This is a genomic window from Nonomuraea sp. PA05, assembly GCF_008086045.1.
Taxonomy (GTDB): Bacteria; Actinomycetota; Actinomycetes; order Streptosporangiales; family Streptosporangiaceae; genus Nonomuraea; species Nonomuraea monospora.
In genome coordinates this window covers 113,311-170,981 of sequence record NZ_VSEY01000026.1, presented here as the reverse complement: position 1 = coordinate 170,981, position 57,671 = coordinate 113,311, and the positions used below count along the sequence as shown (strand labels likewise).

51 protein-coding genes (2 of these 51 only partly in view) are annotated in these 57,671 nt (G+C 68.2%); 26 read left to right on the top strand and 25 right to left on the bottom strand.

The features are described 5' to 3' along the window. On the top strand, positions 1–314 hold the end of the coding sequence (locus tag FXF51_RS36030; protein ID WP_187414755.1) for a GH12 family glycosyl hydrolase domain-containing protein. Its footprint begins 808 nt before the window's first position; 314 of the gene's 1,122 nt are visible here — the last part of the coding sequence; its start codon lies beyond the left edge, outside the window; its stop codon occupies positions 312–314. Here the strand turns inward: FXF51_RS36030 and FXF51_RS36025 are convergent, their stop codons facing one another. The 3 genes from FXF51_RS36025 to FXF51_RS36015 form a co-directional block, all read right to left on the bottom strand. After that, the gene (locus FXF51_RS36025; protein ID WP_187414754.1) at positions 315–1,526 is read right to left on the bottom strand and encodes a beta-ketoacyl-[acyl-carrier-protein] synthase family protein; all 1,212 of its coding nucleotides are present in this window, start codon (positions 1,524–1,526) and stop codon (positions 315–317) included. Positions 1,527–1,675: 149 nt separating this feature from the next. After that, positions 1,676–3,499, bottom strand: coding sequence for an ABC transporter ATP-binding protein (locus FXF51_RS36020; protein WP_148439183.1), 1,824 nt, complete (start codon positions 3,497–3,499; stop codon positions 1,676–1,678). Then, on the bottom strand, positions 3,499–5,328 hold the full coding sequence (locus tag FXF51_RS36015; protein ID WP_187414753.1) for an ABC transporter ATP-binding protein: 1,830 nt from the start codon (positions 5,326–5,328) through the stop codon (positions 3,499–3,501). Before FXF51_RS36015 ends, FXF51_RS36020 begins: the two co-directional genes overlap by 1 nt. A 93-nt stretch (positions 5,329–5,421) precedes the next feature. Between FXF51_RS36015 and FXF51_RS36010 the strand changes: the two genes are divergently transcribed. After that, on the top strand, positions 5,422–5,847 hold the full coding sequence (locus tag FXF51_RS36010; RefSeq protein WP_148439182.1) for a PPOX class F420-dependent oxidoreductase: 426 nt from the start codon (positions 5,422–5,424) through the stop codon (positions 5,845–5,847). Between the two features lie 7 nt (positions 5,848–5,854). Here the strand turns inward: FXF51_RS36010 and FXF51_RS36005 are convergent, their stop codons facing one another. Beyond that, positions 5,855–6,511 carry a maleylpyruvate isomerase N-terminal domain-containing protein gene (locus FXF51_RS36005; RefSeq protein WP_148439181.1) on the bottom strand — a complete coding sequence of 219 codons (657 nt, stop codon included), beginning with the start codon at positions 6,509–6,511 and terminating at the stop codon, positions 5,855–5,857. 39 nt (positions 6,512–6,550) lie between these two features. On the opposite strand from FXF51_RS36005, the gene FXF51_RS61165 reads away from it, so the two are divergent. Both FXF51_RS61165 and FXF51_RS36000 read left to right on the top strand, forming a co-directional pair. Beyond that, positions 6,551–6,697, top strand: a complete 147-nt coding sequence (locus FXF51_RS61165) for a hypothetical protein (protein ID WP_187414752.1) — start codon at positions 6,551–6,553, stop codon at positions 6,695–6,697. 100 nt (positions 6,698–6,797) lie between these two features. Continuing rightward, the gene (locus tag FXF51_RS36000; RefSeq protein WP_148439180.1) at positions 6,798–7,205 is read left to right on the top strand and encodes an ACT domain-containing protein; all 408 of its coding nucleotides are present in this window, start codon (positions 6,798–6,800) and stop codon (positions 7,203–7,205) included. Here the strand turns inward: FXF51_RS36000 and FXF51_RS62105 are convergent. The 7 genes from FXF51_RS62105 to FXF51_RS35965 all read right to left on the bottom strand — a co-directional run bounded on the left by FXF51_RS62105 (position 7,192) and on the right by FXF51_RS35965 (position 14,047). Further along, on the bottom strand, positions 7,192–7,467 hold the full coding sequence (locus FXF51_RS62105; protein ID WP_222871608.1) for a CopG family transcriptional regulator: 276 nt from the start codon (positions 7,465–7,467) through the stop codon (positions 7,192–7,194). The two genes, FXF51_RS36000 and FXF51_RS62105, sit on opposite strands and share 14 nt — an antisense overlap. A gap of 41 nt (positions 7,468–7,508) precedes the next feature. Next, positions 7,509–8,936 carry a hypothetical protein gene (locus FXF51_RS35990; protein ID WP_262380056.1) on the bottom strand — a complete coding sequence of 476 codons (1,428 nt, stop codon included), beginning with the start codon at positions 8,934–8,936 and terminating at the stop codon, positions 7,509–7,511. 138 nt (positions 8,937–9,074) lie between these two features. Further along, positions 9,075–9,482 (bottom strand): hypothetical protein, encoded by a 408-nt coding sequence (locus FXF51_RS35985; RefSeq protein WP_148439179.1) that lies wholly within the window; start codon positions 9,480–9,482, stop codon positions 9,075–9,077. Between the two features lie 35 nt (positions 9,483–9,517). Further along, positions 9,518–10,984, bottom strand: coding sequence for an MFS transporter (locus tag FXF51_RS35980; protein WP_148439178.1), 1,467 nt, complete (start codon positions 10,982–10,984; stop codon positions 9,518–9,520). Between the two features lie 107 nt (positions 10,985–11,091). Continuing rightward, a complete protein-coding gene (locus tag FXF51_RS35975) occupies positions 11,092–12,312 on the bottom strand; it encodes a serine hydrolase domain-containing protein (protein WP_148439177.1) in 1,221 nt (406 codons plus the stop codon). Between the two features lie 571 nt (positions 12,313–12,883). Then, positions 12,884–13,432 (bottom strand): hypothetical protein, encoded by a 549-nt coding sequence (locus FXF51_RS35970; protein WP_148439176.1) that lies wholly within the window; start codon positions 13,430–13,432, stop codon positions 12,884–12,886. A 129-nt stretch (positions 13,433–13,561) separates the two neighbouring features. Beyond that, the gene (locus FXF51_RS35965; protein ID WP_148439175.1) at positions 13,562–14,047 is read right to left on the bottom strand and encodes an NUDIX domain-containing protein; all 486 of its coding nucleotides are present in this window, start codon (positions 14,045–14,047) and stop codon (positions 13,562–13,564) included. Positions 14,048–15,157: 1,110 nt separating this feature from the next. Here FXF51_RS35965 and FXF51_RS35960 point away from each other — a divergent pair. The 6 genes from FXF51_RS35960 to FXF51_RS35935 all read left to right on the top strand — a co-directional run bounded on the left by FXF51_RS35960 (position 15,158) and on the right by FXF51_RS35935 (position 23,278). Then, a complete protein-coding gene (locus tag FXF51_RS35960; protein WP_148439174.1) occupies positions 15,158–17,716 on the top strand; it encodes a Z1 domain-containing protein in 2,559 nt (852 codons plus the stop codon). Beyond that, positions 17,713–18,699, top strand: a complete 987-nt coding sequence (locus FXF51_RS35955; RefSeq protein ID WP_148439173.1) for a PD-(D/E)XK motif protein — start codon at positions 17,713–17,715, stop codon at positions 18,697–18,699. Before FXF51_RS35960 ends, FXF51_RS35955 begins: the two co-directional genes overlap by 4 nt. Then, positions 18,696–20,585, top strand: coding sequence for a hypothetical protein (locus tag FXF51_RS35950; RefSeq protein WP_148439172.1), 1,890 nt, complete (start codon positions 18,696–18,698; stop codon positions 20,583–20,585). Before FXF51_RS35955 ends, FXF51_RS35950 begins: the two co-directional genes overlap by 4 nt. Beyond that, a complete protein-coding gene (locus FXF51_RS35945) occupies positions 20,575–21,462 on the top strand; it encodes a hypothetical protein (RefSeq protein ID WP_148439171.1) in 888 nt (295 codons plus the stop codon). Before FXF51_RS35950 ends, FXF51_RS35945 begins: the two co-directional genes overlap by 11 nt. 41 nt (positions 21,463–21,503) lie before the next feature. Then, a complete protein-coding gene (locus FXF51_RS35940; RefSeq protein WP_187414751.1) occupies positions 21,504–22,208 on the top strand; it encodes a hypothetical protein in 705 nt (234 codons plus the stop codon). A gap of 443 nt (positions 22,209–22,651) precedes the next feature. Beyond that, positions 22,652–23,278, top strand: a complete 627-nt coding sequence (locus FXF51_RS35935) for a hypothetical protein (RefSeq protein WP_148439169.1) — start codon at positions 22,652–22,654, stop codon at positions 23,276–23,278. Positions 23,279–23,702: 424 nt separating this feature from the next. Here FXF51_RS35935 and FXF51_RS35930 read toward each other — a convergent pair whose 3' ends face one another. Beyond that, positions 23,703–24,962 carry a DNA cytosine methyltransferase gene (locus FXF51_RS35930; protein ID WP_148439168.1) on the bottom strand — a complete coding sequence of 420 codons (1,260 nt, stop codon included), beginning with the start codon at positions 24,960–24,962 and terminating at the stop codon, positions 23,703–23,705. A 244-nt stretch (positions 24,963–25,206) separates the two neighbouring features. On the opposite strand from FXF51_RS35930, the gene FXF51_RS35925 reads away from it, so the two are divergent. From FXF51_RS35925 to FXF51_RS35915, 3 genes are all read left to right on the top strand, one after another. Continuing rightward, positions 25,207–26,262 (top strand): DNA cytosine methyltransferase, encoded by a 1,056-nt coding sequence (locus tag FXF51_RS35925; protein WP_222871607.1) that lies wholly within the window; start codon positions 25,207–25,209, stop codon positions 26,260–26,262. 825 nt (positions 26,263–27,087) lie between these two features. Beyond that, positions 27,088–29,025 (top strand): hypothetical protein, encoded by a 1,938-nt coding sequence (locus FXF51_RS35920; protein WP_148439166.1) that lies wholly within the window; start codon positions 27,088–27,090, stop codon positions 29,023–29,025. Between the two features lie 87 nt (positions 29,026–29,112). Beyond that, the gene (locus FXF51_RS35915; RefSeq protein ID WP_262380055.1) at positions 29,113–29,541 is read left to right on the top strand and encodes a very short patch repair endonuclease; all 429 of its coding nucleotides are present in this window, start codon (positions 29,113–29,115) and stop codon (positions 29,539–29,541) included. Positions 29,542–29,691: 150 nt separating this feature from the next. On the opposite strand, the gene FXF51_RS35910 is transcribed toward FXF51_RS35915, so the two are convergent. Beyond that, entirely contained in the window at positions 29,692–29,946 is a 255-nt protein-coding gene (locus FXF51_RS35910) for a GntR family transcriptional regulator (RefSeq protein ID WP_148439165.1), read from the bottom strand. A 167-nt stretch (positions 29,947–30,113) separates the two neighbouring features. Between FXF51_RS35910 and FXF51_RS35905 the strand changes: the two genes are divergently transcribed. Beyond that, on the top strand, positions 30,114–30,296 hold the full coding sequence (locus FXF51_RS35905) for a hypothetical protein (RefSeq protein ID WP_148439164.1): 183 nt from the start codon (positions 30,114–30,116) through the stop codon (positions 30,294–30,296). 312 nt (positions 30,297–30,608) lie between these two features. Here the strand turns inward: FXF51_RS35905 and FXF51_RS35900 are convergent, their stop codons facing one another. Both FXF51_RS35900 and FXF51_RS35895 read right to left on the bottom strand, forming a co-directional pair. Next, complete coding sequence (locus tag FXF51_RS35900; RefSeq protein WP_148439163.1) at positions 30,609–30,860, bottom strand: hypothetical protein; 252 nt, start codon at positions 30,858–30,860, stop codon at positions 30,609–30,611. A 257-nt stretch (positions 30,861–31,117) separates the two neighbouring features. Beyond that, a complete protein-coding gene (locus tag FXF51_RS35895; RefSeq protein WP_148439162.1) occupies positions 31,118–32,161 on the bottom strand; it encodes an XRE family transcriptional regulator in 1,044 nt (347 codons plus the stop codon). 172 nt (positions 32,162–32,333) lie between these two features. On the opposite strand from FXF51_RS35895, the gene FXF51_RS35890 reads away from it, so the two are divergent. After that, entirely contained in the window at positions 32,334–32,690 is a 357-nt protein-coding gene (locus tag FXF51_RS35890; protein WP_148439161.1) for a hypothetical protein, read from the top strand. Here FXF51_RS35890 and FXF51_RS61160 read toward each other — a convergent pair. The 3 genes from FXF51_RS61160 to FXF51_RS35870 all read right to left on the bottom strand — a co-directional run bounded on the left by FXF51_RS61160 (position 32,660) and on the right by FXF51_RS35870 (position 36,335). Beyond that, on the bottom strand, positions 32,660–33,028 hold the full coding sequence (locus tag FXF51_RS61160) for a CAP domain-containing protein (protein WP_187414750.1): 369 nt from the start codon (positions 33,026–33,028) through the stop codon (positions 32,660–32,662). The two genes, FXF51_RS35890 and FXF51_RS61160, sit on opposite strands and share 31 nt — an antisense overlap. 921 nt (positions 33,029–33,949) lie before the next feature. Continuing rightward, positions 33,950–34,531, bottom strand: a complete 582-nt coding sequence (locus FXF51_RS35875; RefSeq protein ID WP_148439159.1) for a DUF6461 domain-containing protein — start codon at positions 34,529–34,531, stop codon at positions 33,950–33,952. Positions 34,532–34,754: 223 nt separating this feature from the next. Beyond that, positions 34,755–36,335 (bottom strand): family 16 glycoside hydrolase, encoded by a 1,581-nt coding sequence (locus tag FXF51_RS35870; protein ID WP_148439158.1) that lies wholly within the window; start codon positions 36,333–36,335, stop codon positions 34,755–34,757. 423 nt (positions 36,336–36,758) lie between these two features. On the opposite strand from FXF51_RS35870, the gene FXF51_RS35865 reads away from it, so the two are divergent. The 3 genes from FXF51_RS35865 to FXF51_RS35855 all read left to right on the top strand — a co-directional run bounded on the left by FXF51_RS35865 (position 36,759) and on the right by FXF51_RS35855 (position 39,513). After that, positions 36,759–37,358, top strand: coding sequence for a DsbA family protein (locus FXF51_RS35865; protein WP_148439157.1), 600 nt, complete (start codon positions 36,759–36,761; stop codon positions 37,356–37,358). Positions 37,359–37,649: 291 nt separating this feature from the next. Continuing rightward, positions 37,650–38,210: a hypothetical protein gene (locus tag FXF51_RS35860; RefSeq protein ID WP_148439156.1), complete on the top strand. Its 561-nt coding sequence runs from the start codon at positions 37,650–37,652 to the stop codon at positions 38,208–38,210. A gap of 10 nt (positions 38,211–38,220) precedes the next feature. Beyond that, complete coding sequence (locus tag FXF51_RS35855; RefSeq protein WP_148439155.1) at positions 38,221–39,513, top strand: ArsB/NhaD family transporter; 1,293 nt, start codon at positions 38,221–38,223, stop codon at positions 39,511–39,513. Here FXF51_RS35855 and FXF51_RS35850 read toward each other — a convergent pair. Further along, positions 39,506–39,964, bottom strand: coding sequence for a nuclear transport factor 2 family protein (locus tag FXF51_RS35850; RefSeq protein WP_148439154.1), 459 nt, complete (start codon positions 39,962–39,964; stop codon positions 39,506–39,508). The genes FXF51_RS35855 and FXF51_RS35850 overlap by 8 nt on opposite strands. A gap of 84 nt (positions 39,965–40,048) precedes the next feature. On the opposite strand from FXF51_RS35850, the gene FXF51_RS35845 reads away from it, so the two are divergent. Next, on the top strand, positions 40,049–40,582 hold the full coding sequence (locus tag FXF51_RS35845; protein WP_148439153.1) for a TetR/AcrR family transcriptional regulator: 534 nt from the start codon (positions 40,049–40,051) through the stop codon (positions 40,580–40,582). A gap of 29 nt (positions 40,583–40,611) precedes the next feature. Here FXF51_RS35845 and FXF51_RS35840 read toward each other — a convergent pair whose 3' ends face one another. The 3 genes from FXF51_RS35840 to FXF51_RS35830 are packed head-to-tail and all read right to left on the bottom strand — an operon-like array spanning position 40,612 to position 44,326. After that, positions 40,612–42,882 carry a xanthine dehydrogenase family protein molybdopterin-binding subunit gene (locus FXF51_RS35840; RefSeq protein WP_148439152.1) on the bottom strand — a complete coding sequence of 757 codons (2,271 nt, stop codon included), beginning with the start codon at positions 42,880–42,882 and terminating at the stop codon, positions 40,612–40,614. Beyond that, on the bottom strand, positions 42,879–43,871 hold the full coding sequence (locus FXF51_RS35835) for an FAD binding domain-containing protein (RefSeq protein WP_148439151.1): 993 nt from the start codon (positions 43,869–43,871) through the stop codon (positions 42,879–42,881). The genes FXF51_RS35840 and FXF51_RS35835 overlap by 4 nt, the downstream gene beginning before the upstream one ends. After that, positions 43,868–44,326 carry a (2Fe-2S)-binding protein gene (locus FXF51_RS35830; protein WP_187414758.1) on the bottom strand — a complete coding sequence of 153 codons (459 nt, stop codon included), beginning with the start codon at positions 44,324–44,326 and terminating at the stop codon, positions 43,868–43,870. The genes FXF51_RS35835 and FXF51_RS35830 overlap by 4 nt, the downstream gene beginning before the upstream one ends. Before the next feature lie 115 nt (positions 44,327–44,441). Here FXF51_RS35830 and FXF51_RS35825 point away from each other — a divergent pair, with 115 nt between their 5' ends. Continuing rightward, positions 44,442–45,098: a TetR family transcriptional regulator gene (locus FXF51_RS35825; protein ID WP_148439149.1), complete on the top strand. Its 657-nt coding sequence runs from the start codon at positions 44,442–44,444 to the stop codon at positions 45,096–45,098. 117 nt (positions 45,099–45,215) lie between these two features. After that, positions 45,216–46,826: a cellulase family glycosylhydrolase gene (locus tag FXF51_RS35820; protein WP_148439148.1), complete on the top strand. Its 1,611-nt coding sequence runs from the start codon at positions 45,216–45,218 to the stop codon at positions 46,824–46,826. Between the two features lie 48 nt (positions 46,827–46,874). Here FXF51_RS35820 and FXF51_RS35815 read toward each other — a convergent pair whose 3' ends face one another. The 3 genes from FXF51_RS35815 to FXF51_RS35805 form a co-directional block, all read right to left on the bottom strand. Beyond that, the gene (locus FXF51_RS35815) at positions 46,875–47,219 is read right to left on the bottom strand and encodes a winged helix-turn-helix transcriptional regulator (RefSeq protein ID WP_411268411.1); all 345 of its coding nucleotides are present in this window, start codon (positions 47,217–47,219) and stop codon (positions 46,875–46,877) included. Positions 47,220–47,232: 13 nt separating this feature from the next. Next, a complete protein-coding gene (locus tag FXF51_RS35810; protein ID WP_148439147.1) occupies positions 47,233–48,033 on the bottom strand; it encodes an NAD(P)-dependent oxidoreductase in 801 nt (266 codons plus the stop codon). 70 nt (positions 48,034–48,103) lie between these two features. Next, positions 48,104–49,117 carry a LacI family DNA-binding transcriptional regulator gene (locus tag FXF51_RS35805; protein ID WP_148439146.1) on the bottom strand — a complete coding sequence of 338 codons (1,014 nt, stop codon included), beginning with the start codon at positions 49,115–49,117 and terminating at the stop codon, positions 48,104–48,106. 111 nt (positions 49,118–49,228) lie between these two features. On the opposite strand from FXF51_RS35805, the gene FXF51_RS35800 reads away from it, so the two are divergent. The 5 genes in view from FXF51_RS35800 to FXF51_RS35780 are tightly spaced (at most 9 nt apart) and all read left to right on the top strand, a layout consistent with a single transcriptional unit that may run on beyond the window. Continuing rightward, the gene (locus FXF51_RS35800; protein WP_148439145.1) at positions 49,229–50,500 is read left to right on the top strand and encodes an ABC transporter substrate-binding protein; all 1,272 of its coding nucleotides are present in this window, start codon (positions 49,229–49,231) and stop codon (positions 50,498–50,500) included. Then, positions 50,497–51,408 carry a carbohydrate ABC transporter permease gene (locus FXF51_RS35795; RefSeq protein ID WP_148439144.1) on the top strand — a complete coding sequence of 304 codons (912 nt, stop codon included), beginning with the start codon at positions 50,497–50,499 and terminating at the stop codon, positions 51,406–51,408. The genes FXF51_RS35800 and FXF51_RS35795 overlap by 4 nt, the downstream gene beginning before the upstream one ends. Beyond that, positions 51,405–52,169: a carbohydrate ABC transporter permease gene (locus FXF51_RS35790; RefSeq protein ID WP_148439143.1), complete on the top strand. Its 765-nt coding sequence runs from the start codon at positions 51,405–51,407 to the stop codon at positions 52,167–52,169. The genes FXF51_RS35795 and FXF51_RS35790 overlap by 4 nt, the downstream gene beginning before the upstream one ends. Further along, positions 52,162–53,994: a glycoside hydrolase family 127 protein gene (locus FXF51_RS35785; RefSeq protein ID WP_148439142.1), complete on the top strand. Its 1,833-nt coding sequence runs from the start codon at positions 52,162–52,164 to the stop codon at positions 53,992–53,994. Before FXF51_RS35790 ends, FXF51_RS35785 begins: the two co-directional genes overlap by 8 nt. 9 nt (positions 53,995–54,003) lie before the next feature. Continuing rightward, a protein-coding gene (locus tag FXF51_RS35780) for an Ig-like domain-containing protein (protein WP_148439141.1) crosses the window boundary here: on the top strand, positions 54,004–57,671 show its 5' portion. It continues 292 nt past the right edge of the window; only the first 3,668 of its 3,960 coding nucleotides appear in the window; the start codon lies at positions 54,004–54,006; its stop codon lies beyond the right edge, outside the window.

Here is a 57,671-nt window from a genome sequence, read left to right as displayed (position 1 = left end):
CCACCGACGAGGTGATGATCTGGACGTACCGGACCGGCGGCGCGGGCCCGGTGGGCACCAGGCAGGCCACCGTCACCCTGGGCGGCACGAACTGGGACCTCTACCGGGGCAACATCGGCTGGGAGGTCTACTCCTTCGTCCGGACCGGGAACACCAGTAGCGTCAACCTCAACCTGCGCGATTTCCTCAACCACCTGGTGAGCCGGGGGTGGCTGGCGAGCTCGAAGTACCTGACGAGCGTCCAGGCCGGCACCGAGGTGTTCATCGGCCAAGGCCGCCTGGACACCACCGCCTACTCCGTCAACGTGAGCTGATCAGGCGGTGAACACCAGCGACGTGTTGTGCCCGCCGAACCCGAAGGAGTTGGTCATCGCCGCCCCCAACCGCCCGTGACGCGGCCGCCCGGAGACGATGTCGAGCCCGATCCCGGGGTCGGGTGCGTCCAGGTTCCGCGTCGCGGGCACGATCTCGTCCCGCAGCGCGAGGACCGTGGCCACGGCCCCCAGCGCTCCGGACGCGCCGCACAGGTGCCCGGTCATCGACTTGATCGCGGTCACGGCGGCATGAGTGCCCACCGCTTGACCGATCGAGGAGGCCTCGGCGAGGTCGCCTGGCGGGGTGGAGGTGGCGTGCGCGCTGACGTGCCGCACGTCCCCGGCGTCCAGCCCGGCCGTCTCCATCGCCAGCCGCATCGCGCGGGCCTGCCCTTCGGGAAGGCCCGCGGTGATGTGGTACGCGTCGGACGTGACGCCCGCGCCCGCCAGCATCGCGTACGCCCGAGCGCCCCGGGCCGCAGCGAATTCGGCTCGCTCCAGGATCACCATGGCCGCCCCCTCGGCGAGCACGAAGCCGTCCCTGCCGCTGTCGAAGGGCCGCGAAGCCTCCTCCGGCGCGTCGTTGCGCCTGGACATGGCCTTGGCCTGCGCGAACCCGGCGATCGTCAGCGGGTGCAGGCAGGCCTCCGCACCGCCCGCGATCACCACGTCCGCCCGGCCGAGCCGGATCAGGTCCAGGCCCATCGCGATAGCCTCGGCGCCCGAGGCGCAGGCGCTGACCGGCGTGTACGCGCCGCCGCGCGCCCCGAACTCGATGCTGACCACCGCCGCGGGGCCGTTGGGCATGAGCATGGGCACCGTGTACGGCGACACCTTGCGCGCACCCGAAGCCTCCAGGACATCGTCCTGGCCCAGCGTGGTCAGCACGCCGCCGACACCCGTGCCGATCACCACGGCCAGCCGCTCGGGCTCCACCTCGGGGGCGGCGGCGTCGTGCCACGCCTCCCGTACCGCGACGAGCGCGGCCTGCTGGCAGCGGTCCAGCCGCCGGGCCTGTACGCGGCCCAGCACCTCGGCGGGGTCCGCACGCATCCGCCCGCCCATCCGCACCGGCAGGTCCCGCGCCCAGTCCTCTTCCAGGGCGGTGATCCCGGAACGCCCCTCCAGCAGGGCCGCCCAGGTCTGGCTCACGTCTCCGCCCAGGGGTGTGGTGGCGCCGAGCCCGGTGACCGTCACGTGCCGCATCCGCATCTCCCTTGATCGCTGCTTCGAACGATGCCAGGGCTCTACCGTGGGGCCCGATGTCCCGAACGTCCGAAAATGCCGTTCGGATTTTGTCGGCCATCGCGAGTGGCCTGCGCGAGATCGCCCGCGCCACCGGGCCTCTCGTGCGCATCAGCTCACGCGGAACTGACCGGCACGAACCCCGACCCCGCCCGATAGTTCGGCGACTGATGCCGGAAGTAGGTGTTGTACACCTGGCAGTACCTCCCGCCCGCCGCCAGCAACGTCCCGTGATCCCCCTCCTCCACGATCCGCCCGTGATCCAGCACGATGATGCGATCCACGTGCTCGATCGTGGACAGCCGGTGCGCGATGACGATGGACGTCCGCCCGGCCAGCACCACGTCCAGCCCTTCCTGGATCTGCGCCTCGGTCAGCGGATCGACGCTGGCCGTGGCCTCGTCCAGCACCACGATCGCCGGGTCCTGCACGAGCAGCCGGGCCAGCGCGACGAGCTGCCGCTGCCCCATCGACAGCGCCCGCCCGTGCTCGCCGACGTCCGTCTCCAGCCCGTTCGGCAGCGCCTCGATCCAGTCGCCGCCGCCCACCGCGGAGGCGGCGGCCAGCACCTCCTCGTCGGTGGCCTCGGGCCGCGGGTAGCGGATGTTGTCCGCGACCGTGCCGCTGAACAGGAACGGCGCCTGCGGCACGGCCCCGATCTGCTTGCGGAAGCTGCCGAGCTCCAGGGTGCGGATGTCGCGGCCGTCGATCAGCAGGCGCCCGTCCTGGAACTCGTAGAACCGGGTGATCAGCTTGCTGAGCGTGGACTTGCCCGCGCCGGTGTGGCCCACCAGCGCCACGGTCTCCCCCGCCTCGATGACGAGGTCGAAGTCGCGCAGCACGGGGTGCGCGGGGTCGTACCCAAAGGTCACGCCCTCGAACTCGATGCGCCCGGCCAGCCGCCCGGCGGGCTGGGAGTCCGTCTGCACGACCCGCGGCGGCGCGTCGATCAGCGCGAAGACCCGTTCTGACGCCGACAGCCCCTGCTGGAACTGCGACCAGAACGCGGCGATGGACGTCAGCGGGAACCAGAAGAGCGACACGCCTTGCAGGAACAGGTACCAGTCGCCGGCCGACAGCCCGCCCGCGACGACCGACGCGCCGCCGAGTTGCACAAGCGCGACCGTGGCCAGCCCGGCCACCAGGAAGAGCACAGGGAAGATGGCGGAGAAGACGAACCCCTGCCGCAGCGTCACCTGGTAGCTCTGCCGGTTGATGGGCCGGAACTCGTCGTAGACCTGCTGCTCCTGCCGGAAGTTCTTGGCCACGGCGATGCCGCCCATGGTTTCCTGGAGGTTGGCGTTCACCCGGCTCAGCGACCGCTGCGCCTGCCGCGTGCTCGCTCTGGCCAGCCGTCTGAACAGCAGCGCCAGCCCCATCACGATGGGCACCACCAGCAGCGTCAGCAGGGCCAGCTCGACGCTGCGCACGAACAGCAGCACGGTGACGAAGCCGACCATGAGCACCTGGCTGATCAGGTCCATGGTGAGGGTGGAGACGGTGGCGAAGTCGTCGGTGTCGGACGTCACCCGGCTGACGATCTTGCCGGACGGCGTCTCGTCGTAGAAGGACAGGTCGCGCTTGAGCACGGCGTCGAAGGCGTCCTCGCGCAGGCTCAGCACCACGTCGCCGGTGACCTTCGCGCTGTTCTTCTGCCTGACGTGGTTGAAGCCCCACGACAGCACCCCGGTGCCCAGGACGCCCGCGATCAGCAGCCATCCCACGTCGCCGATCGTGCCGTCGGCGATCGCGTCGACGGCCAGGCTGCCCAGCGTGGGGATGGCCGCCTGGGCCGCCGAGCCCAGCACGATCATCACGGCGACCAGGACCATGGCGCCCAGCTTGGGCCGGAAGTACGACAGGATCCGGCGCAGCAGATCGCGGTCGTTGTAGGTGCGGTCGTAGTCTTCGGCGTCGAGACCGTCCATGAGGAAGCCCATCAGCGCGTCCCTCCCTGCTCGCCGGCCAGGACCGGCCCGTCGTCGCGTAGGTCGGCCTCGTCGTAGTGGGCGAAGACGCGCCGGTAGAGGCGGCTGCGCCCGATCAGCTCGTCGTGGGTGCCGAAGTCGGCCACCTGGCCGCGGCGCAGCAGCAGCACCTTGTCGGCCCAGCGGATCTGGGAGAGCCGGTGGGTGATGAGCAGGGTGGTGCGCCCTTCGAGGATGCGGCCGATGGCCTGCTGGATCTTGTCCTCGGTGGCGGAGTCGATGGCGCTGGTGGAGTCGTCGAGCACGAGGATCGCCGGGTCGGTCAGCAGCGCCCGCGCGATCGCCAGCCGCTGCCGCTGCCCGCCGGACAGCGTGACGCCCCGCTCGCCGATCACGGTGTCGTAGCCGTCGTCCAGCTCCTCGACGAACTCCGCGGCCTGCGCGTCGCGCGCCGCCGCCACCACCGCCTCGCGGTCGGCCCGCTGGCCCTTGCTGAAGGCGATGTTCTCGGCCACGGAGCGGGAGAAGAGCACGATGTCCTGCTCGATGGTGGAGATCTGCGAGCGCAGCGAGTCGAGGTCCCATTCGCGTACGTCGACGCCGTCCACCAGGATCCGCCCCGACGTCACGTCGTAGATGCGCGGCACCAGCTTGGTCAGCGTGCTCTTGCCCGACCCGGTCTCGCCGACGACGGCCACCGTCTCCCCCGGCCGCACCGTGAACGTCACCCCGCGCAGCGCCGGCTCGCCGTCCTCCTCGTAGCCGAACGTGACGTCCTCGAAGACGATCTCGCCGCTGATCGGCGCGGCGTGCCCGTCGGGCCGCTGGTCGATCTCGCTCTCGGACGTGACGACGCCGAGGATCCGGCGCGCGGACACGATGCCGATCTGGATCAGCGAGAACGTGAAGATCGACATCTGCGTGGGGAACCCGAGCATGCCCATGAGCCCCATGAACGCGACCATCTCGCCGATCGTGATCGCCCCGATGCCCTGAAGGTAGAGGCCGTGCCACATCGCCCCCGCCATGGCGAAGGCGAACAGCAGCGTCGGCAGGTAACGCGCCTGCACCAGCCCGTTGCGGACGAACGAGTCGCGGTAGCGCCGCGCGTTCGCCCTGAACCGCAGCCGCTCCTGCTGCTCCTGCGCGGTCACCTTGATCACCTCGATGCCCCGCACCGCCTGGTTGAGCCCCGCGTTGAGATCGCCGAACTCCTCACGCATGCGCGTCGAGACCGGGTTGAGCTGCCGCATGTAGTGCCACAGCGCGAACCCGAACACCACCGCGAACACCCCGGGGGCCAGCAGCAGCCGCGGATCGATGGCGGCGATGAAGAACAGCGGCACCAGCCCGGTCAGCCCCGAGTCCACGATCAGGTCGGCGCCCGGCGTGATCATGATGGAGAGCTGCCGGATGTCGTTGGCCGCCCGGGCCATCAGGTCGCCGACCCGCTGACGGTTGTGGAACGTCTGGCTCTTGCCCAGCAGGCTCACGTACAGCTCGTCGCGGGCGTCCCGCTCCAGCCGCTTGGCCAGCACCTCGCTCGACAGCCGCGCCCACAGGTCGAACAGCCCGCGCGCCAGCACGACGGCCAGCAACGCCCACGCGATCGCCCCGAGCGCGTCCATCGGCTCACCGCGCACGCCCAGCACGGCGTCGAACGCGTCGCCGGTGAACTGCGGCACCAGGGCGTTGAGCACCACCATGACGAGCGACCCGCCGAGGAACCCGAGCAGGTGCACCGGATGACGGCGCAGATGCGACCAGAGCCAGCGCACCGGACCGCGCCGGTTGTAGCGCGGCCCGGAGACGGAGAACTCCGAGCCACTGGTGATCGACATGCTCCATGCCCCCTGGCCTAGGTGGAATCTGCTTTGTACCACCGGGCACCGACAGTTCTCGAACCCTTTAACGCGCTGGCGTAGCGTAGTCGCATGGAACGCATGAGTGACGAGGAATGGCGGGCGTTCGTCCTGACCGGCACCCGTACGGGCAAGCTCGGGGTGACGCTGTCCGACGGTGCGCCGCACGTGACGCCGATCTGGTTCCTGCTGGACGGCGACGACGTGGTGTTCAACACCTCCGAGACCGGGCTCAAGGCCAAGGCGCTGCGCCGCGACCCGCGGGCCGTGTTGTGCGTGGACGACCAGACGCCGCCGTTCTCGTACGTGCTGCTCAAGGGGCGCGCGGCCATCTCGCTGGATCTGGAGGAGATGCTGGCGTGGGCCGTCGAGATCGGCCGGCGGTACATGGGGGACGAGCGCGCCCAGGAGTTCGGCACCCGCAACGCCATGCCGGGTGAGTGTCTTGTGCGGCTACGTATCGACAAGGTGATCGCGCACCGCGCCATCGCGGCCTGAGCGCCGCTCACCCTAGGACGAGAGGCAGCCTCCCTGCCAATGCGCCGAACTTCGCCCGCTCCTCGTCGGTCGCGGCCCGCCGTCCCGTGCCGACCAGCAGCACGTCCACGTCGGAGAACGCCTCGGGGAACCTCGCTCCGGCCAGCTCCTCCAGCATCGCGCGGGACCGCGACAGCGCCTCATCGGACGGCCCGGCGACGTCAGGAAGGTGGGCGATCAGGTCGAGGTGGTGCAGAGTCCACTCCAGGACGTACGCGGACAGGTAGTCGCCCACTGTGAGCACCTGGTCCTTGGTCCCCACCCGGGCGGCCGGGTCGGCCAGCGCGGCGGCCCGCCCGGCGGCGGCCCCGACGTCGTCGAGGTGGAACTTGAGCAGCCGCGGCTCCTGGTAGGCGGCGGCGAGGCGGACGATCAGCGCGTCGAGCGGGTCGTCGCCGGTCGGCGGCTCGTCGAGAAGGTCCCAGTACGTGACCGCGTTCCTGGTCGGCGGCCCGTCCTCGGGGGTGGCGACGGTGATCAGGACGTCCTGGGCGTCGATGACCAGGTGGCAGGCCAGGTCACGGACGAGCCAGCCCGCGCATCCGGACGGCCGTTCGAAGTCCTCGTCGGGAAGCTCGGCGACCGCCGTGCGCAGCGCGGCCCACGACTGCGAGAAGAGATCCACTGCGTCACGCTAACAGGCTCCGGATGGGAGCCTGTTAGCGTGACTGGTCAGGTACGCCATATCGCTCTTCCTGAGGGCTGGGAGCGCTGGGAACTGGCGGGAGAGGAGGAGAGCCGGGTCGTCGATGTCCTGTTCAAGCTGCTCGACGAATTCCTCGCCGAACGAGAACTTGTCGAGGAGCAGTAAGCCACCCGGCTTGATCGTCACTCTGTCGGCAGCGCACAACGCCGGGATGCGACCGATCACCCCGCCGGTTCGCTCCCGACGGTTCTGATAGACATCTGCCGTGGACCACCCGCGCCAGCACCTGCACATCGTGTCTCCAGAGTTCACCGTCGAGCGGCTACCACCTGCGCGACCGCCCGGGGACGACTGGATCGTGCAGGTCCGCGCCCCCGAAGGGCTGACCGTCGTCCGCGCCGCCCGCCCGCACGACACCGGGGAACGGTGGATCGGCTTCTACGGCGGCGCAACGGCCCACGACCTGGACGTTCCCGGGATGCTGGCGGCGATCGTCAAGCCGCTCGCGGATGCCGCGATCCCCGTGTTCGTCGCCTCCACGTTCGACGCCGACCTGGTGCTGGTTCCGCGGGAGAGGCGGGAGGAGGCCGTCGTCGTCCTGGAGGAGGCGGGGCACCGGGTGGAGGACGCCGGAGAGCCTGTCTGGCCACCGCGCTGGTTCACCTCTTCCTGACGACGATCGGTTCCGACAGCGGCTTCTTTGCTGCCGGGCGATCACGGCGAGCACCGAGGGTGCGACGGCGCTCATGCTCGGCATCGAGGTTCTCGAGTTCCGCCACCGCCGCAGCACGCTCGTTCTCGGTGATCGGCCCGTATTCCTCCTCCAACCAGCCCACCAGCTCGCTCAGCCGACCCAGGTCGCATGCGGCGCGCGGCGCCTGCCCTCGTTCCGCCGTGTCCGCGCCGATCTCCTCCGGAGAATGCTCAGCCGCCATATGAGGCACCATGCCCTCCGACTCATGCTCCATACCGGCGTTTACCTGAAACGCCGCAGACCGAGCGCGGCGGCAAGCCAGGCGAACGGGATCGCCGGCAGCACGTACCGATGGTCGAAGTCCAGCGCGGCCACCGGCGCGACCAGCAGGAACATCGCGACCGACCACGGCAGCAGCGCGGCCCTCCGCCCCCGCCGCAGCGCCCCCACCCCACCCGCCACCAGCGCCACCCCGAACACGGGCCCGTGCAGCAGCCACGGATACGGGTAAGCGGCGAGCACGGACGCGAACGGCTCCACCGACCGCATCCCGCGGATGTCCGGGTCGTACTCGTTGCGTACCTTGCCGATGAGGGCGTGCTGCTCGGGCAGCGGCCAGGAGCCGCGCGGGAAGGTGGTGTGCGCGCTGACCCGCTTGGGGTGGGCGACGGGCTCCCAGGTGAAGGCGAGCGAGGTGTCCAGGGCCACCTCGCGCAGGTAGTCGAACGGCTGGGCGGCGATCGCGGCCACGGCGAACGACCTGGCCTGGTCGTTGCGGGAGAACCGGTCGCCGGGCAGGCGGTTGAGGGAGGAGGCGGGGGCCCAGACGTACTCGGAGGCGGCGTCGAGGACGGTGCCGTTCGGGCAGAGCGTTGCCAGGTCGGGCGGGGGCTGGATGCGCGTGCAATCGGCGAAGGTCATGGTGCGGGCCCAGAGGGCGACGCCGTCGGAGCCGCTGAGGGCGAACCTGCCGTGGTGCTGGGCGTACCAACCGGCGTAGGCCAGCAGGGGCAGCCCGCCTGCCAGCACGAAAGCCACCACCGATCGCCAGGACGTGCGGCGTGCGAGCAGGTAGAGCGCGGCCAGGCCGAGCAGGGGGACGGCGGCGGTGCGGGTCAGACCGGCCAGGGCGAGCAGCAGCCCGGCCGCCGTGGCGGCGCGGACGGAGAGCCGCACCGCCCCGCCGACCTGCGAAGGACCTGCCGCCGTGGCAGCCCGGGAAGGGGCCCGTCGCCACATCAGCACCGTCAGCGCGGCCGTGACGAGGAAGATGACCTGAAGGTCCGACAAGACGGCGTGCTCCAGCCGCACGAACGACGGGTCGAACAGCACCGGCACCGTGGCCAGGGCCGCCGCCCACCCGGGCAACGACCAGCGCCGCGTGAGCGCGTACAGCATGATCGCGATGCCGAGCCCCATCGCGTGCTGCACCCCCGCCACCACCTCCACGCTGCGGAAGGGACGCAGAACCCACAGGAACCACGAGTACCCGGCCGGATGGAAGGCGCCCTGCGGCCTCAGGTGCACGGCCGTGTCGAGGTAGGTGAAGGAGTCGTACCAGTAGAGCTGCGCGGTGTCGTACCCCAGCATGACCAGCACCCGGAGTACGGCGGCCAGGACGAGCAGGCACCCGAACACCCAGTGCCGGGAAAGACTGAGGCCCGTGATGTCCGCGTGTGCGCGGACTCCACGGGCCAGGGTGGCGGTCACGGATGGTCCCCCGATGGAACGGGCCGAGCGGATCACGGCCATCGGGGAGGTAGTTCAGCGAGCGGCGCATAACCCGGACGTCACCGGAAGTGGTTATGCGCGCGTTATGTCGGGGTGCCGCGTGCGGCCGGCAGGCCGTCAAGCGGCGTCGAGGGCAGCGGTGATCTTGCGGATCATCTCGGCGAGGGGCGGGCTGGGCTCGCCCTTGTGGGTGCTGACGACGGCTTCGACGGCGACGAGCACGGTGCGGCGGAAGTTGTCGGCCTCGACCGGGTCCTGCCGGTTGAGCAGGCTGCTGGTCGCCGTCAGGGCCGGGAGCACGAGGTCGGCGAGCTCGGCGACGGACTTGCCGCGCAGGTTCACGCCCTTGGGCCACTCGGCGAGCACGTGCCCGACCAGGCCGGTCGCGGAGGCCAGGGCGATGGAGCCGTGGGTGGCGGCCCGGTGCGGCCTGCCTGCGGCGTCGGCGGCGGCCATCAGCGAGACCGAGCCCCAGGCGGCGGTGCGCAGGGTGATCTTGTCCTGGCGGGAGAGGGTGACAGACATGGCGGGTGACCTCCGTACAGGTGGCGAGGGGTATCTCAGGCGGTGAGGGACTGCGTGTCGCGGGTGACGGGCGCGCTCGCCTTACGTCCGCGCAGCAGGAGCAGAGCGAGTACGGCGGCGGCGAGCACCCCGGCCACGGCCCCCAGGAAGGCGGACGACATGGCCGCGTCGTAGGCCTGGCGGGCGACCGCGGCCAGGGACGGGTCGGTCACGGCGGCGGCCACCGAGCGGCGGGCCTCCTCGGAGGCGGTGGCCGGCATGGCCGAGGCGTAGCTGCTGGTGGCCAGGCTGCCCAGGATGGCCACGCCGAGGGCGGCGCCCGCCTGCTGGATGGTGTTGTTGAGCGCGGAGCCGACCCCGGCCTGCTCGGCGGGGATGGCGCCCATCAGGGAGACGACGGCCGACGGCATGGCCAGGCCGCTGCCGGCGCCGAGCACGGCCTGGGCGATGGCCAGCGCGGCGAAGCTGTCCGCGGAGGAGAAGCTGAGCAGTCCGAACCCGGCCGCCATGACGAGCAGGCCGACCACCGCGGTGGTGCGGTTGCCGAGCCTGGTGCCCAGCGCGGCGCCGACGCCGTTGAAGACGATGGAGGCGGCGAACATCGGGATGAAGGCCAGACCGGCCTGGACGGAGGTGTAGCCGAGGACGAACTGCATGTACTGGGTGAGCACCAGCAGCAGTCCGCCGTTGCCGACCTGGACCAGCGTGAGCGAGAGGCTGCCACCGGCGAAGTTCCGGTCGGCGAACAGCTTGAGCGGCACCATCGGGTGCTCGGTGCGCAGCTCCCAGACGATGAACGCGCCGAGGGCGACGACCGCGATGATCAGCGGGGTCCAGGCGATGCCGTGCGCCAGCTCGTTGATCGTCCACACCAGCGCGGACATCCCGACCACGGACAGGACGGCACCGAGCGGGTCGGGCTTGGTCACCGGCCCCCGGGACTCGGGCATGAGGGTGACGGCGGCCAGGATCGCCAGGGCGGCGACGGGGACGTTGATCCAGAAGACCGCCTCCCAGCCGAGGGTGGCGATCAGCGCGCCGCCTAGGACGGGCCCGCCGACCAGGCCGAGCACACTGAAGGCGGCTCCGGCGGCCATGGCCTTGCGGCGTTCGGCCTCGTCCGTGAAGACCGTCATCATGATGGACAGGTTGGACGGCATGATCAGCGACCCGCCGACGCCCATCGCCACGCGGGCGGCGATCAGCTCGCCGGGGCTCGTGGCGAACGTGGCGACCGCGGAGGAGGCGCCGAACAGCACCAGGCCGATGACCATGACCTTGCGCCTGCCGAAACGGTCGGACAAGGAGCCGGCGGTGAGCAGCAGGCCGGCGAAGACCAGCATGTAGGACTCGAGGACCCACTGAATGTCCTGCGAGGTGGCACCGAGGTCGGCGGCCAGGACGGGGACCGCCACGGTGAGTGCCATGTTGTCGATGACCAGGACCATCGTGCTCAGGCACAGGGCGATCAGGATCAGCCAGCGGCGGGGGTGCGGTTGCATGTCTCTTCAGCTTCCGTTTCGTGTGCGCGGAGGGCGATCGGGCTTCGCTGGACTTGCTTGGGGCCAGGCCCGCCCGAGGGGACGTCCCCCTCGGGCGCGGCTCCGCGTCAGTCCTCGATGGCCTGGTAGACGGTCGTCCAGAAGTCGGCCATCACGTGCGCCGGGCTCGGGACGGTGTAGCCGACCTGCGTGAGCAGGACGCCGACGATCTGGTTGGCGGGGTCGGCGTAGGTGGAGGTGCCGCTGCCGCCGTCCCAGCCGAACTGGCCGATGGGGGCGTAGTCGTTGTGGTGGGTGCGGACCGCCATCCCGAGGCCCCAGCCGCCCTGCTGGCCCTGGCCGAAGGAGATGTGCACGGCGCTGGTGGCCAGCGCGTGCCGGACGGCCTGCTGCTCGGGGGTGAGCCGGTTGGTGGTCATCAGCTCCACCGCGGCCCTGGACAGGATCCGCCTGCCGTCGTGCACGCCGCCGTTGAGCAGCATGCGGAAGTAGGCGTGGTAGTCGTCAGCGGTGGACACCAGCCCGCCGCCGCCACCCTGGAACGCGGGCGGGGTGCTCCAGCGGCCGCCCACGGCCTCGTCCCAGGCCTGGAACTCGCCGGTGGCGGGGTCGGGGGCGTACAGGGTGGGCAGCCGGTCGATCTTGTCGGCGGGGACGTGGAAGCCGGTGTCCTTCATGCCCAGGGGCTCGAAGATCCGCTCACGCAGGAACTCCTCGAACGACTTGCCGGTCACCCTGGAGACCAGCACGCCGACCAGGTCGCTGCTGATCTGGTACTGCCACTGCTCGCCCGGCTGGTGCATCAGCGGCAGCTCGCCGAGTCGGCGCATCCACTCGTCCTGCTCGGGCACCTCGACCGGCAGGTTCGGCGTCAGACCCCGCTCGAAGATGGCGCCCAGGATGGGGGTGCCGAGCGCGGTCATGTCCATGCCGAGGCCGAAGGTGGAGGTCAGCACGTCCCTGACGGTGATCGGGCGGCGGGCCGGCACCGTGTCGTCCAGGTCGGCGCCGGGGCTCGTCAGGACCTGGCGGTTGGCCAGCTCGGGCAGCCACGGGTCCACCACGTCGTCCAGCCGGAGCCGGCACTCGTCCAGCAGGACCATCGCGGCCGCGATGGACAGCGGCTTGGAGGTGGAGGCCATTCGGAAGATGGTGTCGCGCTGCATGGGGGCGCCGCCGTCGTGCTGCATCGTGCCGAGCTTCTCGACGTGCGTCTGGCCGTTGCGGCTGACCAGTGCGACCAGGCCGGGGATCTTGCCGGAGTCGACGTGCCTGGTCAGAACCTCACGCAGCCTGCGCAGTCCCGTTACAGAAAAGCCGGTGGTCATTAGGATCTCCCTCAGATTCTTGTTCTTGGTGTGAGCCGGTTCGTCTTGCCGAGCCGGTCACGAGAAGAACTTTCGCCGACCGTGCTGATACGGGGCCGTCATCGCCCTGACGCGGCGACTGACACATGACGGTGCTTGCTCTCAGGCGGCGTCAAGGGCTTCCGCGATCTTCATGAGGGTGGGTCATGGACGCTCGGTCAGGGCGGGACGCGCCTGGTCGGCGGTGGTCTTGCTGTACTGCAAGCGCTTGGACGGCTTGGACGGGCCCGCTTCGACGACCTGCCGTCGCTCTCAGGAGCAGATCAGGCTCGACGTGCTGCGCGACCGCGTCCTGCTCCTTCAGGGCGGGCAGGCTCAGGCGCTGAACGGGCTACGGGAACCGGGCGAACAAGCTCAGGCGCTGGACAGGCTGCCGGAACTGGGCGAACAAGCTCAGGCGCTGAACGGGCTGCCGGAACTGGGCGAGCAGGCCTCAGCAGAGCAGCAACATGGACCCGGCCTGGCCGCGGAGTTCTGGCGTCTCGTCACCTTGGCCAAACAGCCGCCTGCTTCCCGCACCCGGCAGAAGCCCTCACAGCTTCTCGCGCAACCCCAGATACTCCAGCCCCGCGTCCGTGATCTTGACGTACCGCGTCAGGTCGAACTCCTCACCCGGCCGCCCATGATCCTCGCGAATCGCATTGAGCCCCCGCTGCGAGTCGAGCGGCTCCAGGAACCCCAGGGCATCGAGCCGCTCCAGCTCCTGCTGCAGCTTCCCGTCCTCCCGATGGCGCACCAGCACCTGCTTCTCTTCAGAGAGCCGCCGCAGATGGTTCCACTCGTGCTTCGTCACGAGCCCGCCCAGCGTCACCTGCAGCGCCCGCAACTCGCCCTCCAGTACGCGCTGCTTCGCCTCGGCCCTTTCCAACCGGGCGCTGACCCCGTCCGCACCGATCGACACATCCGTGATGAAGTACGGCGACGCCGCGAACCACACCCCGGCCAGCAGGGCCGCGGCCAGCGCCACCTCGTGCACCTCAAGGCGGTGGGTCACCAGGCCGAGGGGGATGGCCACGATGTAGGCCAGGTAGAGGATCGTCAGCAGAACCGCGAGGATCGTGCCGATGCGCCGCGTCTCCATACCGGGAGTGTGCTGCCCTGGCGCCTTCTAGGGAAGCCGGTCACTTTGCCTGCCCGGATGATTCCGGAGGAAGGTCGTGGTGGTGGCCCGAAGAAGGCGAGGCGTAATTTCTGGGAGGGTCCCAGGAGCTCAGGCGTCCCGCTCAGCCGGAAGGAAGATCGTCTGTCGGCTCTCGCGAGCGGCCCGGGCGGCCGGGATGCGGGCGGCGGTCGTGGCGGACAGCTTGGTGGCCGCCTCCTCCCACTCCCAGAACTCGGCGGCGTCGAGCTCTTCGGTCTGCAACCGGATGCGGGAGGGATCGGCGATGGTGCCGCCGTCGAAGATGAAGTTCATCATCGGCCGCCGCCGCTCGTCCATCGGCGGCATCCAGTCGACCACGAGCAGCGGGCCAGAGGGGATCTCCAGGCCGAGTTCCTCGCCGATCTCACGCACGGCGCACACGTGGGGAGGCTCTCCGTCGTCCACTATGCCGCCTGGCACTCCCCAGTAGGGGCGGTAGTTGGGTTTGACCAGGAGGACGCGGTCGGCTTCGTCGGTGAGCAGCATGCACGCCGACAGGTGAACCGTGGGCAGGGTGGCGTACCACTCGGCGGGCGGCAGAAAGGTCTGACTCACTTCATCCACGCTACCCCGCCGACCCAGCCGCCACCTGCTTATCCGACCCGCCCAGTGTGGCAGTTGATCAGGAGCGGGGCGCTCACCTCGGCTACGACCGGTGCGGGGGTGCGCACGTCGACCGGCAAGGTGATTTAGGGCGATGACGCACCGCAAGCGGATCCGCACCCCCACCTGCGGAACGAAGGGCGCCCCGGTAGTAGCGGGTCGGTGGGGGGTCGCCGACCGCGACCTGGCTGCACATCCACTGCCAGATACGCGGCTGTGCGAATGTGCGGCCGTCAGCGCATCCCGCATCCCAGCATGCGGCCGTGCTGCGGTACTCAAGCTGCCAGGTAGATGCCAAGCAACTGCCAGGCGTCTGCCAGGCCTGATCCCCAGGATGAGCTGTACGACGATCACATCAGACATCAGGCTCGGCGTAGTGCGCAGCATCCAGTACGGCCTCATCGCCGAACCCGACGTCTTCGCTCCACAAGCCTCGGGGACGTCCTGGTGCAAGAGATGCGGGAAGAGACAGGACTGCACATCCGGGTAGGCCGCCTGCTGTACATCTGTGATCTCCTGCCTGCGAACGTCGTGCACCTGACCTTCGAAGGGTCTCGTGTCGGCGGGGTCGTCGGAGATTTCGCCGTTGGCGCCAGCACCCGCCCGATCCGCGGCGTCGAGTTCGTCAAGCTCGCCGACTTTTCGTCGTTGGACTTCTCTGAGCGCTTCACACACCTAGCCTCAGGCCGGTTCCTACGTGGGACCCAAAGCCGCTATCGGACTTTGATGCAGGCGGTGCGCTGGGGTTGCCAGCTTGTCCATCACGCCGGTGTCTCACGACGGGAATACCGCCGTGCCTTGATGTTGGCGGGTGCTCGGCATTGCCTGCAGTGCGTCACTAGACCGAGCCGCTACGGTTCCTGCCGAGCTGCTGAACGTGAATAGCTGATCACACCAAGTGGATCCGACGGCATCGCCGTGTGCGCCCATTCCAAGGCATGGCCAGTACAGGATTCTGAGATACAAACCCGGTCGTTCCTGGCAATTCCCATATGCGATCATGGTCGCCTCGACTCTTCTCAGCTAGATTTCTTCCCTGGCGTGGGAAAGGGATGTGGGACCTTGAGCCTTTACACCGTCTTCGCGGACTGGGCCAGACGCAATGGCGTCGAGGCAGCTGTTGCCAGCTTTGCGGGCTCGTTGCCGGAAGAGCTGGTGGACAAGTTCCGATGTCAGTTCGAGGCTGACAAAGCGAAGGTACAGGCCGGCGGTCCGCCGATCATTACAGCCGGCGCGAACGACTGGTACAGCGGCCCAGGCGAGTCCGACCGCTACTGGTTGGCTCTGAGAGACCAGTTCAAGACCGAGAAGTGGCCAGAGGAACGCATCAGTTCCGTGGACCACTCGTCCAGCACCGTGGTTGCTCACACCCCTCGACCGGACCGTTCCACATGGGACTCCAAAGGCCTGGTGGTGGGGTATGTCCAAAGCGGAAAGACCACCAACTTCACCGCCGTCATCGCAAAGCTCGGTGATGTACGGTATCGCCTGGTCATCGTCCTGTCCGGTATCCACAACGGACTGCGCCGTCAGACCCAGGTACGGCTTGACCAGTACCTCAAAGACCTCAACCCCGACCGCTGGATGACCCTGACCGGCGAGTCCCGCGACTTCGTGGAGCAAACGCTCGAGGCGTCAGCGGCGCTCAGCGAGGAGAAGACCGTCCTGGCGGTCGTCAAGAAGAACGCGGCCGTTCTGGACAAGCTCATCAAGTGGCTGGACAAGCCGAACAGCCGGAAGGCACTCGCGTCCGCACCGGTATTGATCATCGACGACGAGGCGGACCAGGCATCGGTGGCCACGGGCCGGATCAACCCATTGATCCGTCGGCTGTTGCGCCTGATGCCACGGTGCACGTACATCGGATACACCGCGACACCCTTCGCCAATGTCTTCATCGACCCCACGCAGGACGACTTGTATCCGAAGTCGTTCATCCTCAACCTGCCGCGTCCGGACGGCTATTTCGGTCCTGAGAAAATTTTCGGCCGTGACGCCGTCGAATGGGAAGCCCCCGACGAGCAGGGCCCACCGGACGGTTACGACATGGTGCGTCTGGTCGCCGAGGAGGAAGTACCCCTGCTGCGTCCGGGCAGCAAGGAATCCGCAGACGGGTTCACCCCAGTCATGATCGAGGAACTGGTGGCGGCCGTCCGCTGGTTCTGGTTGGCCACAGCCGCTCGACGAGCGCGCGGCGATGACGACCACAGCACCATGCTCATTCACACGTCCGTGAAGATCGCAGTTCACGAGAGCTACCGAGGTCCTCTTCAGACTCTGCAGACAGATGCCCGGGCCGGTCTCGACTCCGGCCGCTCCGAAGTCCTCGACGAGTGGCGGAATCTGTGGGAGAAGGAGTCCTCACGAGTGCCTGCCAAGGACTTCGGCCGGGCACAGAACACGTTCGACGAGGTTCTGCCTCATCTGAGCAAGGTCATCACCAGCACGCGTGTCGTCCTCGACAACTACCGCAGCCAGGACCGGCTCGATTACTCCGCCCCATCCGTGGTCGCCATCGCCGTCGGCGGCAACACGCTCTCACGAGGACTGACCTTGGAGGGACTCGTCGTCAGCTTCTTCGTCCGAGGGGCGACGGCCTACGACACCCTGCTGCAGATGGGCCGCTGGTTCGGGTATCGGAGCGGATACGAGGACCTGCCCAGGATTTGGATGACACCGAGCCTGGCTGCGGCATTCCGCCACCTCGCTACCGTCGAGCACGAGATGCGCGACGACATCGACCGCTACCAGCGGGAAAATCTGACGCCGGACCAGGTTGCGGTGCGGATCCGTACCCATCCATCATTGCGGATCACTGCCAAGATGGGCGCCGCCCAACCGGCCTTCATCTCCTACGCCGGACGCCGACTGCAGACCCGGTACTTCAAACACACCAACGCCGATTGGCTGGACAGCAATCGACAGGCCGCGGAGAATCTCGTTCAGGAGGCGGTCAGGCACGGCCAGGTCGAAGACCTGGGTGCCGCCCGACTGGTCCGGGACGTCCCCGTCTCGCTCGTGAAGACCTTCCTCCACCGCTACCAGGTGCACGAGGACTCGCCGGACCTGGAATCGCTGCTCATGGTCAAGTACATCGACCAACAGCTCACCAGCGACCCACCGAGTCTGGCGATGTGGTCCGTCGCCGTCGTCACCGGCGAGGGCGGGAATGCAAAATTGGGCGGCCTGGACATCAATTACTCGATCCGATCCCGGCTGAACGACCACAGCGTGGAACGGGCCGACATCAAGACGTTGATGAGCAAGCAGGATCGCGCGTTGGACCTAGGCCTGACAGCTGCGCAGGCGAGGGCGAAGAGCGAGAGCGAACTCGTCGCTTTGCGTAATAGTCACCCGGTATGCCACGACCGCGGTCTGGTCGTCCTGTACCTGATCGACCCCACGAGCGAACCCGCCAACCAGCAGCAGAGCACCACGGCCGAGCACCCTCCGCGTATCGCACTCGGCGCGGCGGAGCCCGTGGTCGGCCTCGGCATCACGTTCCCCGGAGACGTTGAGACCAAAAGTGTCCAGGCCACCCATGTCGCAGTCGACCTCACAGACGTTGAAAGCGAGAACGTCGACGAGGCCCTCGGCGTCGACACCGAGGACATGACATGACGGACACCGAATCAACGATGCTGGAGCGTGCGTGGGCGGTTCTCTCCCGGCCACGCACGAAGGAGCTCGCCTCCTACCCTCTGGAGGTGACGTGCCACTCAGAGCCCTGCCGCGTGGCACTCGACGGCACAGGTGCTCGACATCTGCTTGTTCCCGCAGGTGACGAGGACCTCTCCGTCGACTCCAGGCCGGCAGTCCTTGCCACCGTGGTCCGCAAGCTCGGATTCGGCGGACCCGCGATCGTGTACGTCGACATATCGTGTGCCGAGCCCGATCTCTTCCCGGAATTCGACGAGGTCGTGATGGATGTGCTGGAAGCCGTGGTCGACGCGCATCAACCGGCGGCAGCCAGTCTCGGTGCCATCGCACGGTGGCGGCGACTCTTCCGGAGCAGCCTGCTGCGTGGACTGTCGCGTCAGGCCAAGCTGGGTCTCTTCGTGGAACTCACTGTGCTCTCGGCCCTGGTCGAGGCTGACCCCGGGTTTCCTATGGCAGCTTGGCGTGGCCCGCTCAACGAACCTCACGACTTCGAGGCTCCCGTCCGGTGCCTGGAGACGAAGAGTCTGAGTGCCGCAAGCGACAGCATCGCCGTCCACGGCCTGGAGCAAATGAACACCCATGATGGACGACCGTTGGACCTCGTTCTCCTACGTGTTGTGGAGGACTCCGACGGACGAACCGTGAGCAACCTCGTCGAGCAGCTCCGCGGCGTGGTGGCGTCGCGGGCGGACTTCCACGCAAGGCTCTCGGCGGCAGGGTGGTCCGACCAGCCGGATCGGCCCGACCTGGACACCTTCGTGATCGAGGAGATACGCAGTATCGAGGTCGGCCCCGGCACACCGCGTCTCGTCCCGTCATCCCTCGTCACGGGCTCGCTGCCGGACGGCGTCGCAGATCTGGATTATCACGTGGATCTCGCTTCCCTGCTCCTGTTCAGCATGGGCGCGTCGCTGGTTGAGATCGCTGAGAAGGCGGTCCGATGAACCTTCGTTGGTGGTCACAGCCGTTCGCTCCGGAGGGCTCCGCGGCAGCGGAGGGCATCGTCAAACAATTGGGACGCCCCGCGCTGGACCCGTTGACCGTCCTGGTGAGGGAAGCGGCACAGAACAGTTGGGACGCACACTTGCCCGACGGTTCGGTGGAATTCCGCGTCGATGTCCGTGTGCTCGGCGACGACATCCGAGCGTGGCGTGACCTTCTGCTGCCTGGACCTCCGAGTCAGTCCAACGTCGACCTCGATCGAGCCCTGCGCCCGGAGGCCGTCGTGCTGGTGGTCTCCGACCGTAACACCAGGGGACTGGGTGGTCCGCTGCGCGCCGGTGAACGAGCGAATCCTGGGGAGACACCGGATTTCGTGCAGTTCCTCCGCAACGTCGGGGAACCCAGCGACCACCAGTTCGGCGGAGGCACGTACGGATTCGGAAAGGGCATCTTTTACCGGCTCAGTCGAGTCGGTGCGATCCTCGTGGACACGCACACCACCGCGGACGGTCCCGCCTCCCGTAGGCTGATGGGTGCCGCGCTCGGCCACAGTTGGTATCTCGACGAGCGCCGTTTCACCGGCCGCCATTGGTGGGGCCTTGTGGCGGCTGACGACGTGCCGGACCCGGCTCTCTCCATGCAGGCCGATGCGGTTGCCAAGGCACTGGGGCTGTCAGGGTTCGAGGATGGGAGCACCGGTACGGACATCGTCATCCTGGCCGCCGACCTGGGGACCGTCGGATCAGAGCCGGACGCCCGTGACCGCACTCCGGAGGAGGCTGCGACCTTCATCGCATCCTCGCTTCTGTGGAACCTGTGGCCGAAAATGGTCCCGGACGAGCACGGCCGGCACATGCGCTTTATCGTGGGCGTCAACGGGTCCGCAGTCCCGGTTCCCGAACCACACACCTTCGACGAGCTCGCACCGTTCATCGACTCTCTGCGAGAGGTCCGGGCAGGTGACGGAGCCGCACTCTCGCGTACCGTCCCGCCCAAGCACGCCGGCGCCTTCGCAATGGCCCTGAACGCCGCGGAAACCGCGAACACCCGCCTTCTCATCGGAGCGGCGAAGCCGTTCGAGGGCCCGTGCCACCATGTCGCCCGCATGCGGGTCGCCGAGCTCGTGGTCGACTATCTTCCCGGCCCGCCCCACCCCGATTCCCGTCTTGCCTATGCCGGAGTGTTCAAAGCGTCCGAAGACGCCGACGCACTGTTCGCATCCGCCGAGCCGCCCACTCACGACGACTGGATCTCCAAGGGCCTGACCGGAACCGCGCGAGGAGTCGTACAGGGGGCACGCACCTTCATCCTGAAACAACTGGACGAACGCCTCGGGCTCGGACCTCAGACCGGCGGATCAGGAGGCCATGGGCTGGGGCAGTTGTCGGCGCTCCTCGCCGGCATCGTCCCCGCACGAATGAATCCGTGCTCGGAAAAGGGCGAGGCGGACAACAGTGTCGGAGGAGGCGGACAACCTGGCGCATCCTTCACTTCCAGTGGTACCTGGGGAGGTGGGGGTGGCAACGGGGGCAGTCCGGCACCTCGACGGGGAGGAAAGCCCCGACTGCACGGAAGCCCGGTGCTGCAGGTCCACGAGGGGAAGCCGTACCTGGTCGCCGCCGTTGAGGTTCCTGCTGCAGACGCCTCCAGGGTCCTGTCCGCAGACGTCGAGGTCGTGGTGGAAGGGGGAGGCCGCGAGAGCGAGCCACCGCTCGGCGCTGCCGTTCCGCAGATCACGCAATGGCAGTCCGCCTCCGGAGCCGTCGCGCATGGGAGAACCGTCACGGTACCCGCGGGTCAGGAATCGGACTGGTACGTGTTCGCCACGCATGTGCCCGACGCTGTCGTGCGTTTCCGAGTGAGTCAGGTGGTGTCCGATGCCGGCTGATGTCCGTCCCTACCTGATCCCACGTCCAGGCACGGTGGCTTGGGAACCGTGGTTCCTGCTCGACGCGGAGGAGTGGATTCCCATGCCGGACGCGATCGACGGCTGGGACCCAGGTACGAATTTACGAGCAGTGCGCCGTGTACGGATCGATGTAGCGCGCTTCCCACAGGAGACCGGACTCGCTCTGGCGGACGTCGCCGTGACCGTCTCTTGGACCAGCTCCACCACCGACATGACCGAAGCCGCACCCACGGCTTGGTTCGACCCGAACGGCACGGCCTTGATCGACGTCACACTCGTCGGCGAACGACTGTCCGGGGTCCTGTCGCTCCGGAGCACCGTCAGCCTCACGAGCGCCAGCACCGGGCGAGGGGCCGGCGTGGCTACGGTCCTAGGTTCAGTGCTCTCGGAGCACGTCCAGCGAGTAGTGCTGGAGAGTGCGTCATCCATGTTCCCGGTGCACGAGATCGACTTTTCACACACGCGACTCTCCCCCACCGCCAGTTGGCACCTGGAGACGAGCACCGACCTTACCGCCCCCTTTTACGGAACGTTCCGTGTGCTCATCAACAAAAGCGATCGTGAGCTGCGTACGGCAGTGGCCCGCGGTGCCAAGGACAGACGTCAGCATGCCCTGCTCGACGAACTCCAGGCAGGCGTCGCCGCGTTGCTGCTGGAGCTCGCCCTGCACCTCCGCACCGAACTCGCGGAACGCGAGGAATGGCCGCCCGACAGCGTCGGGGACGTGCTGGCAAGGACCCTCGCGGCGTCGCCGTTGCACCTCTCCGCCCCGCCCGGGGCAGCGGAACTCGCGGAGTTCAAGACCCAAATCTCAGGTGCGGTAAGAAACCTCGGCAGGGGGCGGATCTTTCAGTGAGCGAACTGTGGCCCCATCTTCCCTCCGTGGTGGGCGCAGCTGTGTACGTCGAGGTCGCCGCCGGACGATCTCCCGCTCCACGCGACAGCCACCCTGAACAGACGTGGGCACCAGTCGGTGGCCGTATCGCGCCGAAACGCGTACGGGAGCTGATTGACGCAGTCACGACGACCTCGAAGGGATACGGCTACCCTCGGGCAGCGGCAAACGATGCACGAATCTCCTTCGACCGGGACGCGGCCAAGGTGATTCGCGATCATCTGGACTTGTCGTGGGCGGAAGCCGGCAACCGGGACCTCTGGTCCTTCCTCTCTCTCGTGGCTCTTCCTCATGTGACCATGTGGCGTTTCGGGCCAGGCAATAAGGAACGGTGGGTCGCCACGGACCTCACACGGCACACTTGGGCCCGGTTGTGGTGGCAGGCCGTGATATTCGCGGGTCACGAGCAAGTCCTGGCTGCGCTCACTGAGAGCGACCTCAACCAACTTCTGGAACGCCGCAGCATAGGCGGCGATCCCCGACTGGTACGGGAGATGGCCAGTGCGGTCATCGAGCTTGCCGTGAACACCCCTCGCCGGCCGGTTATCCGCGACGTCACAGCTCGCCTGCGAAGGTACCTGGCGTTCCTGGATGTCCGAGCTCTCTCGAACCCACAGATTCGAAATCTCTGCCTGACGCTGACGAGCGAGGCCGTCACGCGGCTTGCGACGGCGCAACACGGGACATCCGAATCCACTCAACCCTGACATGAGGGCCTGCGAAGCGCCGGACGGCCGATCACAGCAGTCGGACGTCGACAGACTGCAGAACTCATCAGTGATCCGCTCGCGACCCGCGTGGCTGCCTCGACAAAGCTTCGCCTATGCAAGCTTCTACAAGACCATCGCCGAGCCCCAGCGGCTGCAGGTGGCCTGATTCGGCATACAGCGAGCCGCTGTCGATGGCTCAGGCCCCGGGTCTTGCTCCTCGATCAGCAGGCTCCTCCGAGTACTCCCGTGAGTGGAGCCTGTCTTCAGGCGGGGGCCAAGTCGTCATTGGCCACGACGGAAGTAGTTTCCCTTCTGCCGCACGGCATGCTTGTCAGACCACATGAACTCAGCCATGGCGTTGAGCCGGTCCATCCAGCATCCCGCACAGCGGAGTGGTCGACTGGGTCAAAGGATGGAGGGCAGTCTGGCAGAGTAGTGGCGTGATACCCGAATTCGACGTCGGTTGCTACATCGACTACAGCCCCGACACGCTGCGAGAGACTACTGCGGAGGACGTCGCCAGCTATCCCGGGCCTGGCTGGAATCGAGACTATCGGCCCCTTTATGATGTGACCTGGGACGAAGTTGAAGGCGCACTTGACATTGAGCGCAAAGCCCTCGATCGAGCGTCCCGCGCATATGACGCTGCAGGATTCGAAGCGACGCTGGCAGCAGTTGTCGAAGAAGCCTACGAGAACGAGGACGACGGATTCTTCTGCTATATCGGAGGGATGGATCTCGGTGTAGCCGCCTTGGTCATGGCGATCGTCGCGGCTGGCGGCACGACTTACAACGCGTGTCGTGGAAGGGCGCCCGGTTCTTTGCACCTACAGCAGCACCCATATGTGGGGGTGGTTCTCGACAGGGACCGTGCGGCCCTCACCTCACGGTTCGTACTCGAAGCGGGCTGCTGCCTCTACTCCGGCGAAGAGGGATACCTTGCCATAGGCGCGCCTTCAGTCGAGCATTGCCACCGTCTGGCTCGTACGATGATCGAGAACCGCCATCTGTTCGACCGGCTCCCTGCTCCGACATGGCGCGACGGCCTAGAGGACCTTGTCGATTAGCATTCGCCGCTCAAGCTCATGGACTCACCCCGTCACCGCCCGGGAGATTCAAATAAGGGGTCAGGCAACTGCGATCACGGCGGTGCGATGTCCTGGCTCGTCATTCTTGTCGGAGCCGAAAATCAGGCAGGGTCGGTACGTCCTCAGCCGTGTTCAGGCAGCCAGGTGTGCTTGTCAGTGGTTTGCTGCCGGAACGCCCTTGACCTGAGCGAGTTACTGCGTCTGGAGCGACATCTGGGCGATTACCGGCCTCCGCGGAGTTGACCTCAGCGGCGCGCGGCGGCGCGAGTGTCGAGCGCGATCCGGACCGACGTCCAGCACGCCGAACGTTTCTCAAACGTCCCGCTGCTTCTGCATGACGTGTTTTAACGCATCGTCACATCATCACCAGGAGACACCTCCCGGACGGACCTCTCAAGCCTGACTAGCTTATCCTCCGCCTTTCCTGCTTGAACCGTTCGTTTCGAACATGGTCAGCTTCTCCCCGGAAAGCCTTGATGTTTCCGATCTTGTAAGCAACAGGGTCGCTGTCGCGCACCACGAACTCGAAGTCCTGGCGAAGCAAATTGATGTGACGTTCCAGTTCATACGCTTTGAGGCCCGACTTCGTCGCTCGGGCAATCTGATCAATGGTCATGAAATCCCCTCGCTCCCGGAGAACCCGGTACACAGAGTCGTGCTCCGGCTCCGCAACACGTTCACGAGGTGTGGTCGTACGGCTTAGCGCTGCCGAAATAGCCATGCCGAGCGCCTTGGCCATCGGAGGCGGGAAGGCATTGCCAATCTGGCGGTAGCGAGCAGTCTTCCTGCCGTTGAATACCCACTGAAACTCCCCCTCGTCCCAACCCTGGAGACGAGCTGCCATTTCGCATGTCAACTTGGGCCCTACTTCGAAAACCTCGCCTCCGAACGGAGCTGCATCGGCCAAAGCCCACCCGTTCACACCCATCTTCGCCCACTCGGCTTTCGCTCGTGTCGGCCCAAGATCCGCACCACCATGCTTCTTCGAGCCTCCGACGAGAGTCGGCGCGATACGATTCGCCCTTCTCGCCCACGCCTCAGCCCCGTCCCAATCGTTGGCGGACATCAAAGGCAGCAGAGCCTGCCCGACGGTAAGAGGGGCAGGCGCGCTTATAGGCCAATGAAAGTACGGAAAATCTTCCGGAGTCATCGCGACGAGTATGAATCTGGGCCGCAGCTGAGGGACTCCGTAGTCGCACGCGTTCACCATTTTCCAATCTGCCACGTATCCGAACTCACGTAGCCGGTCCAGGACGTGTTGCCGGTATCCCGCAAATCTGGGTTGACTCAGGCCGCGAACATTTTCCAACAGCAACGCGCGAGGTCGGACGATTTCGACCTGCTCAACCGCCCAAGCAAAGAGATCACGCTCATCGGTGGCCCCTTGCTGTTTGCCTGCGACAGTGAAGGGAGGGCAGGGCACCCCACCGGCCAGGAGGTCAACGCTTCCAGCGTAGTCGATGGGGTTCCAGACGCATCTATCCGCGACGTCCCCCGTCACGACCTTCCAAGCTGGGCGGTTCAGCCGCAGCGTCGCAGCTGCGTCATCGTCAAGCTCTATTAGTAGGTCATGCTCGAAGCCTGCGCGCTCCAACCCAAGCGCCTGCCCACCAGCGCCGGCACAGATCTCCACGGCCCTGAAGATCCTCTCGATGTGGCCCATGAGCCCTCCTCTGTAGCGAGAGCACGAGAGTACCGATCTGATCCGACAAATCAGACTCTTGTCGACTACGAACGGCTTGGGCAAGATCTACTGTCATGTCACCAGCTTCTGGCATGCGAACCACAGCGCTGGACCAGGGTGACTGTCGTGATCAGGGAGTAAACTTGCCGCCATCGTGGCTGCCCCATAGGTAGGTAGGCGTCTCAGCTGTACCTGCCATCCACCTCAGCTGACAGGAGAGTACGTGCGCCGCCCCCCAACGATCGTTGATCTGTTCGCCGGTCCGGGAGGGTTGGACGTAGCTGCACGATGGCTCGAGGTGGCAGCGATCGGCATCGAGCTAGACAAGAACGCGTGCGAGACGCGGAACGCCGAGAACCTCGAAACGCGACATGACGATGTACGCAGTTTCAAGCCTGCGGACTTCGGCGATGCCACCGTCTTGGCGGGCGGCCCTCCTTGTCAGACGTACACCGTTGCGGGTTCAGGCACCGGGCGCCGCGCACTGGACGAGGTTCTCGACTTCGCCGATCGTATGGCACTCCGACAGGACGTCGCCGCCGATCTTGAGAAGCTAGCAGCCGATCATGATGGCGACGACCGCACGGGCTTGGTCCTGGAACCCCTGAAATGGGCGCTCCAAGCGATAGACGATGGCAACCCTTACGATGCAATCGTCTTGGAGCAGGTGCCCGCTGTACTTCCCGTCTGGCAAGCCATGAAGACAATCCTCGAGAAGGAGGGATACAACGCGACTTGCGGTGTACTACGCGCAGAGGAATTCGGAGTTCCGCAGACGCGTCGTCGAGCGGTGCTCATCGCCCGACTGGACGGTGAAGCCGTTCTGCCCAGACCAACGCATTACCCATATCAAAAGAACACCCCGAGGCATGGGGGCGACGCGAAACTGCTTCCATGGGTTGCGATGGAGGACGTGCTCAACCGACCAGAGCCGTTCGTCGTCGTCTCCAACTACGGAACCGGCGGCGATCCCAAGAACCGAGGTCAGCGCACCTCAGCCGAACCCGCTTTCACCGTGACGGGAAAAATCTCCCGCAACCGCGTGGAGTTGCTCGATGGTCGGCCAGCAGATCCTCCACGTTTCTCTCTCAAAGAATCTGGGCAGTTGCAGACCTTCCCCTCGGACTACAAGTGGCGCGGCCGGGATGTCGCACAACAAATAGGAAACGCCATTCCTCCCCGCCTCGCCACCTATATCCTTGCCTACGCGCTCGGGCATGGCGAGGCGCCGCTCTACGACATCTTCCCTGATCTGCGGCAGCTAAGAAGCCTGAGGTGACCGAGTATGACCTCTCCGGCAGCCCAGACCAAGACAATAAATTGGGCACGACCAGATCGGGGTGAATAGGCACTGACCGCCTCGCCTTCGGCGCGCGGTGCTTCAGGTCGCGGCGCTGCCTCGTACTGCCGTCGCCGGTCCACTTGCTTCCAGGGGGCGGCATTGGTCAGGGTGAATGCACCTCATCCATCGCCATCGGGAAGGTTCGCGAGGTTTCCCTTTCGCATGTCGATTACCTCTTCCAGTCGGAGCGCGCGACATAATGCGTGCAACCGAACCAATCGATGAGGCGCTTACGCGCTTGCCTACAAGCACCTTCCCCTGCCGACTTGAACCTTCCCTGCCCACCTGAAAGAGAATGGCGGGCCCGTGCGAGTACGGTAACCACACTTGCCGGAGCATACTGCTTCCCTGGGCCCTGGTGTTTGTCCACGTGATGTTAAGGCAGATTCGCTGTCAGTGCGTTGCTCTCCATGGCGAACTTGAAGAGGTTGTTGAGGATCTGCTGCTTGTGCTTCGCAGCGTGCCCGCCGACGGCAGCGCCGCCTACGTCCGGCTGATGCGGTCGAGAAGCGAGCGGTGAGGGTAGCACCATACTTCCACGACGGCGTTCGCGTTGGCGGACTTAGCTCCTGAATGAACTGGTTATGCCGCGATGCGAAGCGATCAAGCTCGGTAGGCGATCCGTCGACCCATCCTCGATATGGGTCGCTTCCCCGAGAGGCGGAAGGTACGATGCCTCCGACAAGGGCCTCCGCTCTTGTCGAGACTTCTAGGGCTGCGGCTCTAGGGGAGAAGGGGGCAGGCATGCCCAGATTTGTACACGTGCCGACGGAGGCCACAGCCCACCTCATCCGCCAGGCCTATGAAGCTGGCGGGCCTTACCAGTGGGCGCGAGAAGCGTGGAAGAACTCCGAGGAAAGCGGCGCGTCCATCGTCCACTTCGGGATCGAAGAGCAGGCTGCAGAACGGCAGGGCGTTCTACGCCGCACGATCATGGATAATGGCGCAGGAATGCGGCCGGAAGACCTCAAGATCTTCCTCACGACGTTCGGTGGCGGCGGTAAGCCCATCGGTGTCGACGGCAACTTCGGCCAGGGATTCAAGTCCTCCGTCCTGCCGTGGAACCCGTACGGCGTGGTCGTCATCAGTTACACGGCTGAGGCGCCTGACGGTGCCATGCTGTGGATCTACCGCGACAGCGATGGTAACTACGCCCTCCGGGAATGGTCGGCCGAGGACGAGAACGGCGAATTCGTCAGCTTCACGGACGTGGTGCAGCCGTTCATGGATGAAGACCACGGTTGTGACTGGAGCCGTATCCGTCCCCCATGGATGCACACAGGAACAATCATGGTGCTGCTCGGGTCGGCCCCAGACAGCGACACCTGGATGGGGGATCAGGACTCCTCCCGTAAGGAAACGGTCGACGAGCTCGTTCGGTACCTCAACAGCCGCCTGATCGAGGTGCCGGAGAGGAACGGCGCGCCAATCGAAACCACGGTCGTCGACCTGTACGCCAAGAAGAGCAGCGACCGCCGAGACACCAGGGACAAGACCGTGAACCTGCCCGACGGCAGGGCCATGGTGTGGCGCCCCCGTCGCGTCCATGGTCTGCGACATTACATCCCGAGCGCCGCCGTGACGGGCGCAGTAACCGTCGATGAGCACGGAACCCAGGTCGACTGGTTCTACGTTCCAGAGCCGGAGCCGCCCGTTGGTGGTACAGCCGACTACATCATCCAGCGGCCCGTCGCGGTCGTGGACTACCAGGGGGAGGCCTACCACGCGGACCGGGGCAAGAGCCGATACCGCCTGTTCGGCATCACTGACGAGATCATGGGGCGTACATGGCTGATCGTACGCCCACCGGTCTACAGCGACAGCCAGCCCACTCGATGGGGTGTGATCACGCAAGCATCCCGACACATCCTCTTCGGCAAGGGTGGTACGGAGTTGCCCTGGGAGGAGTGGGGAGATGCCTTCTTCGAGAATTTCCCGGAGGAACTGGCCGAGGCGCAACAGAAGGCTCGCGCTCGGGACACCACCCAGACGGATCCCTCGATGGCCAAAAATCTTGCGCGCATCCTGGATCGGCTGAACCCCCGCTTCAAGGCTTCCAGGGTCCTCAGTGCCGCGATGGGAAAGGTACTCGGGCACCCGAGCGGCTCGTTCGCCGGCACTTCGGGTTCGCGTGGCCCACGGTCTGCCGGAGGATCCGGGAAGTCGGGCGGAACGGGCGGCACGGGCGGGCCCCGCCATGTTCTCGTACCGGCAACAGCCGGCTCGATGCAGGGCTCCCCTTCAAGGGTGCGGGGTGGCTATCCCACCTTCGACTGGAAGCGCTTCGATCCTGAAGAGAGCAAGCACCTGGCCCAGTACGTGCGCAACGAAGTGCGGGACATCGAAGGGGCGGAGTACCGAGGGGTGGTCTACCTCAACTCTGCCCATCCTGTGTTCCTCCAGGAGTTCGCTTACTGGGCCGACCAGATCTGGCCCAAGGCCGATCCGGCGAAGGTGCGGGATCTGGTGCAACGGGTCTATGGCGAAGAGGCGGTCGCGCACGTGGTTCACGCCCAACGGCTGAACGGAACTCTCGTAGGCAAGACCGAGGACGACGAGCCGATTCTCATGGGCGAAGAGGACGTGCGGCAGCTTCTGGAGCCCACCGCCCTGTCCGCAGCTCTGCTGGGACTCGTCAATGTCGAGCAGCGCATTCTCACCCAGGGCGGAGGACAGTTCGGGCGTCGCGCCGATGCGTAAGTAACACAGTCGGGCCACCGGCTCAAGTGGAGTCGGTGGCCTTGACCTGTGTTGAGCCCAATTCTGGTTCCGCTATAGCGTTCTCCCGTGGCCTCCATTCCTTCTCCTAGTTCGGCCGGCGTGTCAGCGCGGATGAGCAAACAGCGTCGCAGGGACACGGCACCTGAAATCTCGGTCCGCAAACTGCTGCACGCCCGTGGCCTGCGATACCGAGTGGCGTGGCCGATACCTGGACTCAAGCGCCGTTCGGTTGACATCGCCTTCACCCGAGCGAAGGTCGCGGTGTTCGTGGACGGCTGTTTCTGGCACTCCTGCCCGGAACACGCCACGCGCCCCGCCGCGAATGACACATGGTGGGCCGAGAAGCTGGCGAAGAACATGGCGCGGGATGCTGCGACCAACGAGCATCTGCAGCAGGCGGGTTGGAGAGTCGTCCGCATCTGGGAGCACGAAGACCCCTCCGAGGCTGCCAATCGCATACTCAAGGAGGTCACGCGTTCACGGGCTGAGCACTGACTCGCAGCCGATCGTCGATCGCGGTGTTGCCTCCGACATCGGCCGGAAGCTCCACCAGCTGGCTTGCACGCCGGCGTGTGACCATCCCGTTCGTGAGACCGCCGCACCTGTAGCAGGCAATTCCTCCGGCCCGCTCACGTCCGAAGACGCTCATCGTTTCTCAGGCCAGGCGTCTTTGGGCGCCACGAACGTCCCCCGGCCCTGGATCGTGACCACCCAGCCTTCCTCGCGCAACACCTCCATGGCCCGCCGAACAGACCCCCGAGCGATGCCGTGCTCCTGCTGCAGCGAGCTCTCGGAAGGCACCAGCTGTCGCTCCTCCAAGTCGCCGGCCTTGATGCGCTCCCGGATGATGCGAGCCAGTTGCTCGTAGATAGGCGTGGGGTCGAGCTGGTCAATGGTCACGCGACAACACGTTAAGGACGTACAGGCATGGAGCTTACGTCGGGTACGAGCTGTACGTACTGGACGTGTTGTACGTGTGGGACGTACTCTGCTGGAAAGTGAACGGGCCCGCCTCAGCGGTGGAAGCGTCGAGACGGGCCCTTGATCGGACACAGGAGGTCCGACCCATGGACAACACAACCACAGACGTCCGGTTCACACCCCTGCTGGCTGCGGAGGTGCGGTCCGTGTTGGAGAGGCACGGGTATCAACTGCCACAAGAGAGCGATCATGTCCACGGCCTCGTCATGGGACGGGTCGCCACGGCGCTCAGGAACCTCGTCGAGATCTTCGAGGGGCGGACCTGGTGAGTGCTCCAGGTGAGATTCCGGACTATCACGGTCCGCATGCCCACCCACCTCTCGCTGACCGCATCAACCTGACGTGGCACGAACCGACGAAGCGGGTGCAGCGCGTCCGCGTCGTCTCGCACAGCTGTAGCTGCCAGACGACCATCTACGAGCTGTGTGCCGGAGGCGGCCAGGGCTCTGTCCGCCGCACGGATTGCGAGAGGCGGACTGTGCATGAGACCGCTTGGACGCTGACCTCTGCCGCGAGACGGACCTTCGAGCAGATTCTGAGCGGCGAGGCTGCATGACGGAGGTGCGGCGGACGGTGGTCTCTCACGCGTCCGCCGCACCGTTCGCAAAGGGCCCCACCCCGGCGACGATCACCTGACGGCGGAACTGGGCCGCAGCCCTGGTGGCCATCGGATTGCTGCAGCGTTGCTTCACCGCCACCGAGCGGGCATCCGAGGTCGAACGAGCCGGCGGCCGAAAGCGTTCGCCTACACCGGCGCCCATGTCGAGCTCGTCGACCAGGGCGAGAAAGCGGCCCAGGTGATGCTCCTGCGGGCGCAGGCCAGCGGCTGGCAAACCATCTGATGGTGCTGGCGGCCGACTCCCGTGCGTGATGTGCCGACGCGCCGCTGATCGCCTCCCCGGCGATGCTGGTGGCCACCGCGCTGGGAGAGCCTGCTGCAGGCCGCCCAAGCAGAGGAAACGGCGGAGCGACAGGAGCGATTTCGTAAGGTCGCCAAGACACTGCGCGGAGGGTGGAGGTGGGCGAGGAGTCGGCGGACAAGGCCGCGGCGCACGCTGCCCGTCTCGAGGGCTTCTGACTTCCGGCCGCGTCAGGAGATGCCGCAACGCAGGGCCAAGCCACGCAGTTCGGCGCTGGTCCGACCGGAGATCAGCAACGACTGCACGAGGTCGCGCACAGCGGGGCGGGCGTGGGTCTCCTGTGGCGCCTGACGTTCGGCGGCCAGCAGCGCGGCCAGGCATTGGTCCCGGCCACCGGACAGGCCGTGGGCACGGGCCAGGTCGGTGAAGTAGCGGGCCCGGCGTTCGGTGGTGGGCAGACTGGCTGGTCGGACACGGCGGGCCGCGGTGAGCGCGGCGCCGACGTCACCGGCAGCGTACTCGGCGGAGACGCGATGCAGCTGGACGGTGGTGGGGGTGAGGCCGCCGCCGTGATCGCGCAGCAGCACCGGGCCCGAGGCGAGGCGGGCGGCGATGGCGGCGGCCTCATCAGTCAGTTCGCGCATGCCGGCCCGGTCGCTGCGGTGGGCGGCGGTGTAGGCGGCGGATTGGATCAGCAGCCCGCGCTGGGCCGTGTTTCGGGCGTCGGACCCGTCGGCCAGGGCGGGGTGGTCGGCGGCGCTCAGTGCGATGGTCATGGCCTGGTCGTACCATCCGGCCTTTCGAGCCAGGTCGGCGAGCTGGCGGGCGGCTTCGGCGACCAACAGCGGCCTTTCGGCGCCTGCGGCCAGCACCCGGGCCCGGTCGGCAGCCATCCAGCCGAGCTGCTGGTCGTCCATTTTGACGAGCAGACGCGTGATCAGGGTGTAGATCTCCGCCAGCAGGGCGGCGCCGTCGGCCGTCGTGTCGCCGGCGGCGTGTGCGGTGGCCAGCAGCAGCGGCAGCCGCTCAGCCAGGCGCACATGACGGCAGGCGTGGAAATCGGCGTGCGCGACAGCCAGCGCCGCGCCGAGCTGCTCGGTAGGAACCTCAGCCGGGGCTGGGCCGAGGCCGAGCATGGCGTCGCGCACGCGCGTCACCAGCAGGACGCCGGCATCGGCCTCGCTGACCGGGTCGCCGGAGCGCAGCAGCGGGGAACCGGTGCCAACCGCAGCGGCGGTAATGGCCAGGTTGGTCAGAAGCTGCCGTCGCCGCACCGGATCGTCCTCCCCTACTTGCCCGCTGGCCACGCTATCGGCAGCGGCGGCGGAGAGCAGGGCCGTTGCGGGCAGGATCCTTACGCGGCTGCTGGAGGCGGCTCGGGGCGCGAGGCCGATGGTCTGCGGGGCGAGATTTCAGGGCGCCGATCGCGAAGGAGCAGGAGGAGCAGTGAGCAAGCGCGACACCTACACCATCACCGCCAGCAGGAGCGACGACTGGTGGGCTTTGACCGTTTCCGGGTCCGGTCTGAAGCGGAGCTACCACACTCAGGTGAAGCGTTTGGAACAAGCCGAAGAGATGGTGCGCGACCTGGTGGCGACCATGCTGGATGTCGATGTCTCCGATGTCGATGCCGACTTCGACCTGATCGTGGCTGACGATGACGTTGCCACCGAACTGGAGGCGACACTGGCGACTCGCCTCACGGCGGCTCTCGTCAAGCAGAAGGCCGCCAAAGCAACGCAAGCAACTGTGGCGATTCACCACGAGGTGGGTCACCTGGCGGCGAAGTCCTGGGTCCAGTAATACGCGCCGCTACTGTCCTCGACGGCGCCGACCCCGATGAAGGTCAACTTGCAGTTCAGGACGGCGGCCTTGGTCCCGGAAGCGTCCATCCAGGACTGCACGACTGCGGCCGGGGTTCGCTGGCCCTTGCCGATGTTCTCCGCGAACCTGGTGCCGCCGGTGAAGCCGGCCTCCCTGATGCGGTCCGTGAAGGTCCGGCCGTCGCGGGAGGTGTTCGAGAAGTAGTTGTTCTCCGCCATGTCGGTCGAGTGCCCGCGCGCGGCACGGTGAAGTTGCCGGTGGTGCTTGAGCGCCCGGCATCCCTTCTTCTTCGCCCGCCGTGCATTGACCAGCCGCACGACCTCGTTCTCCTGCGCCGACCCCACTGCGGTCCCCGATACGGATGCCGTGCTAGCTAGCCGGAACGGGTTGGACTCACCGACGCTGGAAGCTGGAAACGCCGTCACAGCCTGCGCCGGACTCATGGGAGCGGCGATCGTGGTCAGAACAGCGGCTGTGGCGAATAACCCAAGAGGTCGGCGCATCAATTTCCCCCAGCTACGGTAGATGTTGGTCGGCTCCGCATTCTGGCGCGACCCATATCGATTTGTCATCTCGTGTCTCGGCGACCACGGCGCGCTCATTGCCGGTTACTCGGCTACTGGCCTGCCCAAGTGCGCCTTCCACGCCGGACATATCAGGTCCGGCGACCTCACAGAGCATCACATGTGGAAGAAGTTCTTCCAGTTGAGTGGCGCTCCAACAAACCGAAGTGGCAGTTCGGGCGCGTGCTTATCGGCGCTTTCGGCCCTGATCGGCCTCTGGTTGAAGGCACCTCTGCCGAGGACTAAGTAACGCGAGCATCACGTTCCGTGCTCGCCGCGCCGTCCCCCGTCTGATCACCCGTGTGGCCCCTTCGCACCAGGAGAGGAGTCCCTCTCGGACTCGTGCCGCACGGCAGGCAGGCGGCGTTGCACGGTTTCTCGTACCTCTCGGCGCAACTTCTTGTAGAGGGACGGGTCCATTTCTTCGGCGACGAAGACGGCGTCCGTGAAGGCATCCACGCTCACGAAGGGTGCTTGCTGACACAGTCGCTGCCGCTCCCCAGGAGGAAGGCAAAACCCGTGACGGACACACAGCTCATCAAGAAGCCAGTGCACTTCATCAAGCCGGACCTCATCCATTTAGAGAGTATGGCTTGCGCGTCCGATCCGCCGCCAATACGGCCACTGCCCGTTCGCTGGTCAAAAGCCACTCCGCAGCTGGTTACGTACGGCTTGTTACCAACCCATGATGTCCCACTCGGGCTCGGAGACGACCCCGCACAGGTAGGTGGCCTCCTCCAGCAACCGCGGTGTCAGCTTGATCCCGGTGAGCCGCTCGGCCATGAGAAACATCGGGCCCATGTGAAGATGAACGAGCGGTGGGTAGCGAGCCTCGATCTCGTTCATGATCTCCGCGAACTCCTCCGGCACCGGCTCCATGCAGCCGTCCTGCGCGACGAAGCAGAACCGAAGCTCCCCATCCTCAAGCCAGTAGAAGTAATCAAGGGCCTTGACCGCGAGGCAATAGTGGGAGACGAAACGGGTGCCCGCGGACAACCGCGTGACGATGTCTGAAGTGATGCCGAGCTTCGTGCCCGCCATCTCGACGATCATCACCCAGTCACCGACGACTGTGATGCCGAGGCGCGCCCCGGACCGGCTCCCGCCGTACAGCTCGTAGAACGTCGCCGGCGTGAAGTTTTCGAGACGACCGCCGAGCCGGATCGCTACTTTCTCCGGCGTCAGACCACGGACATAGGTGATGCAACCGCCCATCTCGGCGAGCTCGGCATGGTCCTTGTCGAAGGGCCTGATCATGGCGCAATGTTCGCAGGTGCTATCGACAATCGAGCCCGAAGGAAGACCGAAGCCGGCCCAGGCCGGGGGTCCGGGGGCCGGGAGGCCCCCGGCAAGGGGGTGTGGGGGAGCTCGGCTCCCCCACAAGGCGCAGCCCGAAGCTCATTGCGCGAAGCGCCCCACGCGGAGGCCCAAGCTTTGAGCTGGGGTGCAGCCCGAAGCCCTCAGGCGTAGGCCCAAGCTTTCAGAGCTTGCCGACGCCGGCGCCGGACATGACCGTGGTCTTTATCGAGTTGGGGTCGGCCAGCGTGTACGAGTAGTAAGTCGACGGTTCCTGGACGGTGCCGCTGCAGTCAGGGGTCCCCGACTCGTCCACGAACACGTTGTTCCGCGCCACGCACCGCCCCCCAGGCCCCGCGTACGAGTTGGTCACCGGCTCCTCGACCCGCTCGAAGTAGTTCCCCTCCACCAGGCATCCGGCGTCGGCCTGGCAGGCCACCCCGGTGTCGGTGTTGTACACGTAGTAGTTGTTGAACACGTGCACCGGCTCCCCGAACCGCACGCGCGGGTTGCGCTGCGGCGTCCGGTCGAACCAGTTGTTGTGGTAGGTGACCTTCAGCCGCCCCACGTCCTGGGCCGCGTTGCCGTCGTCGTGGCCGAGCAGCATGTTCTTGGTGTGGTTGTGGGTGTGGTTCCACGAGACGGTGATGTACGACGAGCCGCGCTTGATGTCGATCAGCCCGTCGTAGCCGGAGGCCAGGTCGTTGTGGTCGATCCACACGTGGTGGCTGAACATCTGCACGTTGATCGAGTCGTCCGTGGCGCCGCGGAAGGACAGATTGCGGATGATGACGTTGTGGACGGCGTCGGCCGGGGGGGAGGTCACGGAGTCGTTGGCGGGCAGGCCGATGTTGAGGCCGCCGCCGGTGATGCCCGCGGTGGCGCCGACGCCGAGGAGGGTCTTGTCGGAGGTGACGTTGTGCATGCCCGCCGGGACGGTGATGGTGCCGAGGACGCAGACGGTGAGCGGTCCTGGCTGGGCGATCGCGGCGAGAAGTTCGGCCGCGGTGTCCACCGCGACGGTCGGGCCGCCCGCGCCGCCGGTGGTGCCGTTCTGGCCCCAGGCGTTGACCGAGGCGAACCCCACAGGGGAGCCGGAGGGCGGCAGGCAGCTTCCCGGTGGGATGGTGGGGGCGGTGGGTGAGACGGTGGGGCCGCCGAGGTCCGTGACGAGGACGTCGTCGAAGGTGGCGCTGGCGTAGTAGCCGGCCAGGCCGATCCGTCCGGAGCCGAAGGACGTGTCGGTGGCCGAGACCACCTGGACGTCGTTGACGAAGCCGCGCAGCGTCGAGCCGAACGCCTCCAGCCGGACCGTGTGCCAGCTTCCGGAGGTGACGGCGGCGGCGCCGGTGGCGAGGGTGATGGGGGCGCCGCCGGTGCGCTTGCCCAGGATGGCGGTGCCCGAGTTGCTCAGGCCGAGGAAGTAGTAGTTGCTGGTGCTCTGGGCTCTGGCGAGCACGGCGACGTACCGGCCTGAGCCGTTGAAGGTGATCGGTTTGACGCGGGCCTGTACCGCCTGGTCGGTCCAGCCGGTGCCGGCCAGGGCTCGGGCGTCGGCGCTGGTGCCTGATTGGCGGTAGGCCGGGGTGCCGTCGGTGACGACCGTCCAGCTTCCGCCTGAGCGGGACCAGCCGGTCGCGTCGCCGTCCTGGAAGTCGTCGCTGAACAGGGTGGCGGCGAGAGCGCTGGGGACGACGAGGAGCGCCGCGAGGATGGCCGCGCCGAACGCGACGCAGGCCGAGTAGAGCAGGATGCCGCGCCGCACAGGGCGAGGCAGGCGCTGCGCAGAAGGGGGCGAGGGCTGCGCGGGGAGGGACGGGGACTGGGGCGAGGGTTGCGCGGGGAAGGACGGGGACTGGGGCGAGGGCTGCGCGGGAAGGGAGGGGGACTGGGGTGGGGGCTGTGCGGAGAGAGGCAGGGGCTGGGCGGGGTCGGGGAGGGGGCGGCGCCGTAAGAAGGGAACGCGCCATCGCGAGTTGTTGCTGCGCACCGTGGAGCCTCCGGGGATGAGGGGCGGCGGACCGGGCGCGTCAAGGGAATGGAGAGCGCCGCAGAGCGCTGCCTGACGGGACGAGCTTCACATCTTTATGCAACCGATTGTTAGACTCGTCAACCCGATTGGTGTGCAGTTTTGTTGCAGCGACAGCACAAGATCGTGCAAGCGATTGTAGGGCGTAGGCTGGCGATCATGGCTGTGGCCGACATGTGGTTCGACCCGTCCTGCCCGTACACGTGGGTGACCGCGCGGTGGTTGATGGAGGTGCGCAAGGTGCGCCACGTCGAGGTGCGCTGGCACGTGATGAGCCTGTCGGTGTTGAACGAGAACCGCGACGACGATCCGGAAGGCGACCCCGAGGGATACCTGTGGGTCCCGGCCCGCATCTGCGCGGCCGTGCAGCGCGATCACGGGCAGCAGGCGTTGGAGAAGTTGTACACAGCCCTGTGGACGACGGGGACGGGTGACTGGATCGGTGATCTGCGCACCGCGCTGGCCAGCGCCGGGCTGCCGGTCGAGCTGGCCGAGGTGGGGCTGGGCACCAAGTACGACGACGTCGTGCGCGCATCGCACGCCGAGGCCATCGGCCTGATCGGCGGCGATCACGTGGGCACGCCGATCGTCGCCGTCACGAGGACGGACGGCGAGCGGGTGGTGTTCTTCGGGCCGGTCGTGTCCCGCGTGCCGACCGGCGAGCAGGCCGCCCGCCTCTGGGACGGGACGCTGCTGGTGGCGGGCACTCCAGGTTTCCACGAGCTGAAGGGCAAGCCACACGAAGAACCGCGCGGGTGAGTCGGAAGGCAGGCCACACGAAGAGCCGCCCGAGCGCCGCGCGAGCGAGCCGATGGGCGGGCCGCACGAAGGGGCCGCACGAGCGAGCCGAAAAAACGGCCATACGAAGAGGCCACACGAAGGGGCCACACGAAGGGGCCACACGAAGGGGCCGCGCGAAGGGGCCGCGCGAAGGGGCCGCGCGAAGGGGCCGTACGAGTGAGCCGAATAAAGGCCCGCACGAAGAGGCTCACGTAACGTGACGACTTCCGCCGATTCAGTGATCCCCCCGGCGCGCGCGAGCTATCTTGGGTGGCTCCATCCGCCGAGGACGAGAGCGCACCAGTCTCCATGGACCAGCACGTCATCACCACCGAGTGGGTCGACGCCCCCGACGAGATCGCCTACCACGACTACGTCGAAGGCACCTACAACACCTTCTCGTGCACCTGTGATCAGCCCTTGGCCGACCGAGACGCCGCCACGCGGCACGCCGCCGAGGTGGGCCAGTGCCTGATGTGCCTCGGCTCCGGCACGATCTCCATCAATCCGCACCACAGCGGCGGCTGCGACAGTTGCGCCGGTTCGGGCAAGTCGGCGCCGGGCTCGGTCATGATCCAGGCGCGGGTGACGCAGAGCTTCGTCAAGGAGGTGGCCGCGCTGCTGCCCGCCGAGTTCGGGCTCACCGACGTGGTCGCGGTGCTGGGCAGGCGCATGGAGGGCGGCGCCGAGACGGTGCTGTCGGTGGCGGCGGGGCTGATCAGGTACCTGGAGGTGCAGGGCGAGGTGGTGCTGTGCACGGCGCCCGACTTCCTGCCCGGCGACGGGGTGGAGCAGCGCTACGACGACCCTCGATGGCTGCGCGTGCCTTGATACTGATGATGTGACGGTGACGGCGTGGGCGGCGGTGGCCGTCTTCCTCGGGGCGTACGCGCTGATCGCCACCGAGAAGGTGCATCGGGTGGCGGCGGCGCTCGGCGGGGCGGCGGTCATGCTGCTGATCCACGCCACGGACGCGGGGGCGGCGTTCTTCTCCGAGGACTCCGGGATCGACTGGAACGTCATCTTCCTGCTGCTCGGCATGATGGTCATCGTCGGGGTGCTGAAGCAGACCGGGGTGTTCGAGTTCCTGGCGATCTGGGCGGCCAAGCGGGCGCGCGGGCGGCCGTTCCGGCTGCTGGCTCTGCTCGTGCTGATCACCGCCGGCGCGTCCGCGCTGCTGGACAACGTCACCACGGTGCTGCTGATCGCGCCCGTGACGTTCCTGGTGTGCGAACGGCTGGCGCTGCCGGTGGCGCCGTTCCTGATCGCCGAGGCGATGGCCTCGAACATCGGCGGCACCGCCACTCTGATCGGCGACCCGCCGAACATCATCATCGCCAGCCGGGGCGGCCTGAGCTTCAACGACTTCCTCATCCACCTGGCGCCGCTGATCGTGGTGCTGGTGGCGGTGTTCATCGGGCTGTGCCGGTGGCTGTTCAGGAGGGCGTTCCGGTACGACCCCGAGCGGGCGGCCGAGATCATGGCGCTGAACGAGCGGGAGGCCATCGCCGACCGGCGGCTGCTGTGGCAGTCGCTGGCCGTGCTGGCGCTGGTGATGGCGGCGTTCGTGCTGCATCCTGTGCTGCACTACGAGCCGTCGGTCGTGGCGCTGCTGGGCGCCGGGGTGCTGGTGGCGGCCACGAGGGTGACCACCGAGGACGCCATCCGCGAGGTCGAGTGGCCGACGCTGGTGTTCTTCGCCGGGCTGTTCGTGATGGTGGGGTCGCTGGTGGAGACCGGCGTGATCGAGCGGATCTCCGACGCGGCGGCCTCGGTGACGCAGGGTCAGCTCGGGCTGACCACGATGGTGCTGCTGTGGGCCTCGGCCGGCCTGTCCGCGGTGATCGACAACATTCCGTACGTGGCCACGATGAGCCCGATCGTCGCCGACCTCGTGCAGGCGAACGGCGGCAACGAGCACGCGCAGGTGCTCTGGTGGGCCCTGGCGCTGGGGGCCGACCTGGGCGGCAACGCGACGGCGGTGGGGGCGGCGGCCAACGTGGTGGTGGTCGGCATCGCCGCCCGCAACGGCACCCCGATCAGTTTCTGGGAGTTCACGAAGTACGGGCTGGTCGTCACCCTGGTGACCGTCGCCCTGTGCACCCCGTACCTGTGGCTGCGTTACCTCACCTGACCGGCAGTACGTCCACGCCGCGTTCGTCGTCGCCGCGCGGCCCGAAGACGCGCCGCTGCGACTCCTCGATGCGCACGTCGTTGATGCTGGCCTCCCTGCGCCGCATCAGCCCGTCCGCGTCGAACTCCCACTGCTCGTTGCCGTAGCTGCGCCACCACTGCCCGGAGGCGTCGCGGGACTCGTACTGGAAGCGGACCGCGATGCGGTCGCCGAGCACCGCCCACAGCTCCTTGCGCAGCGCGTAGTCCAGCTCCCTGTCCCACTTGCGGCGCAGGAATGCCCTGATCTCGTCGCGGCCGGTGAGGAACTCGCCGCGGTTGCGCCAGACCGAGTCCTCCGTGTACGCGAGCGCGACCCGGTCGGGGTCGCACGTGTTCCAGGCGTCCTCGGCGGCCTGGACCTTGATGCGGGCGCTCTCCTCGGTGAACGGCGGGACGGGCGGGCGGGACATGGCGGCCTCCTCGGACGGCAGGAGAACGGTCGTTCTCGCGGGATAGCCTAGAGAACGACCGTTCTCCGGAGCAAGCGAGGTGCCATGGAACACGCCGAACGACTCCTGACGGCGGCCGGTGAGCTGTTCTACCGGCGCGGCATCCGGGCCGTGGGCATGGACGACGTCAGGGCGGCGTCGGGGGTGTCGCTCAAGCGGCTCTACCAGTGCTTCCCGTCCAAGGAGGCGCTCGTGGTGGCCTACCTGGAGCGGCGGGACGAGCGGTGGATGGGCTCGCTCACCTCGTACGTGCGCGAGCACGATGACCAGGTCGGGGCCGTGTTCGGGTGGCTGGAGCGGTGGTTCGCCGAGGAGGACTTCCGCGGGTGCGGGTTCGTCAACGCGTACGGAGAGCTGGGCGCGACGTCGGAGGCCGTGGCCGAGGTGGTGCGCGCGCACAAGCGGCGGTTGCGTGACTACCTGCGCGGGCTGGTGACTGACGACCTGCTGGCCGAGCAGCTCCTCGTGCTGGTGGACGGGGCCACGGTCACCGCCATGGTGGACCCGGAACGAGGAGCGGCGGCGGCGCGGGCGGCCGCGGTGGCCGCCCGCGCGCTCACAGCGGCCCGGCGAGCGTGAAGCTCACAGCAGCCCAGCGAACGTGAAGTTCACAGCAGCTTGTCGAGGGTGATCGGCAGGTCGAGCACGCGCTTGCCGGTGGCGTGCCGCACCGCGTTCGCCACGGCCGCCGCGGCCCCGGTGATGCTCACCTCCCCGACCCCGCGCAGCCCCATCGGCATGGTGGAGTCCGGCTCGTCCAGGCAGTGGATGTCGATGCGCGGGATGTCGGCGTGCACGGGCACGTGGTATTCCGACAGGCTCGCGTTCATGATCCGGCCGTCGCGGCGGTCGATCAGCGTCTGCTCCGTCAGCGCCATGCCGATGCCCATCACGATGCCGCCCCGGAGCTGGCTCGCCGCCGTCCTGGCGTTGATCACGGTGCCGACGTCGAAGACGCCCGTCCAGCGCGAGACGCGTACCTCCATGGTGTCGGGATCGACGCGCACCTCGCAGAACTGCGCGCCGGTCGCCGCCCGCACCAGGCTTCTGCGCTCACGCAGGGTCCGCACCATGAAGCCCAGCATGCCCGCCTTGCTCTCCACCTCCACGTGGTCGCGGCCGGCCGCACTCAGGATCTCCGCGTACGTCTGACCGGCGGCCCCGGCGTACAGGCCGCCGTCGCGGGCCTGCACCTCGTCCGGCTTGCGGCCGCGCAGGGGTGAGCCGGGTGCGCGGCGCACCAGGCCGAGCAGGGTGCGCTTGAGCTTGGCGGCGGCGTCCTGCACGCCCGCCGCCGCGCTCGCGGTCTGCATCGAGCCGCCCGCGCCGGGCGCGACCGGCAGGTCGGAGTCGCCGTACTCGACGCGTACGGACGCCAGCGGCACCCCCAGCTCGTCGGCGGCCATCTGCCCCAGCACCGTCGCCGTGCCCATGCCCATCTCCTGCAAGCCGGAGCGCACCACGACCGTGCCGTCCGCGCCCAGCCGCAGCGTGACGTTCGCGGGCATCCGCATCGACGGGTGGTAGGCGGCGGCCACCCCCATGCCGACCAGCCACCGGCCGTCCCGCATGGAGCCGGGCCTGGGGTCGCGCTCGCGCCAGCCGAACCGCTCGGCCCCCAGCGCGTACGCCTCCCGCAGCCTGCGGTGCGCCAGCCGCTGCCCGCCCACCGGGTCGCGGTCGGGCTCGTTGATCAGGCGCAGCTCGACCGGGTCCAGGCCCAGCTCGAAGGACAGCTCGTCCATCGCCGACTCCAGGGCGAAGGTGCCGATGGACTCGCCCGGCGCGCGCATGAACGTGTTGGCCAGCAGGTCGAGCTGCACGGTGCTCTGCCGCAGGTGGATGTTGGGCGCGGCGTACAGGTGCCGGGTGCCGGCGGTGCACGGCTCGCCGTTCCCGCCGCTGCGTCCCGTCCTGGACACGCTGGTGTGGATGATCGCGGACAGTTTCCCGTCCGCGCCGGCGCCCAGCGCGACCCGCTGGATGCTGCCCGTGCGCCCGCCCACCGTGTGGTAGACGCCCTCGCGGGTGAGCGAGAGCCGCACCGGCCGGCCCGTCGCCCGGGCGGCGAGCACGGCGAGCAGCGTGCCGGCCCAGACCGAGCCCTTGCCGCCGAACCCGCCCCCGACGAACGGGGACAGCACCCTGACGTTCTTCTCCGGCACCTCGAACCGCTGGGCCAGGTGCTTGCGCGTCCAGGTGATGTTCTGCGTGGCCTCGTGCACGGTCAGCTTGTCGCCGTCCCAGACGGCGGTGGTGGCGTGCGGCTCGATCGCGTTGTGGTTGTGCGGCGGAGTGGTGAACGTCAGGTCCACCGAGTGCGGCGCGGCGGCCAGCGCGGCGGGTGCGTCGCCCTTGTCCGCCTCGGCCTCGCTGATCAGGTTGCCCTTCTGGGGGACGGCGTTGCCCTGCTCGGCCGCCAGGTCCACGGCGGCGGGCAGCTCCTGGTACGCCGGGCGCACCAGCGACGCCGCGTACCGGGCCGTCTCCGGGGTCTCGGCGACCACGACGGCGATGGGCTGGCCGTTCCAGAGCACCTCGTCGGTGGCCAGGTAGTTGACCGACGTGCCGGCGACGAGCGTGCTGAGGTCGAGGAAGCTCACCTTGGGAGCAGGCTTCATGGGCCGGGTGTTCTCGTGGGTGAGCACGTCGATGACGCCGCGCACCGCCCGCGCCTCGGCCGTGTCGACGGCGGTGAGGCGGCCCCGGGGGATCGTGGCGTGCACGATCGCGGCGTAGGCCAGGCCGGGGTACGGGTACTCGGCGGCGAAGCGGGCCTCGCCGGTCGTCTTGGCGGGTCCGTCGACCCGGTCCACCGCCTGCCCGACGTACTTGGTGGTGCCCGTGGCCTGCTCGGTCTCGGCGTACTTGATGCTCATCGGCCCGTCCCTCCCGTGCTCAGTTCGCGCAGCGCGGCGGTGATGGTGGCCACGGCGAGCGGGGCCTTGAAGGCGTTGCCCTCCCTGGTGGTCGCCTCCGCCAGCTCCGCCTGGGCGGCGCGGCGGAAGGCGTCCTCGTCGGCGGGGCCGCCGGTCAGCAGGCGCTCGGCCCGCGTGGCCCGCCACGGCTTGGGCGCGACGCCGCCGAGCGCCAGCCGCACCTCGGTGACGGCGCCGTCGCGCACCTCCAGCGCCGCCGCCACCGAGACCAGGGCGAACGCGTAGGAGGCGCGGTCGCGGACCTTGCGGTAGCGGGAGTTGGCGGCGACCGGGACGGGCGGCAGCTCGACGGCCGTGACCAGCTCGCCGGGGGCGAGGGTGGTCTCGACGTCCGGGGTGTCGCCGGGCAGGCGGTGGAAGTCGGCCAGGGGGACGCGGCGGGTGCCGTCCAGGCCGCGTACCTCGACGACCGCGTCGAGGGCGGCCAGCGCCACGCACAGGTCGGACGGGTGGGCGGCCACGCAGCTCGCGCTGACGCCCAGGATCGCGGTGCTGCGGTTGAACCCGTCGAGGGCGTCGCAGCCGGCGCCGGGCGAGCGCTTGTTGCAGGCGGAGGCGTGGTCGTAGAAGTACGGGCAGCGGGTGCGCTGCAGCAGGTTGCCGCCCACGGTGGCCATGTTGCGGAGCTGGCCGGAGGCGCCGGACAGCAGCGCCTGCGACACCATCGGGTAGCGGGCGCGCACCCGGGGGTCGGCGGCCAGGACGCTGTTGCGGACGAGCGCGCCGACGCGCAGGCCGCCGTCGGGCAGGTCGTCCACGGTGTCGAAGGGCAGGCCCGTCACGTCCACGACGGTGTCGGGGCGCTCGATGCCCTCGCGCATGAGGTCCACCAGGTTGGTGCCGCCACCGAGGAACCTGGCGCCGGGCTCGCTGGCCGCGCGCACGGCGGAGTCGACATCCGCGGCTTTGACATAGGCGAACGGCCTCATCGGGAGGCCTCCTTGATCGCGTCCACGATGCCGTTGTAGGCGCCGCACCGGCACAGGTTGCCGCTCATGCGCTCCCTGATCTCAGATTCGTCGAGCCCTTGCGACCCGGTCACGGCGCTGGGCATGCCCGCCTCGTACTCGGCGAGCATGCCGATCGCCGAGCAGATCTGGCCGGGGGTGCAGTAGCCGCACTGGAGGCCGTCGTTGCGCACGAACGCCTCCTGCAGCGGATGCGCCACGCCCTCGATGGTGGTGATCTCCCTGCCGTCGTACTGGACGGCCAGGGCGAGGCACGCGTTGATCCGCACGCCGTCGGCGAGCACCGTGCAGGCCCCGCAGGCGCCCTGGTCGCAGCCTTTCTTGGGGCCGGTCAGCCCGAGCCGCTCGCGCAGCGCGTCGAGCAGGCTCACCCACGGCTCGACGTCGAGGGACTCGACGGAGCCGTTCACTTTCATCCGTATCTCGGTCACGCGCTTCCTCCCGTCTTGTGGTCCGGACGCTAACAGAACAGCGTTCCCTTAACAAGTGAACGGTGTTCTTTTAAATCGGCGCCAGTATGCTGATGGCGACATGACGCGGTCGGCATTCCTCCGGGCCAGGCGGCCCGAGCACAAGCAGCAGCGGCGCGAGGCCATCCTCGCCGCCGCCCGCGAGCTCGCCCGCACCTCCGGGGTGCGCAACGTGAGCCTGGGCGCGGTCGCCGAGGCCGTGGGGCTGGCCAAGTCCAACATCGTGCGTTACTTCGGCACCCGCGAGGAGATCTACCTGGAGCTGCTCGCCGACGAGTGGCGCCAGTGGGCGGAGGCCGTCGCCGAACGGCTGCGCACCACCAGCGGCACGACGAACGCCGTGACCGCGCTGGTCGAGACGATCGTCGAGCGGCCGCTCTTCTGCGACCTACTCAGCCACGCCTCCACCAGTCTCGAACACAACGTGTCGGTCCCCGCCGCACGCGCGTTCAAGCACGCGGTGCACGCCCGGATCGCCGAGATGGGCGCCGCCATGGCCGGGGCGACCGACCTGACCGAGCGCGAGGGCGGTGAGCTGGCGGCAGCCTGCAGCGGGCTGGCCGGAATGCTCTATCCGGCCGCCAACCCGCCGCCCGCGCTCGCCCAGGTCTACGCCGAGGACCCGGAGCTGGCCGCCGCGTGCCCGGTGCTGCTGCCCACGCTCGTCCGGGCGCTCTCGGCCCTGGCCGCCGGGCTGCCCACCCTCAGGGAAGAGTGAAAGTTTCACCTCTCTCCAGGCATTCTTCCGCGATCGCGTTCGTGTCGCTGTACATCGGGACGGTTTCCGCAGGACCATGTGCGCCGGACCTAACCGGTTAACAGGAGGGCACCCCCCATGACCAAACGACTCGGGCTCGCGGCGGCGGCGCTCCTGTCGCTGCTCGTCTCGATGCTGATCGCCCCGGCTCCCGCGCACGCCGCGGTCGGGCTCCGGGTCAGCGGCACCAGGATCCTGGAGGCCAACGGGAACGCGTTCGTCATGCGCGGCGTCAGCCACGCGCACACCTGGTACACGAACCAGACCAGTTCCTTCGCCAACATCAAGGCGCTGCGCGCCAACACCGTGCGCGTGGTGCTCAGCGGCGGCCGATGGACCCCGAACAGCGCCTCCGACGTGGCCAACGTCGTCTCCCTGTGCAGGCAGAACCGGTTAATATGCGTGCTCGAAAACCATGACACCACCGGGTACGGCGAGCAGAGCGGCGCGTACACGCTCGACCAGGCGGTCGACTACTGGAGCAGTGTCCGCAGCGCCCTCACCGGCACCGAGGACTTCATCATCGTCAACATCGGCAACGAGCCGTACGGCAACAACAGCGTCTCCGCCTGGACCGCCGCCACCACCAGCGCGATCACCCGGATGCGCGGCCTCGGCTTCCAGCACATGCTGATGGTGGACGCGCCCAACTGGGGCCAGGACTGGCAGTTCACCATGCGCAACACCGCCCAGACCGTGGCGAACGCCGACACGCAGAAGAACACGGTGTTCTCCATCCACATGTACGGCGTCTTCGACACGGCCGCCGAGATCACCGCCTACCTGGACGCGTTCCAGACCGCCGGCCTGCCGCTGGTGATCGGCGAGTTCGGGCACAACCACTCCGACGGCAACCCCGACGAGGACACGATCATGGCGCAGGCGGTGTCGCGCGGCATCGGCTACATCGGCTGGTCGTGGAGCGGCAACGGCGGCGGCGTCGAGTACCTCGACATGGTCACCGGCTTCAACCCGGCCGCGCTCACGTCCTGGGGCCAGCGCATCTTCAACGGCGCCAACGGCATCACCGCGACCTCCCGCGAGGCCACCTTCTTCAGCGGCGGCGGCACCGACACCACCGCCCCGACCGCGCCCGGCACCCCGTCGGCCTCCGGCGTCACCGCCAACGGCGCCAACCTGACCTGGACGGCCTCGACCGACGCGGGCGGCTCGGGGTTAGCCGGGTACGACGTCTACCGGGAGCAGGGCGCCACCGACCCGCTGCTCGGCTCGTCCACCACCAACTCCATCACCCTGACAGGGCTGACGCCGTCCACGCAGTACCAGGTGTACGTGCGGGCCCGTGACGGGGCGAGCAACCAGTCCACCGCCTCGGCCACCACGACCTTCACCACCACGTCGGGCGGCGGCACCGGCGGCGGCTGCACCGCCGCGGGCACCGTGCAGAGCCAGTGGGGCGGCGGGTACGTCGTCCAGCCCGTCACGGTCACCAACACCGGCACGTCGGCCATCACCGGCTGGACCGTCACCTTCACCCTGCCCGCCGGGCACACCCTGGCCGGCTCGTGGAACGCCACGGTGACGACCAGCGGGCAGACGGTCACCGCCAAGAACGCCGGTTACAACGGCAACGTGGCAGCAGGGGGCAACACCAGCTTCGGCTTCCAGGTGAACCGGCCCGGCGGGAACACCGCCACGGTCAGCTCCTACACCTGCGCCGCCTCCTGACAAGACCTCCGCGGGCCGCCCCCACTGCCATGGGGGCGGCCCGCCGCTTCACTCCTCGCCGTGGGTGGGAACGAGATCCAGCTCCCGCATGCGGCGGGCGCCCCATTCCCCCAGGGCGCCGAGCGCCGCGTAGAGCGCCACGCCGGCGTCCGTCAGCTCGTACTCGACCCTGGGCGGCGTCTGCTCGAACACGGTCCGCCGGACGATCCCGTCGGCCTCCAGCTCGCGCAACTGCTGGGTCAGCACCTTCTCGCTGATGCCGGGCAGGCTGCGGCGCAGCTCGCCGAACCGGCGCAGCCGCTCGTCCAGCGCCCACAGGATCAGCGCCTTCCACTTGCCGTCCACGACGTCCATGGCGGCGTCCAGAGCGCAGATGTAGGGCGGGTTACGCACCGGCCCATGATAGTCAGGCGGCGGCGCGGCGCATCCGCCACAGTGAGGCGCGCAGGTGACCGGCGAGGTCCGCGGGCACGCCGGCCTCGTCGGAGGCGGCGAGCATGGTCCGCAGGCCGGCCGCCTGCATCGCGGGGTTGTACTCCTCGGGCACGGTCTCGCTCACGTCGGCGCCGGCCACCATGAAGGGGAGCATCTGCTCCATCCACGGCTGGAGCACCTCGCGCCTGAACGTCTCCACGTCGCCGCCCTCCGCCTGCACCAGGGTCACGGCGTGGTCGGCGCCGGCGCTCATGCCGTACATGCCGCTCAGCGCCGCCATGTCGTACAGCGCCGCGAACCCGGGGTCCGCGCCCACCCAGTGCGGACGGCCGAGGGGCGCCAGCACGGGGGCGGCCCGGTCGAACAGGTCGCGCTCACCGCTGTAGAGGATGAACGCGCCGTCCGTCCCCACGGTCGGGGGCACCGCCATGATGCCGCCGGCGAGCGGCCGCGCCCCGTGCCCTTCCAGCCATCCGGCCAGCTCGCGCGCCTGCCGCGCGGAGCCGCTGGTCAGGTTGACGAGGTCGGCGCCGGCCAGTTCCCGCGCCACCGGGGCGAGCGTCTCGCGGACGCTGGCGTCGTCCAGCAGGCACACCACGGTGAGGCCGCCCGCCTCGATCGCCTCTTCGACGCTCGACGCCTCCCGCGCGCCGAGCCCGCTCGCCCTGCCCGGCGTGCGGTTCCAGACCGTCACCTCGCGGCCGGCGTGGATGAGCGCGCCCGCCAGAGCGCGCCCCATGGCTCCCAGTCCAAGAATGCTCACATCGTTCATGCGCACCACTGTTCACCGGACGCGGGACAACCAGCAAGAACGCACTTCGAAGTGCGTGGTTACCCGGAGGTTAGGACACCCCGGGCGGCGAGGTGGAGTCGCGGATGACGAGCTGGCACGGCAGCGTGTGCACCCCGGGAGTCGCCTTGCCGTCGATCGCGGCGAACAGGTGCTGCGCCGCCGTCCGCCCCAGCACCTCCAGGTTCATGTCCACGGTGGTCAGCGCGGGCCGCGTCTCGGTGGAGAGCACCTCCCAGTTGTCGTAGCCGACCACCGCGAGGTCGTCGGGCACCCGCCGCCCCCGCTCGCGCACGGCCTCCACGAACCCGGCCGCGATCTGGTCGCTGCCGCAGAACACGGCGTCGATCTCCGGCTCGGCCATCAGCAGCATCTCGGCCGCGTGCCGCCCCCACCGCTGCGACCACACCCCCGACAGGGTCTGCCCGGCCTGCTGGACGCCGGCCTCGGCGAGCGCCCGCCGCAGCCCCTCCTCGCGGTCGCGCGCCGCCTTGTAGTGCGCGGGCCCGGTGACGTGCGCGATGCGCCGGCGTCCGAGGGCGAGCAGGTGGTTGACGGCCATCGCCGCCGCGCCCACGTCGTCGGGCACGAACGAGACGTCGGCGGGGTCCTCGGAGGGCCCGTAGGCGTAGACGACGGGCACTGGCAGGTCCTTGCTCACGGACGGGCGCGGGTTCGTGCTCTCCCCCACCACGATCAGCCCGTCCACCCGCCGCGACAGCAGGGCGCGCAGGTGGTGCTGCTCCCTGATGGCGTCGCCGCGCGCGTCGCACAGCAGGACCGCCATCTCCCCGGCGCCGAACGCGTCCTCGGCCCCCAGGAGCACGGGGATGCCGAAGCGGCCGACGCTGTCGGAGGTCAGCAGGCCCACCGTCCTCGTCTGCCCCGAGAGCAGCCCCCTGGCCAGGGCGTTCGGCTGGAAGGAGAGCTCCGCCGCGGCGGCGAGCACGCGTTCGCGCGTGGCCGCCCGCACGTCCTGGCGCCCGTTGAGCGCCTTGGAGGCCGTGGCGATCGATACCCCCGCCAGCGAGGCCACGTCGTTGATGGTCGCCCGCTTACCCGCCATACGTCGAAACCCTTTTCGGTGAATTGTGAACCGCTTAGCACCTTAGCACCCATTGACATGGGCTCATGTTTCTTCTACGTTTCCGAAAACCTTTAAGTCCAGGAGCACATCATGAGACGAAGGCTGGCCGGGATCTCCCTCCTCGGTGTGTTAGCGCTCACAGCAGCGGCCTGCGGCAGTGGCGGCGGTGGCGGCGGCGGGACACAGGCGGCGGACGGTCCCGTGACCATCACCATGTGGACCCGCGCGGCGACACAGACGCAGAGCGAGCGCCTGGTCGCCGAGTACAACAAGACCCACAAGAACCAGGTGAAGCTCACCGTCATCCCCACGGACAACTACCAGCCCCGCATCGCCGCCGCGGCCGGCGCCAAGCAGCTCCCCGACGTGTTCGCGGCGGACGTCATCTTCGTCCCGAACTACACCTCCCAGGGCCTGTTCATGGACATCACGGACAGGATCGCCGCCCTGCCGTACAAGGACAAGCTCGCCCCCTCGCACATGAGGCTCGGCACGCTCGACAACCGGCAGTACACGCTCCCCCACACCCTGGACCTGTCGGTCTGGTTCTGGAACAAGGACCTGTACGAGCAGGCCGGGCTCGACCCCGAGAAGGGCCCCAAGACGCTCAAGGAGTTCGCCGAGCAGGCCACCACCGTCCAGGAGAAGCTGGGCAAGGACGGCAAGATCCACGGCACCTTCTTCGGCGGCAACTGCGGCGGCTGCTACGTCTTCACCTTCTGGCCGTCCGTCTGGGCCGCCGGCGCCCAGGTCATGAACGCCGAGGGCACGACCTCGCTGAACGACCAGCCGCCCATGACCGACGTGTTCAAGATCTGGCGCGACCTGTACGAGAAGAAGGTCACCGGGCCGACGGCCAAGGAGGAGCAGGGCCCCACCTGGACCGGGTTCTTCCCCAAGGGTGAGATCGGCGTCATGCCGATGCCGTCCACCACGCTCGGCCTGATGCCGAAGGAGATGAAGATCGGCGTCACCCCGATCGCGGGGCCCGACGGCGGCGAGTCCACGTTCGTGGGCGGCGACTCGCTCGGCATCTCCTCGACCTCCAAGAACGCCGACGCGGCCTGGGAGTTCATCAACTGGACGGTCTCCGACCAGGCGCAGGTCGAGGTGATGGCCAAGAACAAGGACGTGCTCGCGCGCACGGACCTGGCCAGCAACAAGTACTCGGCCGAGGACCCCCGCGTGGTGCTGATCAACTCGCTGGTGGCCAAGGGCGAGACGCCGTTCGCGCTGCGCTTCGGCCAGACCTACAACGACCCGCAGGGCCCCTGGCTGCGGCTGGCCCGCGAGGCCGTCTTCGGTGACGCCTCGAAGATCACCCAGCTCAACGCCGAAGTCACGAAGTCGCTGCAGCAATGACTCTGACGGCCCCACGGACGAGGCGGGCGGCGCACTCGGCGCCGTCCGCCCGGTGGCGCAGCAGGAAGGTGCAGGGCTGGCTGTACGCGGCGCCGACGGCCGTCATCGTGGGCGTGCTGTTCATCGCCCCGCTGGTGCTGGTCGTGTGGATGTCGCTGAACCGCTGGCCGCTGCTCGGCCAGGCCACCTTCAACGCGCCGGCCAACTACCTCAAGATCGCCGACAATCCGCTCTTCGTCGACGCGGTCTTCTTCACGCTGAAGTACACGGCCATCACCACCGTCCTGCTGTCGGGCGTGGCGCTGGGCCTGGCGCTGCTGGTGCAGGAGCGCAGGCCCGGCATCGCGTTCTTCAGGACCGCGTTCTTCCTGCCCGGCGCGGTCGGCTTCGCGGCGGCGGGCCTGCTGTTCTACGGGATGCTGAACAACGACTTCGGCCCGATCGACCCGATGCTGCGCGCCCTGGGCGTCACCGGCGAGCCGGTCAAGTGGATCGGCACCCCGAACATGGCGCTGTTCTCCACGATCACGCTGGTGATCTGGCGCTTCGCCGGGTTCAACATGCTCATCCTGCTGACCGGCCTGCAAGCGATCCCGGCCGAGGTGTACGAGGCCGCCAGGAGCGACGGCGCGAACCGCTGGCAGATCTTCACCAAGATCACGCTCCCGCTGCTGCGCCCCACGCTGGCGCTGATGCTGATCCTCAGCGTCACGGGCTCGCTGCTAGCCTTCGACCAGTTCTTCGTCTTCACCAACGGCGGCCCGGACAACAGCACGGTCTCCATGGTCATGGTCGTCTACCGGGACGCGTTCTTCCGCTTCGACCTCGGCGGCGCGGCGGCCCTGTCGGTCGTCCTGCTGGTGGCCCTGGTCGGGCTCAACACGCTGATGATGCGGAGGCTCCGTTGAGCCGTTACCTCACCCTGTCGGCCCTGGCGGTGCTGTTCCTGTTCCCGCTGGTGTGGAGCGGCTACGCCTCGCTGGAGGAGCCGTCGAACTACCTGGAGATGGCCCGCTTCGGCGAGGGCATCGACACCTACGCCACCAACAGCGTGCTGGTGTCGGCGATGACCGTGGGCGGCACGCTCGTCGTCTCGGCGCTCGGCGGCTACGGCTTCGCCCGCTTCGACTTCCCCGGCAAGAACCTGCTGTTCCTGGCCACGCTGGCGATCCTCATGGTGCCGTACGCGACGATCCTGATCCCGCTCTACGTGCTGCTCGGCTACCTCGGCCTGCAGAACTCGCTGGTCGGACTGTCGCTGGTGTTCGTGATGTTCCAGCTCCCGTTCGCGCTGTTCATGATGCGCAACGCGTTCGAGGCGGTGCCGCGCGAGCTGGAGGAGGCCGCGCTGGTGGACGGCTGTGGCACGTTCCGGGCCTTCTCCAGGATCCTGCTGCGCGCCGTGCGGCCCGCGCTGATCACGGTCGGCCTGTTCGCGTTCCTGGCCTCGTGGAACGACTTCTTCGCGCCCCTCATCCTGCTCAACGACGGATCGTCCTTCACGCTGCCGGTGGCCGTGGTCAGCATGACGCAGCACACGTTCGGCGCCATCGACTACGGCATGCTCCAGGCCGGAGTCATGGTCATGGCCATCCCCTGTCTCATCCTCTTCATCGTTCTGCAGCGCCACTACGTGCGCGGATTCATGTCAGGAGCTCTGCGTGGCTAATCCCGTCCTGCCCTCATCGGGCGTCCTGTCCCCCCTCGGCCTCGACTCCGTACGCGTGCTGCCCGGCTTCTGGGGCGACCGGATCGCGCTCAACAACGACGTGACGATCGCCCACTGCCAGGAGTGGGAGGAGCGCGAAGGCTGGATCGGCAACTTCAGGGGCGAGCGGCCCCGCAGGGGACGGGAGTTCAGCGACTCGGAGATCTACAAGCTGCTGGAGGCCATGGCCTGGGCCGACCACCCGGGGCTGCCCGCGCTGGCCGAGATCGTGGCGCAGGCGCAGGAGGGCGACGGCTACCTCAACACCCGCTGGACGGGCAGCCGCTACACCGACTTCGAGTGGGGGCACGAGCTCTACTGCTACGGCCACCTCATCCAGGCCGGGGTGGCGCGGCTGCGCATGCACGGCGAGGACCAGCTCACCGAGGTCGTCACCAGGGCCGCCGACCACGTGTGCCGCCGCTTCATGGACGGCGACGAGACCTGCGGCCACCCCGTGATCGAGATGGCGCTGGTCGAGCTGTACCGGGCCACCGGCGCCGAGCGGTACCTGGAGATGGCCCGCCGCTTCGTCGAGCGCCGCGGCCTGCCGGCGCTGGCCGACATCCCGTTCGGCCGCGCCTACTACCAGGACGACCTGCCCGTCAGGCAGGCGCAGGTGTTCCGCGGGCACGTCGTGCGGGCGCTCTACCTGGCCTCCGGCGTGGTGGACGTGGCGGTCGAGACGGGCGATGAGGAGCTGCTCAAGGCGGTCGAGTCGCAGTGGGAGCGGACGGTCGCCCGGCGTACGCACCTGACCGGCGGCATGGGCTCGAGGCATGCCGACGAGTCGTACGGCGAGGACTACGAGCTGCCGCCGGACCGCGCCTACAACGAGACCTGCGGGAGCATCGCCTCCATCATGCTGGCGCACCGGCTGCTGCTGGCCACCGGCGACGCCCGCTACGCCGACCTGGCCGAGCGGACCATGTACAACATGCTCGCCACGGGCGTGGCGCTGGACGGCGCGTCGTTCTTCTACGTCAACCCGCTGCAGGTGCGGGTGCCCGCGACGCCGCTCGACGGGGTCAACCACGCGGCCGAGGGCGGGCTGCGCTCGCCGTGGTTCGACGTGTCGTGCTGCCCGAACAACATCGCCAGGACGCTGGCGTCGCTGCCCGCGTACGTGGCCGCCGCGAAGGACGGCGAGGTGCTGATCCACCACCTCACCCCGGCGGAGATCAGGTCCGGGCGGCTGGCGCTGCGGGTGGAGACCGGTTACCCGTGGCAGGGCTCGGTGAGCGTGCGGGTGCTGGAGGACGGCGAGGGCCGCGTCGGGCTGCGGGTGCCCGCCTGGGCCACGGACGCCACGCTCGCGCACGTCCCGGTCTCCTCCCAGGACGCGCCGCTGCCTGAAGGCCCGGTCATCCGGCCCGTCGGCCCCGGCTACGCCTACGTCGAGGGGCCGTGGCGGGCCGGTGACGAGATCCGCCTCGAACTGCCGATGCGGCCCAGGTGGACCCTCCCCGACCGGCGGATCGACGCGCTACGGGGCAGCGCGGCCGTGGAGCGGGGGCCGCTCGTCTACTGCGCGGAGTCGGTGGCCGACGAGCCGCCGCTCGCCGCCGTGACGGCGCGCGTCGATCCGCCGGAGGAGCACGAGACGGACGGCGTGGTGGAGCTGGAGGTGGGGGCGAAGGTCAGCTCCGGCGGCGACGGCGCCTGGCCGTACGGGGCGGCGTCCGACGCCAAGCAGGGCGCGGACGTGCGGCTCCGGCTGGTGCCCTACCACCGGTGGGGCAACCGGGGTCCCGCGACCATGCGGGTCTGGCTTCCGACGATCTAGGAGATGGACGTGCGCAAACCCCTGGTCTGCTTAGCCGTGTTAGCGCTCACAGCCTCGCTGGGCGTGACGCCGTCCCACGCGGACGACGCACTCGGCATGCCGGTCTTCACAGGTGACGACCCGGTGCCGGCCGAGCCCGTGGGCTACCACCCGCGCAGGATGATGGCGGAGATCTACCAGAAGGAGAAGGGCGGCGACTCGTACTGGATCGACCGCATGCTCGCCCGCCCCGGTGACGACCCGGCGGGGCCGTGGCTGATGACGCGCGGGCGTGCGCTGTTCATGAAGGAGCACGACCCGTCGGTGCTCGGCTTCGGCGGGTACGTGGCGTACTGGGAGAGCATCGACAACCGCGACGCGTACGAGATCTCGCTCGGCGCCCCGCTCACCGAGGACGTCTCCAAGCGCCTGCAGATGCCCAGCCATTGGACCGGGCAGTACGCGGGCGACGGGCTCGCCGTCGGGGTCAAGAAGTTCATCACCCACGAGAACGTGGCCGTGACCACCCTGGAGATCACCAACACGGGCACGGAGGCCCGCTCGGTGCCCGTCACCGTCACCTCCCCCTACGCCAGGAACGCCGACGGCGACCGGGAGCTGACCGGCGCGGTCTGGGCCAGGAACAAGCTGACCACGATCTTCCCCAGGCTCAGCGGCGACGGCCTGAAGGCGTCGGACGGCACGCTGAAGGGCTCGCTGACCGTCGAGCCGGGCAAGACCGTCCGCACCAAGGTGCAGATGGGCTTCGTCACCCAGGAGCTGCCCAGGTCGCGCGCCGAGTACGACGGCTACAAGGGCCGCTCGCCCGAACAGGCGCTGCGCCGCCAGCTCCAGGACTACAACGCCTGGTGGGCGGAGAACCTGCCCTACATCGACGTGCCCGACGAGAACATCAAGAAGTTCGTCTACTACCGCTGGTGGCTGATGCGCTTCAACTTCCTCGACGCCGACATCCCGGGCAACGACTACCAGTTCCCCACGTCGGTGGAGGGGGCGCTGGGCTACAACAACGCGATCGTGCTGACCGTGCCGATGTTCGTGCAGGACCTGAAGTACCTGCGGGACCCGGTCTACTCCTACGGGCCGTGGGTGTCGGCGGGCGAGGTGTCGCGCAACTCGAAGTACACCGACAACCCCGGCGACCCGGAGAACTGGTCGAACAGCTACACCCAGTACATCTCGGCCGCCGCACTGGAGAGCTACCAGATCCACGGCGGGCAGCCGTCGATCCTGCGCAACCTCGCCAGGTACGCCGAGAAGGACGTGTACGGGCAGCTCGACGCCTACGACTCCAACGACAACGGCGTCATCGAGTACGACTGGGAGGCCATGACCGGCAACGACGCCGACGCGGTGTCGTTCCACTACTACGACCGGGCCAACGAGCGGCTCGAAGGGGCCTACGTCTACGCCAACGCGATGGCGGCGGCGCAGGCGTACGAGCTGTCGGGCGACGCCGCGAAGGCCACGGAGCTGCGCGGGGTCGCCGACAAGGTGCGCAACGGCATCCTCACCCTGCTGTGGGACGAGCAGAACAAGCTGTTCAAGCACCGGGACCTGCAGACGGGCAACCTGATCCCGTGGAAGGAGTCCAACAACTACATCCCGTACGCGACCGGCCTCGTCCCCACCGATGACCCGAAATATCGGGAAGCCTTGAGGTTGTGGGCCGATCCTGCGGAATATCCGATCTTTCCGGCGTACACGGCCAACCAGAAGGACAAGGCGGAGGCCGCCGCCGCAGGTCACCCCGGCACCAACAACTTCTCCCAGATCAACTCCACCAGGAACTTCGCGCTGTTCTCCAAGGCGATGCGCCAGTACGACACCCCGTACATCACGGCCGAGCAGTACAAGCAGCTCCTGTACTGGAACGCCTGGTCGCAGTACGTCGGCGGCGACACCCGCTACCCCGACGCCAACGAGTTCTGGGCCAACTGGAACCCGCAGACCAAGAGCATCGGCTACCGCTCCTGGATCCACCACACGATCCTGGGCAGCAGCAACTGGACCGTCATCGAGGACGTCATGGGCCTGCGCCCGCGCTCGGACGGCAAGGTCGAGCTGTGGCCGGTGGACATCGGCTGGGACCACTTCACCGTCAACGGCATCGACTACCGCGGCGCCGACCTGAGCATCGTCTGGGACAAGCCGGGCGACGGCACCCGGCACTACGCGGGCGTGCCCGAGGGCTACTCGATCATCATCGACGGCAAGCGCAAGGTCACGCTCTCCGGCCTCGCGCACGCCACCTGGGACCCGAAGACCGGCAAGGTCGAGGGCGGGAACGTGGTGCACGCCGAGAAGGCCCCGTCGCTGAAGTCCCCCACCGAGGTCAGGCTGACCGGCGACCGCGTCGAGGACCTGTTCCAGAAGGCCGGCGTGGACCTGCGCTCCACCCGGCAGAACCTGGTCAGGTCCGCCACCGCCTCCGACGGCTCGGCGGCCGGAGCCGTGGACGGGTTCACCATCAACGAGCCCTACTGGGGCGGCGGCGACTGGCTGGAGGTGGACCTCGGCGCGGCGCGCAAGGTGGACACGGTGCGGCTGTACTTCTACAACGACCGCAAGACCCGCCTCGACCCCGCCCTCTACACCCTGCAGTACCAGGACGGCGGCACCTGGAAGGACGTGCCCAGACAGGACAGGACCCCGCCCTACCCCCGGGCGAACCTGAACGAGATCCGCTTCCCCGCCGTGACCACCGCCAAGCTGCGGGTGCTGGCAGGGGGCGCGAGCGTGAAGGAGGTGCAGGCCTACCACACGGGCGTGTCCGCCGGCCGCGTGTCCAACCGGCCGCCCCAGGTGGTGCCCGTGGTCGATCCCGCGTTCACCCGCCCCGGGCAGGCCAGGATCGAGGCCGTGGTCAAGGACGACGCCCTGCCCAAGGGCACGCTGAGCATGCAGTGGTCCAAGGTGTCCGGGCCCGGTGAGGCGTACTTCACCGAGCCGACCGGCCCGGCCACGGTGGTCGCGTTCTCCGCGCCGGGGGCGTACACGCTGGAGCTGGCCGCCACGGACGGCGCCAGGGCCACCGCCGCCACCGTGCACGTCACCGCCACCGACCAGGCCACGCAGGTGAACATCGCGCCCAAGGCCACGCCCACCGCCTCCTACACCTCACCCTGGGAGCGCGTCACCGCGATCAACGACGACATCGACCCGCCGCGCTCCAACGACGGCGCCAACCCGCGCTGGGGCACCTGGCCGCAGCAGGGCACGCAGTGGGTCCAGCTCGACTGGCCCGCCCCCGTCCAGGTGAACAAGGCGGAGGTGTACTTCTTCGACGACGGCGGCGGCGTGCGCGTGCCCGCCTCGTGGAAGATCCAGCAGTGGGACGGCGACTCCTTCGAGGACGTCACCGGCGTCGAGTCCTACCCGGCGGCCGTGGACGCCTACAACACCGTCTCCTTCGACACCGTCACCACCTCGCGGCTGCGCGTGCAGCTCGAATCGGGTGCGGCGTCGGTCGGCCTGCTGGAGGTCAAGGTGTACGAGGTGCCGCCCGACTCGGTGCGCCCCGTGCACGTGCCCACTCTGGTGAACACGCTGCCCGAGCTGCCCGCCACCGTGGAAACCGGCTATGCCGACGGCTCCCGTGGGCAGGCCGCCGTCACCTGGCAGCAGGTCACCCCTGAGCAGGTCAGGACCGGCGGCACCAGCTTCACGATCACCGG

What these genes read in the sequence shown, in the direction of transcription:
- FXF51_RS36025 (WP_187414754.1), bottom strand. Translation starts at nt 1,526, where the DNA reads ATGCGGATGCGGCACGTGACGGTCACCGGGCTCGGCGCCACCACACCC.
- FXF51_RS36020 (WP_148439183.1), bottom strand. Translation starts at nt 3,499, where the DNA reads ATGGGCTTCCTCATGGACGGTCTCGACGCCGAAGACTACGACCGCACC.
- FXF51_RS36015 (WP_187414753.1), bottom strand. Translation starts at nt 5,328, where the DNA reads ATGTCGATCACCAGTGGCTCGGAGTTCTCCGTCTCCGGGCCGCGCTAC.
- FXF51_RS36010 (WP_148439182.1), top strand. Translation starts at nt 5,422, where the DNA reads ATGGAACGCATGAGTGACGAGGAATGGCGGGCGTTCGTCCTGACCGGC.
- FXF51_RS62105 (WP_222871608.1), bottom strand. Translation starts at nt 7,467, where the DNA reads ATGGCGGCTGAGCATTCTCCGGAGGAGATCGGCGCGGACACGGCGGAA.
- FXF51_RS35985 (WP_148439179.1), bottom strand. Translation starts at nt 9,482, where the DNA reads ATGTCTGTCACCCTCTCCCGCCAGGACAAGATCACCCTGCGCACCGCC.
- FXF51_RS35980 (WP_148439178.1), bottom strand. Translation starts at nt 10,984, where the DNA reads ATGCAACCGCACCCCCGCCGCTGGCTGATCCTGATCGCCCTGTGCCTG.
- FXF51_RS35975 (WP_148439177.1), bottom strand. Translation starts at nt 12,312, where the DNA reads ATGACCACCGGCTTTTCTGTAACGGGACTGCGCAGGCTGCGTGAGGTT.
- FXF51_RS35970 (WP_148439176.1), bottom strand. Translation starts at nt 13,432, where the DNA reads ATGGAGACGCGGCGCATCGGCACGATCCTCGCGGTTCTGCTGACGATC.
- FXF51_RS35955 (WP_148439173.1), top strand. Translation starts at nt 17,713, where the DNA reads ATGACGGACACCGAATCAACGATGCTGGAGCGTGCGTGGGCGGTTCTC.
- FXF51_RS35950 (WP_148439172.1), top strand. Translation starts at nt 18,696, where the DNA reads ATGAACCTTCGTTGGTGGTCACAGCCGTTCGCTCCGGAGGGCTCCGCG.
- FXF51_RS35945 (WP_148439171.1), top strand. Translation starts at nt 20,575, where the DNA reads ATGCCGGCTGATGTCCGTCCCTACCTGATCCCACGTCCAGGCACGGTG.
- FXF51_RS35930 (WP_148439168.1), bottom strand. Translation starts at nt 24,962, where the DNA reads ATGGGCCACATCGAGAGGATCTTCAGGGCCGTGGAGATCTGTGCCGGC.
- FXF51_RS35905 (WP_148439164.1), top strand. Translation starts at nt 30,114, where the DNA reads ATGGACAACACAACCACAGACGTCCGGTTCACACCCCTGCTGGCTGCG.
- FXF51_RS35875 (WP_148439159.1), bottom strand. Translation starts at nt 34,531, where the DNA reads ATGATCAGGCCCTTCGACAAGGACCATGCCGAGCTCGCCGAGATGGGC.
- FXF51_RS35865 (WP_148439157.1), top strand. Translation starts at nt 36,759, where the DNA reads ATGGCTGTGGCCGACATGTGGTTCGACCCGTCCTGCCCGTACACGTGG.
- FXF51_RS35850 (WP_148439154.1), bottom strand. Translation starts at nt 39,964, where the DNA reads ATGTCCCGCCCGCCCGTCCCGCCGTTCACCGAGGAGAGCGCCCGCATC.
- FXF51_RS35845 (WP_148439153.1), top strand. Translation starts at nt 40,049, where the DNA reads ATGGAACACGCCGAACGACTCCTGACGGCGGCCGGTGAGCTGTTCTAC.
- FXF51_RS35840 (WP_148439152.1), bottom strand. Translation starts at nt 42,882, where the DNA reads ATGAGCATCAAGTACGCCGAGACCGAGCAGGCCACGGGCACCACCAAG.
- FXF51_RS35835 (WP_148439151.1), bottom strand. Translation starts at nt 43,871, where the DNA reads ATGAGGCCGTTCGCCTATGTCAAAGCCGCGGATGTCGACTCCGCCGTG.
- FXF51_RS35830 (WP_187414758.1), bottom strand. Translation starts at nt 44,326, where the DNA reads ATGAAAGTGAACGGCTCCGTCGAGTCCCTCGACGTCGAGCCGTGGGTG.
- FXF51_RS35825 (WP_148439149.1), top strand. Translation starts at nt 44,442, where the DNA reads ATGACGCGGTCGGCATTCCTCCGGGCCAGGCGGCCCGAGCACAAGCAG.
- FXF51_RS35820 (WP_148439148.1), top strand. Translation starts at nt 45,216, where the DNA reads ATGACCAAACGACTCGGGCTCGCGGCGGCGGCGCTCCTGTCGCTGCTC.
- FXF51_RS35810 (WP_148439147.1), bottom strand. Translation starts at nt 48,033, where the DNA reads ATGAACGATGTGAGCATTCTTGGACTGGGAGCCATGGGGCGCGCTCTG.
- FXF51_RS35805 (WP_148439146.1), bottom strand. Translation starts at nt 49,117, where the DNA reads ATGGCGGGTAAGCGGGCGACCATCAACGACGTGGCCTCGCTGGCGGGG.
- FXF51_RS35800 (WP_148439145.1), top strand. Translation starts at nt 49,229, where the DNA reads ATGAGACGAAGGCTGGCCGGGATCTCCCTCCTCGGTGTGTTAGCGCTC.
- FXF51_RS35795 (WP_148439144.1), top strand. Translation starts at nt 50,497, where the DNA reads ATGACTCTGACGGCCCCACGGACGAGGCGGGCGGCGCACTCGGCGCCG.